This is a genomic window from Mesorhizobium sp. L-8-3 (genome assembly GCF_016756615.1).
GTDB lineage: Bacteria > Pseudomonadota > Alphaproteobacteria > Rhizobiales > Rhizobiaceae.
Map to the genome: position 1 here is coordinate 2,604,777 of NZ_AP023262.1, position 55,879 is coordinate 2,660,655.

At 65.2% G+C, this 55,879-nt stretch carries 53 protein-coding genes and 2 pseudogenes (2 of these 55 only partly in view); 36 read left to right on the forward strand and 19 right to left on the reverse strand.

What is annotated here, in order from left to right; genetic code table 11:
* Window positions 1-1,077 carry the 5' portion of a WD40 repeat domain-containing protein gene (locus tag JN302_RS12315; RefSeq protein WP_202333039.1) on the reverse strand. 48 nt of this gene lie to the left of the window's left edge, so 1,077 of the gene's 1,125 nt are visible here — the first part of the coding sequence; it begins with the start codon at window positions 1,075-1,077; its stop codon lies off the left edge, out of view.
* Complete coding sequence (locus JN302_RS12320; RefSeq protein ID WP_202333040.1) at window positions 1,074-1,397, reverse strand: hypothetical protein; 324 nt, start codon at window positions 1,395-1,397, stop codon at window positions 1,074-1,076. Before JN302_RS12320 ends, JN302_RS12315 begins: the two co-directional genes overlap by 4 nt.
* Window positions 1,398-1,471: 74 nt before the next feature.
* On the opposite strand from JN302_RS12320, the gene JN302_RS12325 reads away from it, so the two are divergent.
* Entirely contained in the window at window positions 1,472-1,729 is a 258-nt protein-coding gene (locus tag JN302_RS12325; protein WP_202333041.1) for a hypothetical protein, read from the forward strand.
* An 8-nt stretch (window positions 1,730-1,737) separates the two neighbouring features.
* Here JN302_RS12325 and JN302_RS12330 read toward each other — a convergent pair whose 3' ends face one another.
* Window positions 1,738-2,214, reverse strand: a complete 477-nt coding sequence (locus JN302_RS12330; protein ID WP_202312478.1) for a hypothetical protein — start codon at window positions 2,212-2,214, stop codon at window positions 1,738-1,740.
* 552 nt (window positions 2,215-2,766) lie between these two features.
* Here JN302_RS12330 and JN302_RS12335 point away from each other — a divergent pair.
* From JN302_RS12335 to JN302_RS12370, 8 genes are all read left to right on the forward strand, one after another.
* Window positions 2,767-4,440 carry an aromatic/alkene/methane monooxygenase hydroxylase/oxygenase subunit alpha gene (locus JN302_RS12335; protein WP_446720722.1) on the forward strand — a complete coding sequence of 558 codons (1,674 nt, stop codon included), beginning with the start codon at window positions 2,767-2,769 and terminating at the stop codon, window positions 4,438-4,440.
* Between the two features lie 241 nt (window positions 4,441-4,681).
* Window positions 4,682-5,743, forward strand: a complete 1,062-nt coding sequence (locus JN302_RS12340) for an NADH:ubiquinone reductase (Na(+)-transporting) subunit F (protein WP_202312485.1) — start codon at window positions 4,682-4,684, stop codon at window positions 5,741-5,743.
* Between the two features lie 51 nt (window positions 5,744-5,794).
* Window positions 5,795-6,853, forward strand: coding sequence for an aromatic/alkene monooxygenase hydroxylase subunit beta (locus JN302_RS12345; RefSeq protein ID WP_202333042.1), 1,059 nt, complete (start codon window positions 5,795-5,797; stop codon window positions 6,851-6,853).
* Between the two features lie 17 nt (window positions 6,854-6,870).
* Window positions 6,871-7,239 carry an MmoB/DmpM family protein gene (locus JN302_RS12350; protein ID WP_202312489.1) on the forward strand — a complete coding sequence of 123 codons (369 nt, stop codon included), beginning with the start codon at window positions 6,871-6,873 and terminating at the stop codon, window positions 7,237-7,239.
* A 73-nt stretch (window positions 7,240-7,312) separates the two neighbouring features.
* Window positions 7,313-8,335 carry an amidohydrolase family protein gene (locus JN302_RS12355; protein WP_202312490.1) on the forward strand — a complete coding sequence of 341 codons (1,023 nt, stop codon included), beginning with the start codon at window positions 7,313-7,315 and terminating at the stop codon, window positions 8,333-8,335.
* 5 nt (window positions 8,336-8,340) lie between these two features.
* Window positions 8,341-9,150 (forward strand): iron-sulfur cluster assembly protein, encoded by an 810-nt coding sequence (locus JN302_RS12360; RefSeq protein ID WP_202333046.1) that lies wholly within the window; start codon window positions 8,341-8,343, stop codon window positions 9,148-9,150.
* Window positions 9,151-9,206: 56 nt separating this feature from the next.
* A complete protein-coding gene (gene groEL / locus JN302_RS12365) occupies window positions 9,207-10,838 on the forward strand; it encodes a molecular chaperone GroEL (protein WP_202333047.1) in 1,632 nt (543 codons plus the stop codon).
* Window positions 10,839-10,965: 127 nt separating this feature from the next.
* Window positions 10,966-11,655, forward strand: coding sequence for an aquaporin (locus JN302_RS12370; protein ID WP_202312495.1), 690 nt, complete (start codon window positions 10,966-10,968; stop codon window positions 11,653-11,655).
* Between the two features lie 85 nt (window positions 11,656-11,740).
* Here JN302_RS12370 and JN302_RS12375 read toward each other — a convergent pair whose 3' ends face one another.
* From JN302_RS12375 to JN302_RS12385, 3 genes are all read right to left on the reverse strand, one after another.
* Complete coding sequence (locus JN302_RS12375; protein ID WP_202333048.1) at window positions 11,741-13,816, reverse strand: sigma-54-dependent Fis family transcriptional regulator; 2,076 nt, start codon at window positions 13,814-13,816, stop codon at window positions 11,741-11,743.
* Window positions 13,817-13,897: 81 nt separating this feature from the next.
* Window positions 13,898-14,371 carry a hypothetical protein gene (locus JN302_RS12380; protein WP_202312497.1) on the reverse strand — a complete coding sequence of 158 codons (474 nt, stop codon included), beginning with the start codon at window positions 14,369-14,371 and terminating at the stop codon, window positions 13,898-13,900.
* A gap of 105 nt (window positions 14,372-14,476) precedes the next feature.
* Entirely contained in the window at window positions 14,477-14,644 is a 168-nt protein-coding gene (locus tag JN302_RS12385; protein ID WP_202315356.1) for a hypothetical protein, read from the reverse strand.
* A gap of 66 nt (window positions 14,645-14,710) precedes the next feature.
* Here JN302_RS12385 and JN302_RS12390 point away from each other — a divergent pair.
* The 3 genes and pseudogenes from JN302_RS12390 to JN302_RS12400 form a co-directional block, all read left to right on the forward strand.
* Window positions 14,711-14,998: pseudogene (locus JN302_RS12390) on the forward strand (ABC transporter permease); the annotation flags it as partial.
* A 115-nt stretch (window positions 14,999-15,113) separates the two neighbouring features.
* Window positions 15,114-16,748, forward strand: coding sequence for an AMP-binding protein (locus tag JN302_RS12395; RefSeq protein WP_202312498.1), 1,635 nt, complete (start codon window positions 15,114-15,116; stop codon window positions 16,746-16,748).
* 84 nt (window positions 16,749-16,832) lie between these two features.
* Entirely contained in the window at window positions 16,833-17,333 is a 501-nt protein-coding gene (locus tag JN302_RS12400; RefSeq protein WP_202333049.1) for a hypothetical protein, read from the forward strand.
* An 871-nt stretch (window positions 17,334-18,204) separates the two neighbouring features.
* Here the strand turns inward: JN302_RS12400 and JN302_RS12405 are convergent.
* The 3 genes from JN302_RS12405 to JN302_RS12415 form a co-directional block, all read right to left on the reverse strand.
* Window positions 18,205-19,365: a M20 aminoacylase family protein gene (locus JN302_RS12405; protein ID WP_202333050.1), complete on the reverse strand. Its 1,161-nt coding sequence runs from the start codon at window positions 19,363-19,365 to the stop codon at window positions 18,205-18,207.
* Between the two features lie 147 nt (window positions 19,366-19,512).
* The gene (locus tag JN302_RS12410) at window positions 19,513-20,796 is read right to left on the reverse strand and encodes a GNAT family N-acetyltransferase (protein ID WP_202333051.1); all 1,284 of its coding nucleotides are present in this window, start codon (window positions 20,794-20,796) and stop codon (window positions 19,513-19,515) included.
* Window positions 20,796-22,205: an oligosaccharide flippase family protein gene (locus tag JN302_RS12415; protein WP_202333053.1), complete on the reverse strand. Its 1,410-nt coding sequence runs from the start codon at window positions 22,203-22,205 to the stop codon at window positions 20,796-20,798. Before JN302_RS12415 ends, JN302_RS12410 begins: the two co-directional genes overlap by 1 nt.
* A gap of 166 nt (window positions 22,206-22,371) precedes the next feature.
* On the opposite strand from JN302_RS12415, the gene JN302_RS12420 reads away from it, so the two are divergent.
* The 4 genes from JN302_RS12420 (at window position 22,372) to JN302_RS12435 (ending at window position 25,823) form a co-directional block, all read left to right on the forward strand.
* Window positions 22,372-23,493, forward strand: a complete 1,122-nt coding sequence (locus tag JN302_RS12420; RefSeq protein ID WP_202312507.1) for a TRAP transporter substrate-binding protein — start codon at window positions 22,372-22,374, stop codon at window positions 23,491-23,493.
* Window positions 23,494-23,584: 91 nt separating this feature from the next.
* Window positions 23,585-24,232 (forward strand): TRAP transporter small permease subunit, encoded by a 648-nt coding sequence (locus JN302_RS12425; RefSeq protein WP_202312509.1) that lies wholly within the window; start codon window positions 23,585-23,587, stop codon window positions 24,230-24,232.
* Window positions 24,229-25,650 (forward strand): TRAP transporter large permease, encoded by a 1,422-nt coding sequence (locus JN302_RS12430; protein WP_202333055.1) that lies wholly within the window; start codon window positions 24,229-24,231, stop codon window positions 25,648-25,650. The genes JN302_RS12425 and JN302_RS12430 overlap by 4 nt, the downstream gene beginning before the upstream one ends.
* Window positions 25,651-25,655: 5 nt before the next feature.
* Entirely contained in the window at window positions 25,656-25,823 is a 168-nt protein-coding gene (locus JN302_RS12435) for a hypothetical protein (protein ID WP_202312513.1), read from the forward strand.
* A gap of 39 nt (window positions 25,824-25,862) precedes the next feature.
* Here the strand turns inward: JN302_RS12435 and JN302_RS12440 are convergent, their stop codons facing one another.
* From JN302_RS12440 to secA, 3 genes are all read right to left on the reverse strand, one after another.
* On the reverse strand, window positions 25,863-26,366 hold the full coding sequence (locus JN302_RS12440; RefSeq protein ID WP_202333057.1) for an RES family NAD+ phosphorylase: 504 nt from the start codon (window positions 26,364-26,366) through the stop codon (window positions 25,863-25,865).
* Window positions 26,367-26,368: 2 nt separating this feature from the next.
* Window positions 26,369-26,719, reverse strand: coding sequence for an MbcA/ParS/Xre antitoxin family protein (locus JN302_RS12445; protein ID WP_202312517.1), 351 nt, complete (start codon window positions 26,717-26,719; stop codon window positions 26,369-26,371).
* Window positions 26,720-27,419: 700 nt separating this feature from the next.
* Window positions 27,420-30,149 (reverse strand): preprotein translocase subunit SecA, encoded by a 2,730-nt coding sequence (gene secA, locus JN302_RS12450; RefSeq protein WP_202333059.1) that lies wholly within the window; start codon window positions 30,147-30,149, stop codon window positions 27,420-27,422.
* Window positions 30,150-30,393: 244 nt separating this feature from the next.
* On the opposite strand from secA, the gene JN302_RS12455 reads away from it, so the two are divergent.
* Window positions 30,394-31,302: a peptidylprolyl isomerase gene (locus JN302_RS12455; RefSeq protein WP_202333061.1), complete on the forward strand. Its 909-nt coding sequence runs from the start codon at window positions 30,394-30,396 to the stop codon at window positions 31,300-31,302.
* A 168-nt stretch (window positions 31,303-31,470) separates the two neighbouring features.
* Here JN302_RS12455 and JN302_RS12460 read toward each other — a convergent pair whose 3' ends face one another.
* A complete protein-coding gene (locus tag JN302_RS12460) occupies window positions 31,471-31,911 on the reverse strand; it encodes a hypothetical protein (RefSeq protein ID WP_244743254.1) in 441 nt (146 codons plus the stop codon).
* 203 nt (window positions 31,912-32,114) lie between these two features.
* Here JN302_RS12460 and argJ point away from each other — a divergent pair, with 203 nt between their 5' ends.
* From argJ to JN302_RS12485, 5 genes are all read left to right on the forward strand, one after another.
* Window positions 32,115-33,356 carry a bifunctional glutamate N-acetyltransferase/amino-acid acetyltransferase ArgJ gene (gene argJ / locus JN302_RS12465; RefSeq protein ID WP_202333063.1) on the forward strand — a complete coding sequence of 414 codons (1,242 nt, stop codon included), beginning with the start codon at window positions 32,115-32,117 and terminating at the stop codon, window positions 33,354-33,356.
* Between the two features lie 11 nt (window positions 33,357-33,367).
* Window positions 33,368-34,141 carry a GNAT family N-acetyltransferase gene (locus JN302_RS12470; RefSeq protein WP_202312523.1) on the forward strand — a complete coding sequence of 258 codons (774 nt, stop codon included), beginning with the start codon at window positions 33,368-33,370 and terminating at the stop codon, window positions 34,139-34,141.
* Window positions 34,138-34,551: an 8-oxo-dGTP diphosphatase MutT gene (mutT, locus tag JN302_RS12475; protein WP_202333065.1), complete on the forward strand. Its 414-nt coding sequence runs from the start codon at window positions 34,138-34,140 to the stop codon at window positions 34,549-34,551. The genes JN302_RS12470 and mutT overlap by 4 nt, the downstream gene beginning before the upstream one ends.
* A gap of 203 nt (window positions 34,552-34,754) precedes the next feature.
* Entirely contained in the window at window positions 34,755-35,051 is a 297-nt protein-coding gene (locus tag JN302_RS12480) for a hypothetical protein (protein ID WP_202312525.1), read from the forward strand.
* A gap of 197 nt (window positions 35,052-35,248) precedes the next feature.
* Window positions 35,249-35,416, forward strand: coding sequence for a Flp family type IVb pilin (locus JN302_RS12485; protein WP_202312526.1), 168 nt, complete (start codon window positions 35,249-35,251; stop codon window positions 35,414-35,416).
* Between the two features lie 92 nt (window positions 35,417-35,508).
* On the opposite strand, the gene JN302_RS12490 is transcribed toward JN302_RS12485, so the two are convergent.
* The gene (locus tag JN302_RS12490) at window positions 35,509-36,375 is read right to left on the reverse strand and encodes a methyltransferase domain-containing protein (RefSeq protein WP_202334268.1); all 867 of its coding nucleotides are present in this window, start codon (window positions 36,373-36,375) and stop codon (window positions 35,509-35,511) included.
* 238 nt (window positions 36,376-36,613) lie between these two features.
* On the opposite strand from JN302_RS12490, the gene JN302_RS12495 reads away from it, so the two are divergent.
* The 5 genes from JN302_RS12495 (at window position 36,614) to JN302_RS12515 (ending at window position 40,059) form a co-directional block, all read left to right on the forward strand.
* Window positions 36,614-37,399, forward strand: a complete 786-nt coding sequence (locus JN302_RS12495) for a ComF family protein (RefSeq protein ID WP_446720752.1) — start codon at window positions 36,614-36,616, stop codon at window positions 37,397-37,399.
* 25 nt (window positions 37,400-37,424) lie between these two features.
* Entirely contained in the window at window positions 37,425-37,694 is a 270-nt protein-coding gene (gene grxC, locus JN302_RS12500; RefSeq protein WP_202312527.1) for a glutaredoxin 3, read from the forward strand.
* Between the two features lie 9 nt (window positions 37,695-37,703).
* Entirely contained in the window at window positions 37,704-38,570 is an 867-nt protein-coding gene (locus JN302_RS12505) for a carbon-nitrogen hydrolase family protein (RefSeq protein ID WP_202333066.1), read from the forward strand.
* A complete protein-coding gene (locus JN302_RS12510) occupies window positions 38,567-38,992 on the forward strand; it encodes a DUF1178 family protein (RefSeq protein ID WP_202312529.1) in 426 nt (141 codons plus the stop codon). Before JN302_RS12505 ends, JN302_RS12510 begins: the two co-directional genes overlap by 4 nt.
* 158 nt (window positions 38,993-39,150) lie before the next feature.
* Window positions 39,151-40,059 (forward strand): DMT family transporter, encoded by a 909-nt coding sequence (locus tag JN302_RS12515; protein WP_202333068.1) that lies wholly within the window; start codon window positions 39,151-39,153, stop codon window positions 40,057-40,059.
* 6 nt (window positions 40,060-40,065) lie between these two features.
* Here JN302_RS12515 and JN302_RS12520 read toward each other — a convergent pair whose 3' ends face one another.
* The 5 genes and pseudogenes from JN302_RS12520 to JN302_RS12535 form a co-directional block, all read right to left on the reverse strand.
* Window positions 40,066-40,992, reverse strand: coding sequence for a class I SAM-dependent methyltransferase (locus JN302_RS12520; RefSeq protein ID WP_446720753.1), 927 nt, complete (start codon window positions 40,990-40,992; stop codon window positions 40,066-40,068).
* Window positions 40,993-41,058: 66 nt separating this feature from the next.
* Window positions 41,059-41,364 (reverse strand): annotated as a pseudogene (locus tag JN302_RS39120) (MmcQ/YjbR family DNA-binding protein); the annotation flags it as partial.
* 168 nt (window positions 41,365-41,532) lie between these two features.
* Window positions 41,533-42,282 carry a bifunctional 2-polyprenyl-6-hydroxyphenol methylase/3-demethylubiquinol 3-O-methyltransferase UbiG gene (ubiG, locus tag JN302_RS12525; RefSeq protein ID WP_202312532.1) on the reverse strand — a complete coding sequence of 250 codons (750 nt, stop codon included), beginning with the start codon at window positions 42,280-42,282 and terminating at the stop codon, window positions 41,533-41,535.
* A 220-nt stretch (window positions 42,283-42,502) separates the two neighbouring features.
* Window positions 42,503-42,913: a type II toxin-antitoxin system VapC family toxin gene (locus JN302_RS12530; protein ID WP_244846303.1), complete on the reverse strand. Its 411-nt coding sequence runs from the start codon at window positions 42,911-42,913 to the stop codon at window positions 42,503-42,505.
* Window positions 42,913-43,158, reverse strand: coding sequence for a type II toxin-antitoxin system Phd/YefM family antitoxin (locus tag JN302_RS12535; RefSeq protein WP_202312534.1), 246 nt, complete (start codon window positions 43,156-43,158; stop codon window positions 42,913-42,915). Before JN302_RS12535 ends, JN302_RS12530 begins: the two co-directional genes overlap by 1 nt.
* A 292-nt stretch (window positions 43,159-43,450) precedes the next feature.
* Here JN302_RS12535 and JN302_RS12540 point away from each other — a divergent pair, with 292 nt between their 5' ends.
* The 9 genes from JN302_RS12540 to JN302_RS12580 form a co-directional block, all read left to right on the forward strand.
* The gene (locus tag JN302_RS12540; RefSeq protein ID WP_202314710.1) at window positions 43,451-44,704 is read left to right on the forward strand and encodes an aspartate kinase; all 1,254 of its coding nucleotides are present in this window, start codon (window positions 43,451-43,453) and stop codon (window positions 44,702-44,704) included.
* Window positions 44,705-44,788: 84 nt separating this feature from the next.
* Window positions 44,789-47,059, forward strand: a complete 2,271-nt coding sequence (gene ptsP, locus JN302_RS12545) for a phosphoenolpyruvate--protein phosphotransferase (protein ID WP_202312535.1) — start codon at window positions 44,789-44,791, stop codon at window positions 47,057-47,059.
* 6 nt (window positions 47,060-47,065) lie between these two features.
* The gene (gene prfA, locus JN302_RS12550) at window positions 47,066-48,136 is read left to right on the forward strand and encodes a peptide chain release factor 1 (RefSeq protein WP_202312536.1); all 1,071 of its coding nucleotides are present in this window, start codon (window positions 47,066-47,068) and stop codon (window positions 48,134-48,136) included.
* Between the two features lie 20 nt (window positions 48,137-48,156).
* A complete protein-coding gene (gene prmC / locus JN302_RS12555) occupies window positions 48,157-49,044 on the forward strand; it encodes a peptide chain release factor N(5)-glutamine methyltransferase (RefSeq protein WP_202333072.1) in 888 nt (295 codons plus the stop codon).
* A gap of 279 nt (window positions 49,045-49,323) precedes the next feature.
* Window positions 49,324-50,118 carry a DUF4167 domain-containing protein gene (locus JN302_RS12560; RefSeq protein ID WP_202333074.1) on the forward strand — a complete coding sequence of 265 codons (795 nt, stop codon included), beginning with the start codon at window positions 49,324-49,326 and terminating at the stop codon, window positions 50,116-50,118.
* Between the two features lie 199 nt (window positions 50,119-50,317).
* On the forward strand, window positions 50,318-52,927 hold the full coding sequence (clpB, locus tag JN302_RS12565) for an ATP-dependent chaperone ClpB (protein WP_202333076.1): 2,610 nt from the start codon (window positions 50,318-50,320) through the stop codon (window positions 52,925-52,927).
* A 110-nt stretch (window positions 52,928-53,037) separates the two neighbouring features.
* Window positions 53,038-53,403, forward strand: coding sequence for an MmcQ/YjbR family DNA-binding protein (locus tag JN302_RS12570; RefSeq protein ID WP_202333077.1), 366 nt, complete (start codon window positions 53,038-53,040; stop codon window positions 53,401-53,403).
* 227 nt (window positions 53,404-53,630) lie between these two features.
* Entirely contained in the window at window positions 53,631-55,106 is a 1,476-nt protein-coding gene (locus JN302_RS12575) for a L,D-transpeptidase family protein (RefSeq protein WP_202333078.1), read from the forward strand.
* 153 nt (window positions 55,107-55,259) lie between these two features.
* Window positions 55,260-55,879, forward strand: the 5' end (the start) of a protein-coding gene (locus tag JN302_RS12580) for an MFS transporter (protein WP_202333079.1). The gene runs 919 nt beyond the window's last position; the window shows 620 of its 1,539 coding nt (coding positions 1-620); its start codon is at window positions 55,260-55,262; the stop codon falls past the right edge of the window.

Below are 55,879 nucleotides of genomic sequence, written 5' to 3' on the forward strand. Positions count from 1 at the left end.
CGCGTCTCCGACTGCGAGGTGTCTGCCGTCCGGTGACCAGGCAAGCGCGGTGATCGCTCTGCCCGATGCCCTGACCGGCATCTCGTCGCGCCGGCCGATCTGGGCGATCACGACCTGGCCATTGGCGTAGCCGGCCGCCACCATCTCCCGTTTCGGATGCGCCGCTACCGCCTCCACCAGCACCAAGCCGGGGCGCCCGGTGACAAGCGCGCCATGGTCGTCGACACCTGGCGACGGCTTCATGGACCAGGCCGCGATGCGGAACGCGCCGGATGCGACGACCGCATTCGCGGGACCACTCCAGGCCAGCATGCGCACCGGGGCGGGGAAGTCACCGAACGTTTCGACCCGTCCGCTCTCCAGATCGACCAGACCGAACCCGCCGCCCTCCAGGCTGCAGGCAAGCGTCTTGCCCTGCGCATCCCAGCGCAAGGTGCGGGGGCGCGAGGGCAGGCCGATTTCCCGCGGCGCCGCAGCCGACCCTTCCAATCGCCAGACCGACAGACCATCGGCATAGGAGGCGGCAATCCGGCTCCCGTCCGGAGATATGGCGAGCGCCTCGATCCGAGAGCCCGGGCCGCGCCCGTAGCGGGCGATCGCTCCTCGTCCGCGTGACAGATAGAGCTGGTCGCCATCCGTCGCGGCGATGATGCCGGTTCGCGGCGAATGCTCGACCGCGACAACCGGACCTTCCGTCCTGAACAGCGTGCATTCCACCTCCCCGGAGCGGCTGAGGCTGAGCACGTCGCCGGTTCCGCCGCCGCAGACGAATCCCGACTCGCGATGGGTCGCCAGCGGGGCGCCGCGATCGCGGCGAATTGCGGCGGAGATGATCGGAGCCGGCGACTCTTTTCGCGGCCTGATCGTCGTCTGGCCGAGGTCGGCGCTGACCCTGATACGTGCTTCCGGCGGCTCGGCATCGACGGTCGGCGCGATGGCGACGCTGCCGTCGGCCTCCGCGAACCCCACGGCCGAGCCGTCGATGCTGAAACATATTCCGGCGATGGCTGAAGGACGCTGCCAACTGCGCGCCAGAAGATCGAAAAGCGTAAGGTTGCGGATCGATTGCTGATTCATGTGTTCTTCCTCCCGTCCGGCGCCATTGCAAGCAGGCGGTCGATCTCGGTGACTTCCTGTTCGACTTCGGCGATCCGGTCGTTGCATTCGCCCAGCCGGACCTGGATTGCCGCGGCGTGCTCTTCAGCCTCATGCAAGTCTTGCACCAGTTCCGTGCGGGCGCCCGTTTTGGCGGCTTCGAGTTCGAGCCGGAGCATCTCCATCTCGGCTCCGGCGAGCATCTGGACGAGTCTCAACGCTTGTGCGTTGAATGCCGAGACTTCGCCGACCAGGGTCAGGCGGCGTTCGAGAAGATCGACCGAGGAGGCTTGATCGCTCATCGCGAACCCCTATCGTCAGGGCACGTCTGCAGAGGCAGGCTGTGCTTTGCAGCCAAAGGTGAGGCGACGCCGGGATGTTCGATATGATCGGCAAGCAGTTCTTCAGCGCGCTCGGCGAAGCGATCGAACGCCGGTTGGGGCGCGACCATCCATGCTTCGCTGCGGTCGATCGCGTGGCGAACGATGCGGGCGCGACGGCTGAAGCGCAGGCCGCACTTGCCGCGCTCGATCCGGATATGGCGGAAAGGCTGATGGCGGATGCGCACAGGGCGCTGCGCGAAAGCCCGGCGTCGATCCTTGGCGCATGGCGGGGCGCTGGCTTGCGACACTGAGCGGGCTCTCACTGGCCGTCCTCCGCGGAGGCCGGCGTCGAGGTCTCCCAGGCGGAAAGCAGGTGGGGCAGGCCGGGAACCTGTGATCTGAATTGCCTTTCCGCTGCCTCGATATGGCTCTTGAGGTCGTCCCAGATGTCGACGCGCAGCAGCGAGGTGGCGTCGCCCAGCAGTTTCTCGATCTCGTCGACATGGAATTGGCGCGACAGCGAGACGCCTGAAAAGACGAAGTCGCGCAACACGATGGCGTGGCGCTCGATGAAGGCATGAATCATCGGATGGGTTTGCCGGGTCATGCCGCCAGAGGCCATCTCGGCTTCGATGAAGTCCTGGAAGTGGCGCTGCAGACGGTGCTGGCTCTCGCCCAGGAACCGCATCGTGAAGATCAGGTCGCGCGGCATCAGGCGCACCAGGTCGGTGGTCACATCCTGGCTCCAGTCATGCGGCTGGGCGGGCTGAGGCGGCAGTCCATCCTTGTCGGTCATGGTCATTTCCAGATGAGGCGGCGAGCCACGCTCGCGGTACCGGGTAGATACTCCAAATATCAATTGGTGTCGATCATTGCTTTTTGTGCAAATGCTAAGAAGAAATGTTGCAGGAGCGAAATATAAATACAGTTACATTTGTAAATTACGAATGTAAAGGAACGTTACAATTTTGCCGCAACGGTCCTTTGCCGATTGTCACGGAGCCGCGATTTGGCGGTACGACAAGCGTTTGGTCGAGTTGGCACGACCCTTGCTTCATCCCTTCGTATAAGAAGCCCGCCGCGCATCGACGCGGTGCCACAAGAACGAAGGAATGGAGGAGACAGGTTTTCGGTCGGTCCGTTCGACGGCGCGCCAGCGATGCGGGCCGAGTCGGCGGGCAGCCGAAGGGCTCTTCCGACACCTTTGCCGTGATCCACTTGAACGGCTGGCCACGGGTCGCGCCTGACGGCGCCACCCTTCGGCGCGCCGCTCGAACTTCAACTGGCGGTGATGTGTGCCGCTTCCTGCCGGGGTCATGGGGCCCGCGGCGCAATCCAGTGGAGGCTTATGGATATGACGTCTTTGACGCTCAACAAGATTACTTCGCAGCGGGGAATTTCCGTCGGCGAGGCGACCAAGAAGATTTCCGACCTCGGTTGGAATCCGACCTACGTGCAGGAAGCGATGACGTTTCCGACGGACTACAAGATCACCAAGGCGCCGCGCGACCCGATGAAGCAGGTCCTGCGGTCCTATTTCCCGATGCAGGAGGAGAAGGACAACCGCGTCTACGGCGCGCTCGATGCCGCGCTGCGCGGCGACATGTTCCGCAATGTCGAGCCGCGCTGGGTGGAATGGATGAAGCTCTTCCTCGCCATCATCCCGTTCCCTGAGATCTCCGCAGCCCGTTCGATGGCGATGGTCGCGCGCCTGGCCCCCGGCGAGGATCTGCGTACCGGCTTCACTATGCAGATGGTCGACGAGTTCCGCCACTCGACCATCCAGATGAACCTGAAGAAATGGTACATGGAGAACTACATCGATCCGGCCGGCTTCGACATCACCGAGGAAGCCTTCGGCAAGTGCTACGCCACGACCATCGGGCGCCAGTTCGGCGAAGGCTTCATCACCGGCGACACGATGACCGCGGCCTGCATGTACCTCACGGTCGTTGCCGAAACCGCCTTCACCAACACGCTGTTCGTCGCCATGCCTTCAGAAGCCGCCCGCAACGGCGACTATGCGCTGCCGACCGTTTTCCTCTCGGTGCAGTCGGATGAAAGCCGCCACATCGGCAATGGCCACTCGCTGCTGATGGCGGCGCTCAAGGAGCCGGAAAACCACCTGCTGCTCGAACGCGACCTGCGCTACGCCTTCTGGCAGAACCACGCCATCGTGGACGCCGCGATCGGCACCTTCATCGAATACGGCACCACCAACCGCGACAAGAACAAGGAGTCCTACGCGGAGATGTGGCACCGCTGGATCTTCGAGGACTACTACCGCACCTACATGCTGCCGCTCGAAAAATACGGCATCAAGATCCACCACGACGACGTCCAGACCGCCTGGAAGCGCCTCACCGAGAAGCTCTATGTCCACAAGGTCGCTCAGTTCTTCGCGGTCGGCTGGCCGGTGAATTTCTGGCGCATCGAGGCCCAGCGCGAGCAGGACTTCGAGTGGTTCGAGCAGAAATACCCGGGCTGGTACGCCCAGTTCGGCGATTTCTGGAAGTGGTATGACAAGCTCAGCCATCGCGGCGAGAAGATCATCACCTTCAACGAAGACGTCGGCTACGTCTATCCGCACCGCTGCTGGAGCTGCCTGGTGCCGTGCCTCATCCGAGAGGACATGGTGACCGACGAAATCGACGGCAAGCTCTACACCTTTGCCCACGAGCTCGATCGCTGGACCGCCGTCGAGGCGTTCTCCGACGAATACCAGGGCCGTCCGACGCCGGCGATGGGACGCTTCAGCGGCAAGCGTGAGTGGGAGACGCTCTACCACGGCTGGGATCTCGCCGACGCGATCAAGGACCTCAACTTCGTCCGCTCCGATGGCAAGACCCTGGTCCCGCAGCCGCACCTGCGCTTCGACAACAAGGAAATGTGGACCCTCGATGACGTTCGCGGGCACACCCTTCAGTCGCCGCTGACGCTGCTGCGCGAAATGAGCCCGGCAGACCGGGAGAAGCACCTCGCCGAATACCGCGCGGGCTTCACCATCTCGCCGTTCAACTGACGGCCAGGCGGGCCGGTTCCGGCCGGCCCGCCCAACGCCTGGTGGTCGACATGACACATGCCCGCTTAGCCCTGCCCATCGCCATCGCGGCCTGGGCCGCGATCGCAGCAACCGTATTCGCCGTCACCGGGGCGCATCCGCCCGCAGACGACTGGAGAAAGGTGACGGCCGGCTACAGGAGTTCGCTCGGCCAGAAGCCAAGAGCACCACTGAAGATACTCGCTATCGGGAGACTAGTTTAATGAGTGACGCTCACACAGTGCGCCTGGAGCCCGTCGGCGTCGAATTCGAGGTCGAAAGCGGCGAGACGGTGCTCAATGCGGCGTTCCGCCAGGGAATCGCGCTGCCGCACGGCTGCAAGGAGGGGCAATGCTCGGCCTGCAAATGCGTGCTGCTCGACGGCGAGGTCGACATGCTCCGCTATTCGACCTTCGCGCTCAACGACATGGAGAAGGACAGCGGCCACATCCTGCTTTGCCGAGCGCTCGCCTACTCCGACATGGAAGTCGAACTTCTCAACTATGACGAGGAGGTCCTGTCGAAGTCGATCGCCGTGAAGTCGTATCAGGGCCGCATCTCCCATATCGAGCGGCTGACGCACGACATCCGCGGCATCGAGATCGAACCCAACTCCCCGATGAAATTCTGGGCCGGCCAATATGTCGACATCACGGTCACCACGGAAAAAGGGGAGACGATTACGCGCTCGTTCTCCATGGCAAATACGCCGGACCAAACCGAAAAACTTGCCTTCATCATCAAGAAATATCCCGAAGGAAAATTCTCCGGAGAACTGGACTCAGGAGGCATCCGGGTCGGAGCCGAGGTCAACGTCGTCGGACCCTACGGAACCTGCTTCCGTCGCGAAGGTCGTGACGGACCCCTAGTCCTGGTCGGCGCCGGTTCCGGCATGTCGCCGATCTGGTCGATCCTCAACGATCACCTGAAGAGCGGCGAGAAGCGGCCGGTCTATTTCTTCTACGGCGCGCGTACCCGCGAAGACCTGTTCCATCTCGACAGGATAGCCGACCTCGTCGAGCGGCATCCGGAAGTGAACTTCATTCCGGTGCTGTCGCATGCCAACGGCGATTCTGCCTGGCAAGGCGAACGCGGCTTCGTCCACGAACGCGTCGACGCCAAGCTCAAGCAACTCGCCGTGGACGGGCAGGGCGACGTCTATGCCTGTGGCCCGCCACCGATGATCGACGCCTTGCAGCCGGTCCTGTTCATGAACGGCTTCGAGAGCGAGCGCATCTTCTTCGACAAGTTCACCACCTCGTCCGGCGGCACGCCGGGACATTGAGAACCGCCGCCGCGGGACTTCGAAAGCAACTGCAACAAGGGAGTGAGGACTATGCCTGCAACTTCGAGTTCGGTCGGGTCGGGCGCCGCAGGCGCCGCCATATTCTCCGATTCCGACAGCCGGAAATACCGCTATTTCGATCCCAGGGGCCAACGCGCGACACATTACGAGGACGTCACCGTAGACGTGCAGCCCGATCCGGAGCGCTACCTGATCCAGGACTGGATCATCTCATTCGCCACCGGCAAGGGGGCCTATGTGAAGGACAACACCGCCGCGCTCAGTTCCAACTGGCATGCCTTCCGCGCGCCCGACCAGGAATGGGAGCGTACGCATTATCAGCGCCAGTCGAAGATCGAGACGATGGTGCAGAGCGTCATCGCCAACGCCCGCAGGGCCGGCGCACCGAAGACCTTCGACAAGGTCTGGGCAAAGATCCTGCAAGCCCATCTCGGCGCCTGGAAGCACGCCGAATTTGGCCTGGGTACGTCGCTGATGCAGGCGCAGCGCTACGGCTACACCCAGATGATCAACAACGCGACGCTGACCAACTCGTCCTACAAGCTGAGGCTCGCACAGGACATCACGCTCTACCTCGCCGAAATCGGCATGGACATCCCAGGCTGGGACGACGAGGTCGGCAAGAAGTCCTGGCTCGAGGACCGCATCTGGCAGGGCACGCGTGAGGCGGTCGAGACGATCATGGGCACGTCCGACTATCTCGAGCAGTATTTCGCCATCAACATCGTCTTCGAGCCGCTGGTGGGCGAACTGTTCCGCTCCGGTTTCCTGATGCAGGTGGCGGCAGCCAACCACGACTTCATCACTCCGCCGGTAATTTCGGCGGCCGAGGCCGACTACGAGCGCAACCTCGCCAACACCATCGACCTCATCTACCTGCTCGCCCACGACGACAAGCATGGCGCGGGGAACCAGAAGCTCTTCCAGGGCTGGCTGAAGAAGCACCGCTCGCTTGCCGACAAGGCGGCCCTCGGCCTGCAGCCGATCTGGTCGATGCCGCACTCCAAGCCGATTTCGTTCGATGACGTCCGCGCCCAGTCCGAGGAGCGGATCGGCCAGATCCTCGGCGAACTGGGCCTCAAGGACTGAACAAGGGAGACACAGACATGTCAACAGCAGCACGCGACGCAAGCCAGTCCAACATCTTCAAGTCGATGAAGGACATCACCTTCGAGCAGACCATCTCGCACCAGTGCGGGGTAACGATGAACGATTCGGTCGAGGCCCGGGCGATCGCCGAGTTCATGGCCAAGAAACCGGGCGTTACCGTCACCTATCAGCCTGCGATGATCCGCATCGACGGCAACGGCAAGCTGATCTTCAAGATGGACGAGATCAGCGAATATCTCGGCCGCGATATGACCGCCGAGATCTTCGAGGTCAATACCTCCACCCACTACGGGCGAATGGTCCGCATCGACGACAACACGGTGATCCTGTTCGGCGATATGGACGAGGTCTTCGAATACATCTGAGCAAGCCCAAGCCCCGGTGCGTCGCGACACGCGGCGCGCCGGCCGACCAATACGGTTTTTTGCGGAGGCACAAATGTTCACTACCCCGGAAGGCAAGGAAATCTTCGTCGTCGACGGCCACACCCATTTCTGGGACGGCAGCCCGGCCAATCAGAGCAATGTCCACGGCAAGCAGTTCATCGACTGCTTTTACGGCTATCACACCTCGCTGAGCCCGTCGGACCAGCTTTGGCCCAAGGAGAAGTTCGAGAAATACAGCGCCGACGATCTCTATCGGGACCTCTTCGTCGACGGGCCCGACGACGTGGCGATCGTGCAGTCGACCTACCTCAAGGACTTCTACAAGAACGGCTTCAACACGCTCGAGCGAAACTCCGAGATGGCCAGGCGTCATCCCGAACGCTTCATCGTGAACGGCTCCTTCGACCCGCGCGACGGCGAGAAGGCGCTCGAATACATTCATTTCATGAAGGAGACCTACGACATCAAGGGCGTGAAGATGTACACGGCCGAGTGGAATGGGGCCTCCAAGGGGTGGAAGCTCCACGACCCGCAGGCCTACAAGTGTTTCGAGCTCTGCGAAAAGCTCGGCATCAAGAACATACACGTCCACAAGGGGCCGACGATCATACCGCTCAGCAAGGACGCCTTCGATGTCCATGACGTCGACCATGCGGCGACCGACTTCCAGAACCTCAACTGGATCATCGAGCATTGCGGCCTGCCGCGCCTCGACGACTTCTGCTGGATCGCAGTCCAGGAGACCAACGTCTATGGCGGCCTCGCCGTGGCCCTGCCCTTCATCCATTCGCGGCCGCGCTACTTCGCCGAGGTCATCGCGGAGCTCCTGTTCTGGGTCGGCCCCGACAAGCTGTTGTTCGGTTCGGACTATGCGATCTGGACGCCGCGTTGGCTGGTCGAGAAGTTCTGGGCCTTCGAACTGCCCGAGGACATCAAGAAGGAGCGGGGCGTCGACCTGACGCCGGAGATCAAGGAGAAGATCCTCGGCCTCAATGCGGTCCGGCTCTACGACATCGACATCGCAGCCAGGAAGGCGGCGTTCGCGGGCTCGCCCGTCGGCATCGCGGCGGAGTAGGCGCCATGAACCCGGCCGGCACGTCCAGCAGGCGCGAGACAGAGCTCTGGCTGCGCCTCGAAGAGGTGAACGACCCGGAACTCGACGAGCCCATCACCTCGATGGGTTTCGTCGAGCGGGCCGAGGTGATCGGCGATGGCAGCGTGGCGGTCGACTTCCGGCTGCCGACTTACTGGTGCTCGCCCAACTTCGCCTTCCTGATGCTTGACGGCATCCGCCAGGCACTGGACGCGCTGTCCTGGTCGCCGGCCTACCAGGTCAGGCTGCACGACCATATGTTCGCCGAGGAGGTCAATCGCGGCATCGAGGAAGGCAAGTCGTTCGGCCAGATTTTCGGCGAACTGGCCGGCGACCAGGATATCGAGGCATTGCGGCAGATCTTCCGCATGAAAGCGTTCAAGCGTCGCCAGGAGGCGATGCTCGCGGCACTGAGGCAAAAGCGCCTTACCGACGACGAAATCGTGGGGATGGACCTTTCCGCCTACGACGCGGCCAGCCTGCAATCGGCCGAAGTAATCAGCCAGAAGGCCCGCTACAGGCAGGCGCTGATAGCCCGCTGGCCGGGCAGACGGCTTTTCGAGCCCGCCTTCGTGACCTGGGAGGGGGAGCGGATTCCGCCTGCGGCTCTCGGCGCCTATCTCGCCGAGCTGCGCAGCGTGCGCATCAACATGGAGTTCAACGGCGCGCTGTGCCGTGGCTTGAAGGGGACCAGGTACAAGGAGCTCGACCTCGTCGACGGAGAGCCGACGCTCGTCGACTTCATCCTGGATCGCGTTCCACACGTCAGCTGCGCCGCCCGCCGGGTTCAGAACTGAAGCAGGGCCTCGTGTGAGGCCGGAAGCAAACCGCCCTCTCGGCGGAAGGAGGAGTCATGCCCAAACTTATGATCCACAACTCCCATGCCCGCCGCGCGCTTGCGCGTGGCGTTTTCCAGCTCGCGGCGGCGGTCGAGCCGACGCTCGGGCCGAAAGGCATGAATGCGATGATAGACAGGCCCATCGGCACGCCGATGGTGACCCGCGACGGCGTCAGCATCGCCTCGGAGATCGAACTGCACGACCGCTTCGAGAACATGGGCGCGCAGGTGGTCCGGGAAGTGTCCATGCAGACCAATGAGATCGCCGGCGACGGGACGACGACAGCGATCGTGCTCGCCAATGCCCTGGTCCAGGGTGGCGTCGAGGCCAATGAACGGGGCGCCAAGTCGGTGGACCTGTGCAAGGGCATCGACCTGGCCGTGACAAAGGTCGTCGAAGCGCTGAAGTCCTCGGCGAAACCGGCCAGCTCCAACGGCAGCCTGGCAGCTGTCGCAAATATCGCCGCAACGGATCCCAAGCTCGGCGCGCTTGTCGCCGAGGCCTACGAGCGGGTCGGGGCCGAAGGCGTCATCACCACCGACTTCAGCGTGACGACCGAAACGACGCTCGACGTTGTCGAGGGCATGTCCTTCGAGCGCGGCTATCTTTCCCACCACATGGTCACCGACCAGGAGCGGATGGAGGTCGTACTCGACGGGCCCTTCATCCTAATGACGGACCTCAAGATCAAGGAGCCGCAGGCGCTCGACGCTGCCCGCAGCATCGCCGACAAGGCGGGCAGGCCACTGCTTGTCGTTGCCGAGGAAATGTCGCCTGAGGTGGTGGTAACGCTGCTCGGCAAGAACGGGCCGGGCAGGTATCTCGTCGTTCATCCGCCGGAATACGGCCATTGGCGCAAGGCGATGATGGAGGATCTGGCGATTCTGACCGGCGGCCGGGTGATCGCGCGCGATCTCGGCGGTCGCCTCGAGGACGTCACGCCCGACGATCTGGGCACGGCCGAGCGGGTGAGGACGAGCGCATCCTACACTTCGGTCATCCGCGGCGGCGGCGATACGGCGGCGATCGCTGCACGGCGCGCCCAGGTGCAGCGCCAGTATGAAGCGGCACCCCCGAACATCGAACAGGACAAGCTGCGCGAACGGCTTGCGAAACTCTCCGGCGGCACGGCCGTGCTCTATGCCGGCGGCGTGACCCCGGTCGAGCAGAAGCGCACGATCCAACTGATCGAGGATTCGCTGCATGCCGTGCGCGCAGCATCCGAGGAGGGTGTGGTCGCCGGCGGCGGCGCCGCGCTCGCCCAGGTCTCACCGGTCCTCGACGCGGTGCTGGCCTCGGTCGACGGCGATGTCGCCGACGGGGTTCGGCTGGTCAGGTCGATACTGTCGCGGCCGTTGTGGCGCATCGTCGCCAATGCCGGCGGCGATCCCGAGGCCGTGGTGGCGGAAGTGACACGCGTCAATGGCGGGTACGGCTACAACGCCGCTCTCGGCAAGTTCCAGAATATGTACGAGGCCGGGATCATCGACCCCGTCCGCGTCACCCGTACGGCGCTGAAGAATGCTGCATCGGTCGCCACCCTGATCCTGACGACGGAGACGCTCGTCGGCGACATCGCCGAGGACGAAGACCCGACGGCCGGACCGGCACTGGGCGGCGGTGCCGAGAAACTCGGCCGCGCCTGAGCGCACGGAAAGGAACAACTACAGGGCTGCCGACGGACGCGCCTGGCACGACGACATGAACACTCGGGATCGGCCATCACAATGAGAGACGGCGGCCGATCCGGCACATCAACCCAGAGAGTGGAAAATGAACAGATACGCCTGCGAATTCATCGGAACCTTCGCGCTGGTCTTCTTCGGCTGCGCAACGGTTCTATTCATGCGCTCGGAAGTCGGCCTGCTCGGCGTGGCACTGGCCTTCGGCCTGTCGGTGGTGGCGATGGCCTATTCGATCGGACCCATTTCGGGCGCGCACCTCAATCCGGCCGTCAGTCTCGGCTTCCTGGTTTCCGGCCGCCTCGGCCAGGGGGACTTCGTCTGCTACGTCATCGCCCAATGCCTTGGTGCGATCGTCGCCGCGGGGGTGCTCTTTGTCATCGCCCAAGGCAAGGTCGCCGGCTACGACATCGCAGCAAACGGCTTTGCCCAGAATGGCTGGTCGGCTTTTTCCGTTGTGTCGGCGTTTCTGTTCGAGCTTGTTGCGACCTTTCTGTTCGTCACCGTGATCCTGAACGCCACCGCACAAGGTGGCGCCGGAGCGATCGCCGGGCTGGCGATCGGCCTGACGCTGGTGGTGATCCATCTCGCCGGAATCGCCGTCTCCGGCGCTTCGGTCAACCCGGCCCGTTCGCTCGCACCGGCGCTGTTCGCAGGCGGAACCGCAATCTCGCAACTATGGCTCTATATCGTCGCGCCATGCCTCGGTGCAGCGGCGGCGGGGGTTCTGCTGCGCAACCAGGCGGCCACCCTTCGCGACGGCGCGGTGCAAGCTGCCTGACCCAAGGCCCCAAGGCTCCTCCCGCCCCATGGCACCGCAGCCATGGGGTTCTTTTTGAGCCGACGTGCCGGTGAGCCGGCGCAGATCAGACAAAGCCGCGGCGGATACCGAAATGGTCGAGCTTGCGGTAGAGCGTCGGACGCGAAATGCCAAGTCTCCGTGCGACGCGGCTGAGATTGCCGCCTTCGGCGGCCAGCGCGTTAATGACTGCCTGACGTTCCGCTTCCTCGAAACTGAGGATCGGCCGCTCCACGGCCGCAGCCGCCGTATCGACGGGTTTTTCGGGCTCCTGGAAGTGCTGCGACACTGCCATCTCTTCGGGCAGGTCTTCGACCTCCACCCGGTCGCCGCGTGAAAGCACGTGCAACCGTTCGACCAGATTTCGCAGTTCGCGCACATTGCCCGGCCAGCGATAGGCCTCCAGCGCCTCGAGCGCGGGGTCGGAGAAATCAAGCAACGTTCCCCCGATCCGGTCGGCGAGCTTGCGGTTGAAATGGTCGAGGAGCAGCAACACGTCGGCGCCCCGCTCGCGCAAGGGCGGCACATGTATCGAGACCGTGCCGATGCGGTAGTAGAGGTCACGCCGAAAGCGTCCCGCTGCAACCTCTTGTTTGAGGTCGCGGTTGGTTGAAGCGACAAGCCGCACGTCCACCGGGCGATCGCGGCTGTCGCCAACCCGGTGGACAACTCGCTCTTCGAGCACGCGCAGCAGGAACGGCTGGATCTCGAGCGGCAACTCGCCGATCTCGTCGAGACTGAGGACCCCGCCGTTGGCAAGTTCGAAGACGCCTGGCTTGCCTTCACGACTGGCGCCGGTGAAGGCGCCGGCGACATGGCCGAACAGCTCGCTTCCGAAAAGTTCCCGGGTGATCGCTCCACAGTTCATGGCGATGAACGGGTCGTTCGGGGTGCGTCGGCTGCCGGCGTGGACGAGCCGCGCGAAGAGCTCCTTGCCGACGCCGGTTTCGCCCTCGATCAAAAGCGAGGTTACTTCACGCGATTGGGCGACGCGGCAAGCCACGTCGATTGCGGCCAGCAGCGCGTCACTGTCCCCGACGATTGCCGCGGCTGCCTCGCGCAAGTGAGGCGAAAGCGGACGGGAGGGACGTGCGGCGCGAGCTGTTCTGGTCGATGGGAACATAAGGGCGGCACCGCGAAGATCTCCATCGACCTTGAGCGGGCTGACACTGCATGCCGGCATGCCGTCCGGCAGCGCTTTGGCCAGGGTCGCGACCGGGTCCGCCTCGGGCAGTTGCAGACGCCGGCCATGACCTTGCGGCGACGGCTCGTCGGCCAGGACGGCGGCGGCGTAGTCCGGCAGGTTGTTGCGATAGATCGCCCGGCCGCGCCGGTCCACGATCATCAGGCCGTCGGTGTGGCGGTAGCGCGGTGCCGACGCAATGAACGCCTCCAGCAGGCGCGTGCGCTCGGCATTCTGGTGGTCGGCCAGGGCCTTTTCGATTTCCCGCGCGGCCGCCGCGACAAGGGCGGTGTTGTGCGGCCGGAAGATGTCGGGATGGCCGGAAAGATCGACCACGCCGATGACCTTTCCGTCGAACGGATCCCGGATCGGCGAGCCTGCGCATGTCCAAGACTTGATACCGGCGCAGAAATGCTCGGCGGCATGGACGAACACGGGCTCACCCGTCCAAAGGGCCGTCCCTATGCCGTTGGTGCCGACGACGTCTTCCGTCCATTTGCCGCCGATGGCGAGATGGATGTCCATGCCGTCGTGAATGGTCTTCTTGTCGCCGATAGCGTCGATCAACATGCCGTCGCCGTCGGCCAGGACCAGCATCGCACCTGTCCCGTCGAGGAGACGGCCGATGGTGGCGAAGGATCGACGTGCGGCGGCGAGAAGATCGCCGTTGGCGCGCCTGAGATATTCGATCTCGTCCTTGCCGCTGTTGATGGGTGCTTCGCCCTGCTGGGCGTCGATACCGCCGGTGGCGCAGCGGCTCCACGAATCGTGGATGAGCGAGCGAACCGGGAAACGACGGCACGCTGCGTCGGCTTCGCCCGAAAGCAGCGTCTCCCACGCGCGCATGGTTATGCGTTCGTCGTAGTCCGCATTGATGGAAACCAGTCTTCCCGCTTCCGGACCGGAGCGTGAGCGACGGGTGGCGACCTGGATTTCGTCTTGGCCGATGTCTTTTTTCATCCAGTTATCACATTCGGGGGCCCCGGAATAATTCGTGACTGTCCTGGTTGCGTTCGAACTAGAAGGGAGGGGGCGCGGTCATCAGACAAATCCCAGCCGCGCACCGATGACGGCGGCGAACTGCTCTTCGCCTCCAGCCGCTTCGATCCCGGCGCCGTCCAGTTCGGCAAGCGCGGTCGCAATGCCGGCGTCGACCGGAGAAAAGAAGCCGTTGACCCTGGTGGCGAGCACGAACGTTTCGACGCCGTCCTTGCGGCGGATCTCGCCGATGTGGTGAAGCTGCTTGCCTGAATTGTGATCCACCACCACGACGCGCCCGTTGAGGCTTATCCGAACCTGCGGGTGAACCTCCGCGGGAGCCGGGCCACCGCTGATATGATGGAAGATCAGACCCTGCGCCTTCGGAGCTTCCCGCGGCGCCTTGCGCGCCGAATAGGCGCCGGAACTGATGTGGTCGGCTATGCGGGTGATGGTGGCCCGGTTCTGCTCGATCAATTGCTTGACCCGCATGTCCTCGCGCCGCGACCCGTCCCGCTTCGAAATGATCTCGACCATGAACCCTCCCAGATTCGTTGGTCCTGTATTCGTCATGACCGGCAAGGCCGGCGTGTTCCTCCGCGGCGGAGCCTACAGCAATTGCCTCGGGTCTGCCAGCAATCACTAATAGCCCGGAATGAGCGGCTTGCGGTGGTAGAGGGTTGCCGCAGCGTAGATGCCCGGCTCTTCGAACGCATTGTGAACGCTGCAATCCGCGGGCTTCCAGCCTTGTTCGACGCGCAAGCCGACCAATTGGACGCGCAGGCCGTAGGAGGCGACGATCCTCTCCATGCGCTACTTGAACGAGACCGAACTCTGCGGCCGCCGGCAAGGTGCTCACCAGCGACAGCCGGACGCCTGGCGACGATCGCCGGCTCCATGCCGCAGTTCGGCCTGCTCCTGATGCTCGTGCTGCTGCCGCTGCAGGTGCTTTCGGGCGCCACGACGCCGCGCGAAAGCATGCCCGAGATCATCCAGACCATCATGCTCGCAGCGCCCAACACGCATTTCGTCATCCTGGCGCAGGCCGTGCTGTTCCGCGGGGCCGGGCTGACGGTCGTATGGCCGCAACTCGCCACGCTGCTGGTCATAGGGTCGGTGCTCTTCTTCTTTTCGCTGCGGCGGTTCCGGCAGTTCCTGAGATAGCGCGCGTCAACGGCCCTTCCGTCGACGTTGGTATTCCATTCCAAACAGGCTATGACGCAGTGCGGAATCGCGGCCGCCTGCCGCCGGCCCGCCATCAAGGGATCAGACGCGCACGATGCTCGAACGGCGTGACCGCTACGAAGACCTCTATCGCGACTTCCGCTGGACGATACCGGAGCGTTTCAACATCGGCACGGCCGTCGCCGACGGCTGGGCGGCGCGCGCGCCGGACCGTCCCGCGCTGTTCGACTACGATCCCTCGGGGCCGGCACGGACACTCAGCTTCGGCGCGCTCGCCGCGCAGTCCAACGCGCTTGCCAATGCGCTGCGCAAGCTCGGGGTGCGCCGCGGCGACCGCGTCGCGCTGCTCCTGCCGCAATGCTTCGAGACTGTCATCAGCCATGTCGCGATCTACAAGCTCGGCGCGATCGCGGTGCCGCTGGCATTGCTGTTCGGCGTCGAGGCGCTCGAATACAGGCTGCAGACGGCGGGCGTGAAGGCGATCATCACCAACGCGGCCGGCCACGCCAAACTCAAGCGCATCGGCGACCGGCTCCCCGATCTCCGGCATGTCGTCGTCGTCGAAGGAACGGATGGCGACGGCCTCGGTTTCCGCCGGCTGGTCGCCGACCATTCCAAGCATTTCCAGGCGGAGGATACGGGGCCCGACGATCCCGCGATGATGATCTTCACCTCGGGCACGACCGGCCCGCCGAAGGGAGCGCTGCACGGCCATCGGGTGCTGCTCGGCCACCTTCCCGGCGTGCAGATGGCCTATGAATTCCTGCCCGGGCAAGGCGACCTGATGTGGACGCCGGCCGACTGGGCGTGGGCAGGCGGGCTGCTCAACGCGCTGCTGCCGTCGCTCTATTTCGGGGTACCGGTCGTCGCGTCGCGTTTCGAGAAATTCGATCCGGAAAGCGCGCTGCTCCTGGCCGAACGGATGAAGGTGCGGACCGCCTTCATTCCGCCGACGGCGCTGAGGATGATGAAGGGCGTCAGCGGGATCGGGGCGCGCTTCAGCCTTGATCTTCGGGCAGTGTGCTCGGCGGGCGAGGCGCTCGGCCGCGAGACCTTCGATTGGGCAAGAACCGAACTCGGCCTCACGGTCAACGAGTTCTATGGCCAGACCGAATGCAATCTCGTGCTCGGCTCCTGCGGCGCGATCGGCATCAGCCGGGCCGGCGCGATCGGCCTGCCGGTGCCGGGGCATCGCGTCGCCGTCATCGACGGGGAGGGGCGCCGGGTGAAGACCGGCACTCCCGGCCAGATCGCCATCGCCCGTCCCGACCCGGTGATGTTCCTGGAATATTGGCGCAACGAGGAAGCGACGGCGAAGAAGTTCGTCGGCGACTGGATGACAACGGGCGACCAGGGGATCGAGGACGAGGACGGTTATGTTCATTTCTTCGGCCGCGACGACGACGTCATCACCTCGGCCGGCTTCCGCATTGGCCCGGGCGAGATCGAGGACTGCCTGACCGGACATCCGGCCGTCGCGCTCGCCGCCGCGGTGGGCAAGCCCGATACGCTGCGCACCGAGATCGTCAAGGCCTATGTCGTGTTGAAGGACGGTTTCGCCGCGTCGCCCGAACTCGCGGAGGAGATCAGGCTCTGGGTGCGCGAGCGGCTGTCGGCGCATGAATATCCGCGCGAGGTGGAGTTCGTCGATTCCATGCCGCTGACGACCACGGGCAAGGTGATCCGCCGCATCTTCAGGGACCGGGCGAAGAGAGAAGCCGCGGTGTGAACTGAAGGCTTCGTCCGCCGCGGTGAACTGAAGGGTTCGTCCGCCGCGGTGATGGCCTATTGGAACTTTACTGGGGGACTTCGAATGATGTTCAGAGCAATCGCGGTCGCTATCGCCCTTTTCGTGTTGACCGTGGCTGCTTCGACGGGATTGGGGCGGACGGCCGAATGGGACCGCTACAAAAACGGTCGCTATGCCTATTCGATCGACATGCCTCCGGGCTTTTCGGAGATTGTTGAGGCGGACAACGGCGATGGCGGCAAAGCCCATTCGGCCAAGGGAGATGCCGAGCTTGTCGTATGGGGCACGATCCTGACGGATCTGACGCTGAGGGAGGATGTTACCCAGCGCATTCTCTCGGATGAGGAGGAAGGCTGGAAGCTCGCCTATAGTGGCGGCAATGATGCTGGCTGGAACTGGTCCGCCACGCGTGAGGGACGCATCCTCTATGCGCGGGCGGTGCCGCTTTGCGCCGATGAGGCCGCCTATTTCCGCCTGGAATATCCGGCAGCCGACAGGAAGGCCTTCGATGCGGTGGTGGAACGGCTGGTCAGGAGCTTCGGCAGCTTCGAAGGCTGCGAGTAGGCTCCGCCTTTTTTGGTCCCGCCATTCTCTGGATCGGGATCCAGAAATGAAGTGCCGGTCTTCAGCCCGGCTGTCGCGCAACGGCAGTGCTTTTCGTCAAGAGCATCTATTCGCGGGCTGCTTGTCGACCAGCGCCAATTCTGTTTTCCTCCCCTCATTGACTATGAGGGGAGGTGTTTGACGTGGCTCGAAAGAATGCACCGTGTCCGGTCTGCAAGAAACCTGCACAGCACTCGGTAGAGCGCGATGGTGCCTGCGACGAGGTAGTGTGCTCCGATTGCGGCCGGTTTCGCTTGTCTGGAACATCGCGGCAGATGTTTGCCAGGCATCCAATCGCTGTACGGCGGCAGTCGCTGGCTCGTGCCCGGCTCCGCGCTCCGTATGGTTCAGTGCCGCTCGTCACCACCTACGATCTGCCATAATCTCCCGGCCGGCCGCTCGCTTCGTCACACGCGACGAGCACTTGTCCTTCCTTCAGGGCATCCGCGACTGCTTTCGATGCCGGTCATCATGGTGAGGCCAAGAGGATGGCAGTCTCGATGCGAGTACTCTTCCATCATGCCGTGCAGTCTCACTCCATCCTGGGGCAACTTGGCGAGCGCAGGCGAGCGATGGTCGACGCATCGTTTCCCTACGACCCCGCTGATCTTCTGACCCATCATGGGCTGGTGGGCCTTAGCGTTGGCGCGAGAGCGCAATACTTCGCTATGCTTGACAGCTCGGTCGTCCCTTTCCGCGCGAGGCGGAGTTCGTCGATTCCATGCCGCTGACGACCACGGGCAAGGTGATCCGCCGCATCTCCAGGGACCGGGCCAAAAGAGAAGCCGTGGTGAACTGACAGGCTCGCCGCGGCATGGCATTCAATTCGAGCTCACGACTGTGAAGCCGTCTCCACCAGGCGCAGCCAGTAGGAGACGCCGTGACGGATGGCGCTGTCGTCGAAGTCATAGGCCGGGTGATGGAGCCCGGCGCTGTCGCCATTGCCGAGGAAGATGATGGCGCCAGGCCGTTTCTCCAGCATGAAGGAAAAATCCTCTCCGCCCATGCGCGGCGGGGTGTCGTCGTTCACATTGCCCGGCCCCGCCACGTCGGCGGCCACCCTCGCGGCGAAAGCCGCGCGGCCGGGGTCGTTCGCGGTGATCGGATAGAGCCGCTCATAGACGGCACGGGCCGTGGCGCCGTGAAGTGCAGCCGTGCCCTCGGCGACCTGGACGAAGCGCGCTTCCACAAGATCCTGAACCTCGTGCCGCAAGGTCCTTGCCGTGCCGCGCAGCACCACCTTCTGCGGGATGATGTTGTGGGAGCCGTCGGCCTCGAAGCTGGTGATGGAAACGACGGCGGATTCCAGCGGATCGACATTGCGCGCCACCAGCGACTGCAACTGCGTGACGATGTGGCTGCCGACCAGGATCGGATCGACGCACAGATGCGGTCGCGCGGCATGGCCGCCGCGCCCCTCGATCTCGACCGTAAGCTTGTCGGCGGCGGCCATCAGCGGACCGGGCCGCAGCGCGAAGCGGCCGACGGCGAGACCGGGCATGTTGTGCATGCCGTAGACTTCCTCGATGCCGAAACGTTCCAGCAAGCCGTCCTCGATCATGGCCCGGGCGCCCGCGCCGCCCTCCTCGGCCGGCTGGAATATGACGACGACCGTGCCGGCGAAATCGCGGTCCCCGGCAAAGATGCGGGCCGCGCCGAGCAGCATCGCGGTGTGGCCGTCATGGCCGCAGGCATGCATCAGCCCGAACGTCTTCGATCGGTAGGGGAGGTTGGTCGTTTCCTCGATGGGCAAGGCATCCATGTCGGCCCTGAGGCCGATCACCTTGCCCGGCCGCGTTCCGCGGATGACGCCGACCACGCCGGTGCGGCCGATACCGCCGACGACTTCGTCGCAGCCGAACGCGCCGAGCAGGCGCTCCACGACGCCGGCGGTGCGATGCACGTCATAGAGAAGCTCGGGGTGCTCGTGGAAATCGTGACGCCAGGCGACGATGTCGGGGATGATCGCGTCGAGGTTGCGGGCAAGCGTCATGTGGCGTCGGGCTCCGGTTCGGTTTGCTCTACCGATCTTCTACCGCACCGGCCCGAAAATCCGACACGATTTTCGAAAGTGCGTTGTGCGGCTTCCGACGCGGCAGGGCTTGCGGCGTTGCGCCGCTGGGCAGGATCGGCCGCGCGTTCACTTCCGTCTCAGCAGGCCTTTCACGCGGTTGCGCAAGGTGCGGGCCAGCTTGCGGGTCTCGCTGTAGAGATGGAGCTGCGAGGCGGCCTGGCGTGTCGCCCGGTCGGCGTCAGGCGTCAGGCCGACAACGAAAGTGGCGAGGGGCTTGCGCTCGCTCCATAGCCGGCTCATGACCGGATGGTCGGGCACTGCGCAGGAATCGGTCGCCTCGATGTTGGGGTCCTCGAGATGCTGCCGGGTGACCTCGATCATCAGGAGCGTGCCGGGCGAATAGGTGGCGAGGGCCTCGTCATAGGCCGTCTTCCACGTATAGGCGATGCCGGCCTCGACGAAGACGATGAGGCAGGCGATGACCTTGCCGTCGAGGACGAGCGAATGGACCCGGCAGATGTCGAGCTCTGCGAGCCTGTCGACGGCTTCGCGCGCGAAGGCGGCGCGGAAGCGGTCGATCGCCATGGCGGTGCGCTCGCGGCCCTTCCAGCCGGCGGCTTCGAGGGTGAGGAAGGCTTCGACGCCGAGCCTGATCTCGTCGGTGGTGCGCGCGACGCAGTGCTCCAGCGTGCCCGTATCGGCGAGCCTGCGCTTCAGCCGGCGGAATTCGCGCAGATGGTGCGGGCTGAGCGACTGCCTGAGATAGGCGTCGCCGTCGAGCTCGCTGGCGAGATAGGGGCGCTCGACCTTGTTGACGACTGCGAGCGGCAGGCCGCGTGTTTCGGCCACCGCGCTCAGCAGGCTGGCGACCGGGCCGTCGAGCGGCATGTCGGGCAGGACGAAGACCTTGGGCAGCTTGAGATGCGGCCGCGCCAGCATGGAGAAGAAATCCTCCAGCACGCCCGCCGGGTCGTCACGATCGAGCAGCGGGGTTCCGAGCGGCCCGAACGGGCTCGACCAGGTGCGCATGATCGGCACGGCGATCGGGATCGGCGGCTTCTCGATGGAGAAGGGCACCAGCAGCCGCAGCCGGTTGCGATATTCGTTGCCGTCGCGAATGACGGCGAGCCGCACCTCCCGGTCCTCCAGCCGCGGCATGGCCGGCGCCAGGAAGCGCGGATTGAAGAAGACGTTGGGCTCGACCGTGCGGCGGCAGAGATGATCGAGCTCCTCGACCATCTCGAACCCGGCGGAGGCGGCGTAGACGGCGAGCCGGCGCAGTGGCCGATCGTCGACGAGCAGCTCGATGAGGGCGTCATCGACAGGTTCGCCGGCAAGACCGGCAAGACTGGCGACCATCGGGCCGGAAGAGCTGCTATTCAATTCCTCGAGCAGGGGCACGGCGGCCATCAGCGGGCCTCCTTTGCGGGATGTGCGGGAAGGAACACGGCCATGACGATGCCCAGCCGGCGCCAGACAGTGAAGGAAAGCGCGGCCGCCTCGAAGACCATGGCGCCGGCGGTGGCGACCGCCGCGCCCCACAGGCCGATGCGGGGAATGAGCAGCACGCTCAGCGCCACGTTGACGGCGAGCGTCAGGGCATAGACGAAGGCGCAGACATTCTGGTTGCCGCTCATGGTGAGCAGGCTTTCGCACGGGCCGACGGCGGCGCGCGCGACGACGCCGGCGACAAGCAGGAAGAGCAGCGGATAGCCGGCATCGAAGCCTGGGCCGAACAGCATGAGCATCGGCTTGCCCAGCGCCAGCACCACGAGGGCCATCAGCAGCGACGGCCAGAAGGTCCAGGAGACGGTCTCGCGGGCGAAGGCCGCGAGCTTCCCGCTGTCGCCATGTGTGAACTGCGCATAACGCTGCGCCACGCCCGCCTTCACCGCGAAATAGACGAAATGCACGAGGGCGAGCGTCTTGACCGTCGCGAAATAGACGGCGACGGCGTTGGGCTCCATGAAGGCGCCGACCATCAGCACATCGGCATTGGTGAGCAGGAAGAAGAAGCTTTCGACCAGGAAGATCGGCAGCGAGATGGCGATCCAGCGGCCGTAGCGCATGCGGACGGGGCCGGCCGGGAGGAGGCGGCCGATGCGGGCGGTCACCCGCAGAAGCTGGATCAGCGTGGTGGCGTAGGTGGCGAGGATCGCCGCGATCAGCGCCGTCCTGGCATCGGGAGCGTAGCCGGCGACGATCGCGCCGGCCATGAACAGGAGGATGAGCAGCGGCCGCTCGATATAGGTCGGCGCCAGCGCGGCGATCGCCCAGCTATGCGCGCGCGAGATGCCCTGCAGCAGGTCGGACATCGCGATCATCGGCAGGCAGATCATGCCGAGGATGAAGGGAACGACATAATAGGGCTCGATCGCGGCCGACAGCACATGGACGCCGGCTATGCCGAGCGCCGCGAAGACGGTGGAAGCGAGGAGCACGACCAGGCGGCTGGCGACGAGCACGCCGCGCAGCTCGGGAAGCATCCCCTTTTCCCGGTACTCCGGCACGAAGCGGATCACCGAGGTATGGAAGCCGAGGCAGGACAGGTTGCCGGCGAGGATCATCGCCGTCCACACCAGCACGAAGATGCCGTATTCGAAGCCGCCCATCCAGCGGGCGAGCAGCACCTGGCTGAGGAATGCGATGGCCGCGCTGACGACGCGGATCGCGAAGGCGATGACCGACATGCGGCTCGCCTCGCCGCGCTCGTCGGCCCGGAAAAGGATGTCGTCGACACGGCGGAGCAGCGGGCGCATGCGGAGCGCAAGGCGCTCCGGCAGCAACCTGTCGGCCGTCGTTGCTGCGGAAAATCGCAACGCGAGACTTCCCCGTTTTCCGTCGATGGCGAACTCCTAGCGCGAAGTCTTTAAGAAACGGTGGCAGGTCGCCAGCGGCAGGCAATGCGGCTCCGGTCTTGCAACCGGTCGAGCTTCGCCTATTCTGTTCTACAAAACCGATAAAACAAAGCCAGGGAGGAACATGATGAACAGCAACAAACTGTCGCGCAGGCGCTTTCTCAAGGGTTCGACCGTGGCCGGCGGCGCGGCCGTCGCCTCAGGTCTGGCCGCCCCCGCCGTGCTGGCGCAGGCACCGGTCACTTTGAAGATGCAGTCATCCTGGCCGGCCTCGGACGTGTTCCAGGAAATGGCGCAGCAATATGTCGAGCGTGTGCAGGAAATGTCCGGCGGCCGCATCAAGATCGACCTCTTGCCGGCCGGCGCCGTCGTCGGGGCCTTCCAGGTGCAGGACGCCTGCCATGACGGAACCATCGATGCGGCCCATACGGTGCCGGTCTACTGGTACGGCAAGAACAAAGCCGCCTCGCTGTTCGGAACGGGCCCGGTCTTCGGCGCCGATGCCAACCAGATGATCGCCTGGCTCTATCACGGCGGCGGCTACGAGTTCTATCGCGAGCTCACGCAGGACATTCTCGGCCTGAACGTGGTCGGGTTCCTGTCCTTCGGCATGCCGGCCCAGCCGCTCGGCTGGTTCAAGAACGAGATCACCGACGCGAACCAGCTGCAGGGGCTGAAATACCGCACCGTGGGCCTCGCAGCCGATCTTTTTCAGGCGATGGGCGCGAGCGTGGCACAGCTGCCCGGCGGCGAGATCGTGCCGGCCATGGAACGCGGGGTGATCGACGGCTTCGAATTCAACAACCCGACCTCGGACATGCGTTTCGGAGCGCAGGACGTTGCCAAGAACTACATGCTTTCGTCCTACCATCAGGCCAGCGAGTCCTTCGAATACATCTTCAACAGGGACAAGTTCGAGAGCTTGCCGCCGGACTTGCAGGCCATCCTGAAGTATGGGGTCGAAGCCGCGCATCTCGCCAACTACGCCCTGGCCATGAACCAGTATTCCGCGGACCTTCAGAAGCTCGCGACCGAAGCCGGGGTCAATGTGAAGCGGACGCCGGACGAGGTGCTCGAGGCGCAGCTGGCCGCCTGGGACAAGATCCTGCCGCCGCTGATGGAGGACCCCTTCTTCGCCAAGGTCGTCGAAAGCCAGAAGGCCTGGAGCGAGAGGGTGGTCTACTACAGCCTGCAGAACGCGCCCGACTACGAACTCGCCTACCGGCACTATTTCCCGGGCAAGATCTGAGCCGGGCAGATCTCCAATACCGGTGACCGGCAGGGTGATCCTTGCCGGTCTTGCGCCATCGAAATCCGCCGGGTGATCGAGCGAAATTGCCGTGGAGAACTACATAGTCTTCGCCGACAGACTGTCGGCCTGGTTCGGGAAGGTCTTCGCATGGAGCGTCATGATCATGACGCTCGGCGTCGGCTACGAGGTCGTGGTGCGCTACCTGTTCCGCGCGCCGACGCCCTGGGCATTCGACTTGTCCTACATGATGTACGGGACGATGTTCATGATGGCGGGAGCCTATGCGCTGTCGCGGGACAGCCATGTGCGGGGCGATTTCCTCTACCGGCTGTGGAGGCCGCGGACCCAGGCGGCGGTTGAGCTGGTCCTCTATATTCTCTTCTTCTTCCCGGCAGTGCTTGCCCTCATCTTCGCCGGCTGGAAATATGCCGGCCGCTCGTGGCGCTATCTGGAAGTCAGCACCATGAGCCCGGCCAACATCCCGATCTTCCAGTTCAAATCCGTCATCGTCGCCGCGGGGATCCTGCTGCTGATCCAGGGCGTGGCGCAGGTTTTCCGCTGCATCCTGTGCCTTCGCTCGGGCGCATGGCTGCACGCCGCCGCCGATGTCGAGGAGACCGAGAAAATTCTCATGGAAACCAAGACCCTCGAGGTGCTCGAGCACGGTTCCGAAGCGGTCGACATTCCTGCCGGCACGGTCGACAGGCCGGACGACGAGCGAGGATCATCCCGATGAGCGATCCCATCGTCGCCGTGGTGATGCTGCTCATCCTCATCCTCGCGATATTCCTCGGTTTTCCCGTCGCCTTCACGCTCGCCGCCCTCGGCGTCGCCTTCGGCTACTATGCCTATTTCGACGCCGCCCGCATGTGGGGCAGCTATCATCGCGCCGTCGAAGCCGCTGCCGACGACTGGACGCAGATGGAAGCCTGGATCGGCGGATTCTTCAACAACCGGATCTTCGACCTGTTCGTCAACCAGACCTATTCGGTCATGTCGAACGACGTGCTGACCGCCATCCCCCTGTTCCTGTTCATGGGCTACGTGGTCGAGCGGGCAAACATCGTCGACCGCCTGTTCAGCACGCTGTTCATTGCATCGCGCCGCATTCCCGGCTCGATGGCGGTGGCGGCGCTCGTCACCTGCACGCTGTTCGCCACAGCCACGGGCATCGTCGGCGCCGTGGTGACCCTGATGGGGCTTCTTGCCCTTCCCGCGATGCTGAAGGCGAAATACGACGTCCGCTATGCATCCGGGGTGATCTGCGCCGGCGGAACGCTGGGCATCCTGATCCCGCCGTCGATCATGCTGATCGTCTATGCCGCCACGTCCGGTGTCTCCGTGGTGCGCATGTATGCGGCTGCGCTCATTCCCGGCCTGATGCTCGCCGGCCTTTATCTCGCCTATGTGGTGGGCCGCGCCGTGCTGCAACCCGGCCTCGCGCCGAAGCCGACCAGGGAGCAGGTGGGCGATCATTCCGCCCTCGAGATCGCCTGGATGATGCTGATCTCCTTCGTGCCGCTCGCCGTGCTGATCCTGGCGGTGCTCGGCGCGATACTGTTCGGCATAGCAACGCCCTCGGAAGCGGCCGCCGTCGGCGCGATCGGCGGGCTGCTGCTGGCTGTCGCCTACAGGGCGCTCACCTGGCAGAGGCTGAAGGAATCCGTCTATCTCACCGCCAGAACCTCGGCGATGGTGTGCTGGCTCTTTGTCGGCTCCGCGACCTTCGCCTCGGTTTTCGCCTATCTGGGCGGCCAGCAACTGATCAGCGACTTCGTGACCGGCCTCGACATATCGCCCCTGATGTTCCTGCTGGTCGCGCAGCTGATCATCTTCATCCTCGGCTGGCCGCTGGAGTGGACGGAGATCATCGTGATCTTCATCCCGATCTTCCTGCCCCTGCTGCCGCATTTCGGCATCGATCCGCTGTTCTTCGGCGTTCTCGTCGCCGTCAACCTGCAGACGGCATTCCTGTCGCCGCCCATGGCCATGTCGGCCTATTATCTGAAAGGCATCGCGCCCGATCACGTCACGCTTCCCGACATCTTCCGCGGGATGATGCCCTACCTGCTGATCGTGATCCTGTGCATGGTGATCATCTATCTCGTTCCCGACACCGTCCATTGGCTCCCGAGCCTCATCTACGGGAGGTGACCGGCATGACCACCAACCGTCTCATGGCCGCCCTGGCATTCGCCGTCTTCACGGCATTCCTGGCGGTTGTCGGGTTTCGCGTCGGGCGCCTGGATCTGGCCATCGTCATCGTCATCAGCCTGGCGCTGGCGGCCTATGACCTGTGGGGCCAGCTCGGAAGGCGCAGACGCTGAGCACGCCGTAGCGGCACACAGGAGGCCGGCGTAAGGTCCCTATCGGGAAAGGCGCTTCTCGCCGTCGATCAGGACGAGCCGGGAGGGGGCGGCGTCGCTCCACCGCCACAGGACGAGATTGACGTCCTCGACGGTCGCGCCCGGTGCGAAGCTCCTGACGAGCAGGCCGTTATGGCCCGAGGCAACCAATCGCCGTGCGAAGGTCTGTGTCGGCGCTTCCCCCGTCGTTTTCATCCGGTCGCGCCAGGAACTGTCGGCGAGGCCGGCAAGATCCATGCCCTCTGCGTCCAGGGCAGCTTCATTCCGTGTGTCGAAAACGCCATCGATCTGCGCGTCATAGGAGACGAGGGTCGTCGGCTGGAGATTTCCGGCCTGATTGGCCTCCCGTAGCGCCGTCATCACGGAAAGGGACAGATAGAGCGCCGGCATGCCTCTCGGGTTGAACCTGCCGCCATAGAGTTCTGCCCCGCGCCCCGACAAGGGCTCGCGCGCATGAATCGGGTTCAGCGCACGATAGAGCTTGCCCTCGTAGCGGCCCGCCACGTTCAGGCGTGAACGCCCGCGTCGACGGCATCGATATAGTCGAGCACGTCGTCGGCCCGGCCGCCGCGCACGAGCTGCATCGCCGTCTGGCCGGAAAAGCCGGGCAGGGGTTCCGACCGGTACCAGGCATAGGCCATCAGCGAGGAGCCGAAACGGGGCTCGACCTTGTTGATGATCTCGATCATCTCGCGCAGCCGGCGCTGCGTCTTATCCGACCGTACCCTGTCCTTGCGCTGCACCGCGTCCTTGCCGAGCCCCGCGGTCCGGGCGACTTCCTCGCTCGTCGTGCGGAAGGCGTCCGCGATCTTGCGCGGCGCGAAAAACCCGTCGTCGGAATATTGGATCAAGCCCATTTCGGGCCTCCTATTGCGAAAGAAGACGCTGTTTCTGACGCAATATGGCGTCAAAATGCGAGGCATTCAAGTCGCCGGAACACGGCGGTGGGGGAGGGTGAAAACAAATAGCCCGGCGGCCGTGGGACCGCCGGGCCATTTGTTTGCCGTGCCTACAGCGTGTTGCGTGAAACGGATGACGGTACACGACAGTAGTCGGGACGGCATGACATGCTGGATACATCGAAGGTCGAGAGTGTTCGGACCCACCACATCATGGCGCCCTCGGCTACCCGAGGGCTGGATCAATTCCAGCAAAAGTGCGCATCGGTTTGGCATCCCGGAAACAGCGCCGCCCTATCTTCGTCATTCTCGGGCCCGAGCCTGCGCGAAGCGTGGGCGAGGTGACCCGAGAATCCGTGCCGTGAAATCGCGGACGACTGCTTCGGTGCAAAGCGGGCTTGGGCAGGTGGATAGGGGAGCCATCCTCTTCCTCGACCGTCTCCGGCCTTCGGGTCGGTCACGGCATGGATCCACGGGTCATCGCGCCCTGCGCTTCGCTGCGTGCGCTCGCCCGTGGATGACGAAGCGGATATGTTGCCGCCCGCGACCATTCTGTCGTGTACTGTGGCGGTCCTCACCGGACGCTTACGTAGGCCTTTGATTTAACGCATGTCTTTGTCCCGAAACCGGTACCCACTTTCGGGAGACATGCTCCAGCCTACGCGAAGGCGCCGTGGCAGTGCTTGTATTTCTTGCCCGAGCCGCAGGGGCAGGCCTCGTTGCGGCCGATCTTGCCCCAGGTCCTGGGATTGTTCGGATCGCGCTCTTCGGCCGGGACGACGCGCATCGTCTCCTGCCGGACGGCGATGGCCGTGTCGCCGCCGAAATCGTCCTCGCCGGTGGAGCCGTCGGCATGGTGGCCGTGCATTTCCGGCGTCTGCAGGGGCGGCGCCTCCGCCGCCTCGCGCACCAGTTCGACGCGCATCAGCTGTGCCGTCACCGCCTGGCGCAGATTGCCGAGCAGCGCCTGGAACAGCTCGAAGGCCTCGGATTTGTATTCGTTGAGCGGGTCGCGCTGGGCATAGCCGCGGAAGCCCACCACCGAACGCAGATGGTCGAGATTGACCAGGTGCTCGCGCCAGAGATGGTCGAGCGTCTGCAGGACGACGGAGCGCTCGACATAGGTCATGATCTCGGGCCCGAAACGCTCCGCGCGATCCCTGGCCGCATCGTCGGTGAGCCTTGTGAGGCGCTCGCGGATATCGTCCTCGGCGATGCCTTCTTCCTTGACCCAATCCTCGATCGGCGCGTCGAGATTGAGATATTGCTGTGCGCCGGCCTGCAGGCCGGCCGCGTCCCACTGCTCGGCATAGGCCGTTTCGGGGATGTGCTTGGCCACCAGATCCTCGATCACGTCGGAGCGCATCTCGGCGACCGTCTCGGACAGGTTCTCGCCGTCCATCAGTTCCAGGCGCTGCTCGAAGACCACCTTGCGCTGGTCATTCATGACGTCGTCATATTTGAGCAGGTTCTTGCGGATGTCGAAGTTGCGCGCCTCGACCTTCTTCTGCGCCTTCTCCAGGGCCTTGTTGATCCAGGGATGGATGATCGCCTCGTCCTCCTTGAGGCCGAGCTTCTGCAGCATGCCGTCCATGCGTTCCGAGCCGAAGATGCGCATCAGGTCGTCCTGCAGCGACAGGAAGAACTTCGAACGGCCGGGATCGCCCTGGCGGCCGGAGCGGCCGCGCAACTGGTTATCGATGCGGCGCGATTCATGGCGCTCGGTGGCGAGCACGTAGAGGCCGCCGGCGGCCAGCGCCTGTTCCTTCAGGCGCTGCACGTCGACGCGGATCGCCTTCTCCTTCTCGTCGCGCTCTGCTCCGGGCTGGATTTCGGCCAGCTCCTGGGCGATGCGCATGTCGGCATTGCCGCCGAGCTGGATGTCGGTGCCGCGGCCGGCCATGTTGGTGGCGATGGTGATCGCGCCCGGCTTGCCGGCCTGGGCGACGATGAAGGCTTCCTGCTCGTGGTAGCGGGCATTGAGCACCTGGAAGTCCTTGATGCCCTCCTTGCGCAGGCGATCGGCCAGATGCTCGGACTTTTCGATGGAGGTGGTGCCGACCAGAATCGGCTGGCCCTTGGCATTCGCCTCGCGGATCTCGTTGACGATCGCCTTGTACTTCTCCTCGACGGTCCGATAGACCTCGTCGTCCTCGTCCTTGCGGCGGACGGGCAGATTGGTCGGGATCTCGACCACGTCGAGATTGTAGATGTTGCCGAATTCCTCCGCTTCCGTCGCCGCGGTGCCGGTCATGCCGGCAAGCTTCCCGTACATGCGGAAATAGTTCTGGAAGGTGATCGAGGCCAGCGTCTGGTTCTCGGGCTGGATCGCCACGTGTTCCTTGGCTTCGAGCGCCTGGTGAAGGCCTTCCGAATAGCGGCGGCCCGGCATCATGCGGCCGGTGAATTCGTCGATGATGACGATCTCGCCGTTGCGGACGATGTAGTCCTTGTCCTTCTGGAACAGGCGGTGCGCCTTCAGCGCGTTGTTGACGTGGTGCACCATGGCGATGTTCTCGACGTCGTAGAGGTGCTCGCCCTTGAGCAGCCCGGCCGCGCCCAGCAACTGCTCGACCCTTTCCGTTCCCTCTTCGGTGAAGGTGGCGGTGCGCTGCTTCTCGTCGACCTCGAAGTCGGACGGCTGGAGCTGCAGGATGAAACGGTCGACCGTATTGTACATTTCCGACCGATCCTCCAGCGGGCCGGAGATGATCAGGGGTGTGCGCGCCTCGTCGACCAGGATCGAGTCCACCTCGTCGACGATCGCGAAATTGTGACCGCGCTGCACCATCTGCGCGCGCTCATATTTCATGTTGTCGCGCAGATAGTCGAAGCCAAGCTCGTTGTTGGTGGCGTAGGTGACGTCGCAGGCATAGGCCGCGCGGCGTTCCTCGTCGGAGAGCCCATGCACGATGATGCCGGTGGTGAGCCCGAGGAACGAATAGATGCGCCCCATCCATTCGGCGTCGCGCCTGGCCAGATAGTCGTTGACCGTGACGACGTGGACGCCCTTGCCGGACAGCGCGTTGAGATAGACCGGAAGCGTGGCGACGAGCGTCTTGCCCTCGCCGGTGCGCATCTCGGCGATGTCGCCGGAATGAAGCACCATGCCGCCGATGAGCTGGACGTCGAAAGGCCTGAGGCCCAGCACGCGCTTGGCCGCCTCGCGCACCGTGGCGAAAGCGGGGACGAGCAGATCGTCGAGCGAGGCTCCGTTGGCGACGTCCTGGCGGAACTGGTCGGTGCGGGCCCTGAGTTCGGCATCGGAGAGAGCCGCGATCTCGTTCTCCATGGCGTTGATCGCTTCCACCCGGGGCCGCATCGATTTGACGCGGCGGTCGTTGGAGGAACCGAAGATCTTGCGCGCTAGGCCGCCGAAACTGACCATCAAAGGTCCTTTCAATTCCACAAAGCCGACGTGGCCCGGTGGGCCGTACCCGCAGCATTTGTATGAGTATGCAGGTCATATAACAGAAAAGCGCCCGGAAATCGCTTCTGGACGCCAAGGTGAAGGACAGATAAGAGGGGCCCCCGGCGATGTCAACGTGGCAAAGCCAGCCTCGCCCGAGCGAAATTCCGCCCTATTTCCCGCCTTTCAGGTGTCGTCAGTACCCGAACCGGAGCACCCTCGCATGCCATTCTCGATCCGCCGCGTGTCGATCGCGCCCTTCGTTCTTGCCGCCGGCCTGATCGGAGCCGCGGCCATGCCCGGCCTCGCTCAGGAGACCGCCAAGCCCGACGCCGCGCAGGCGGCTGCCCAGCCCGACCCCAACAAGGTGGTCGCCACCGTCGGCGGCAAGTCGATCACCGAGGCGGATCTGGCGCTGGCCGAGAGCGATCTCGATCAGCAGTTCGCCCGCCTTCCGGCGGAACAGCGCCGCGCCGCCGCGCTGTCTGCGATCATCGAGATCCAGCTGGTCGCGGCCGATGCGGAGGCCAAGGGCCTCGACAAGGATCCCGAGTTCCAGCGGCGCATGGCGTTCCTGAAGCAGAGGGCGCTGCATGCGGCGCTGATCGATGCCGAGGTTGCCGGCAAGATCACCGACGAGGAGGTCCGCGCCCGCTACGACAAGGAGATCGCCGCCACGCCGCCGGCCAACGAGGTCAGGGCCCGGCATATCCTGGTCAAGACCCAGGAGGAGGCCCAGGACGTCGTCAAGCGGCTCGACGCCGGCGAGAAGTTCGAGGACATCGCCAAGGATAAGTCGACCGACCCCGGCTCAGGCGCCAATGGCGGCGACCTCGGCTATTTCGGCGCCGGCCAGATGGTGCCGGAATTCGAGAAGGCGGCCTTCGCCCTCGAGGTCGGCAGCTACACCAAGGAGCCGGTCCAGTCGCAGTTCGGCTGGCACGTCATCAAGGTCGAGGACAAGCGCGCCCAGCAGCCGCCGGCATTCGAGCAGGTCAAGGAGCAGTTCCGCTCGCTCATCCTACGCGAGAAATACATAGCGCTGGTCCAGTCGCTGCGCGAGAGCGGCAAGGTCGAGATCGCCGATCCCGAACTGAAGAAGGCCGTCGACGAAACCGAGAAGGCGCAATAGCCGCAATGCATTCGGCGGCCGGGTATCGGCCGGCCGCCGCCCATCGATCCTGGGCCGGCATCCGCAGCGGCCACAGCGGAGCGGCTCGCTTTCATGCCGGGCGTGCCTGACCGGCACGAAGACACCCGCGCGACAAATGCGCGGTGTGCCGCGAGAGACATGCAACGCTCATAAAGACTGTTCGGGGACCTGCTCGCGCGCCGCAAAGCGCATGGCGAATGGGCGTCCGGCGATTGCGCCGCCGAGGCTGTCGGTGAGCTTCAGGGGGAGTTGCCGATCGAGCGCGGCCAGAACCGACGCGACGAAGGCACGTCGTTGAGCTTCGCTGCCTGAAAGCCTGGACCAGGTCGCCCGCGGCTTGCCGATGAGGCTGCCGTCCCGCCGCAGCGAAAAGGTAAGCGTGATCTCCATGCCTGCGCTTCCGGGCGGCGGCTGCCAGCAGGCGTAGAGGGCTGCCCATAGTTCGTTCAGCGTGTTGACCGGCTCCGGGCTGCCACAACCCGGCTCGCCTGCACTTGCATCGCCCATGGCGAGGGCGAAGGCGAGGCAGGCGAGGCCGAGCCGCAGGCCCGCCACGACATGTTTTCCCTTCGGCGCGCCGGCCCGCATGCTGGCCTCCCTGAAAGGCTTGCCCCGAGGATGGTCCGCAACCATGGCATGGAACAGGGGGGAAGGCGAGGCAGCGGGCAACTTTCCTGCGAACCATGACATGGATCGGAATCCTGGCGCTGTCTGGGCCAAAACGCCTTGCGCGCGTCGCGCCTCTGGGGCAAACGAGGCCTTCTTCAGCCATTCACCCGCCGAGGGCCTCGATGTCGACTGCCGTTTCCCCGCTCGCTCCGAAATCCCAGCCGAAAATGCCCGCGATCGAGGGGGTGCGGATCGCCACCGCCGAGGCCGGCATCAAGTACAAGAACCGCACCGACCTTCTGGTGATGGCCTTCGACGAGGGCACGCAGGTGGCCGGCGTCTTCACCCGCTCCAAATGCCCGTCCGCGCCGGTCGATTTCTGCCGGCAGAATTTGCCTGACGGCAAGGCGCGCATGCTGGTGGTGAACTCCGGCAACGCCAACGCCTTCACCGGCAAGAAAGGGCGCGAAACGACCGACATGACGGCGCAGGCGGCCGCCAAAGCGTCGGGCTGCAGGCCGGGCGACGTCTTCCTCGCTTCGACCGGCGTCATCGGCGAGCCGCTCGACGCCGGCCGTTTCAGCCACCTGATCGCCGACATGACCAGGCGCGCCGAGCCCGGCCTGTGGAAGGAGGCCGGCCAGGCGATCATGACCACGGACACCTATCCGAAATATGCAACGGCCACGGTGAGGCTCGGCGATGCCGACGTCACCATCAACGGAATTGCCAAGGGCGCCGGCATGGTGGCGCCCGACATGGCCACGATGCTCTCCTTCATCGCCACCGATGCGCCGATCGCCGCGGGAGTGTTGCAGGACATGCTGTCGAAGGGCGTCGGCAAGAGCTTCAATTCGGTCACCGTGGACAGCGACACCTCGACCAGCGACACGCTGCTTCTCTTCGCGACCGGCGCGGCCGGGCGGCGCGGCGCGCCCGAGATCAGCGAGCCCAACGATGCGCGCCTCGCCCAGTTCCGCCGGGCGCTCAACCGCATCCTGAAGAACCTCGCGTTGCAGGTCGTGCGTGACGGCGAAGGGGCGCGCAAGCAGGTCGAGGTGACGGTGACAGGGGCGAAGTCGGCGCGCTCGGCCAAGCGCATCGCCCTTGCGATCGCCAACTCGCCTCTCGTCAAGACTGCCGTCGCCGGCGAGGACGCCAATTGGGGCCGCGTTGTCATGGCCGTCGGCAAGGCCGGCGAGCCGGCCGACCGCGACCTGCTGTCGATCTGGTTCGGCGACAACCGCCTCGCCCATAATGGCGAGCGCGATCCGGATTACTCGGAAGCGGCGACCTCGGCCTATATGAAACGCGACGAGATCGTCATCCGCGCCGATATCGGCATCGGCCGGGGCAAGGCGACGGTGTGGACCTGCGACCTCACCAAGGAATATGTCGCCATCAACGGCGATTATCGCAGCTGAGCCCGGGAGAGATGGCGGAGAACCCCGAACTGCCGCTGGTCCGCCGCTTCGAAGCGGCGGGTTTCCGTGCCTGGCCGGCGGCCTCCGTCCAGTATGACGGGACCTGGGCGATCCGCCTGACGGCGGGACATCCGGCAAAGCGGCTCAACTCCGTCAACCCGCTCGATCCGGGCGACCTCACCAGCCTCAACGAGCGCATCGGCCGCGCCGGGCGTCGTTTCGAGGCCTGCGGGCGGCCGCTGACCTTCCGCATGTCGCCACTATCGGGCGCGCGGCTCAATGCGCATTTCGATGCGCTGGGCTGGAGCGTCTTCGGTGAATCGATCGTCATGTGGCTTGGTCTCGGCAACGCTCCCGAGGTCGAGAAGGCCATCGACCAGATCCCGCTGAAGGATACCGGCCGCTTCCTGCGCGCCGCCGCCAGGACGCATCGTCTCGGCACGACGCTCAGGCCCGGCCTGTCCGAGATCATCGGCGCGATCCGGGCGGAGGCCGGCCTCTTCGTGCTGGAGGACGAGGGTGAGCCCGCGAGCTCGCTGATCTGCGTCCACGATGCCGAACTCGCCGGTCTGTTCGAGGTCGCCACCGCGGACGACCGGCGCGGCAAGGGCTTTGCCCGCCGATCCATCCTGTCGGCCCTGAAATGGGCGAAGCTGCGCGGCGCGCGCCAGGCCTGGCTGCAGGTCGAGGCCGACAATAGGGCTGCCATCGGCCTCTACCGCTCGCTCGGCTTCGCCGACGTCTACCGCTACCGCTATCGCCAGCCGCCGGGTGCCCCGTCATGACCGAAACGCCGAAGAAGATGGTGCTCGTGGCGGCCTGCGCCCTGGTCGATGCCGACGGGCGCGTGCTCATCGCGCAGCGCCCGGAAGGGAAGTCGCTGGCCGGGCTGTGGGAATTTCCCGGCGGCAAGATCGAGCCCGGCGAGACGCCGGAGGAGGCCGTGGTGCGGGAACTGGCCGAGGAGATCGGCGTCGAGACCAGGGTCGCCTGCCTGGCGCCGCTCACCTTCGCCAGCCACAGCTACGAAACGTTCCATCTGCTGATGCCGCTGTTCGTGTGCCGGCGCTTCTGGGGCACGCCGGTGGCCAAGGAGGTGCAGGCGTTGAAATGGGTGAGGCCGCGCCAGTTGCGCGACTATCCGATGCCGCCGGCGGACGCGCCGCTCATTCCCTTCCTGATCGACCTACTCTGATGGCGGCGGCCTGGCGACAGGCGTCCGTGCACCAACCGCGGATCCGGTCGAGCGTCGACATGGGCCTGGCAATCGATCGTTAACCGCGTTCTCCGTTGCTGCGGATCGTTAATCCATCCTTCAGCCAAAGTTGAGAGTCTGACGCGATGCGGGGCCTTCAGGTCCGGCGACGGTAAGATTCTGCGCGAGGAGGGTTCGCCCCGATGCATCCGCAAGACGAGTGGGAGCGTGGCGAGCGGCGCTTCAGGCTCGGCGCGGCCGGTTTCGGCGCTTTGCGCCTCGCCCTGCTGTTCGGCTCGCTGGCAGTGGCAATGGCGCTGATCATCGCGCCGATCGCCGAGCGTCAGGCGCGCGTCTATCCGCCTGGCGAGATCGACGGCATGACGACCGGTTCGATCCGCGCGGCAGACACCTATACGATCCGCCGGAGCGTTCTGCAGCCGTCGCCGAGCTCGATCTGCGTGATCCGCGCCGACGGCACGCGCAGCGGTGAGTGTTGAGCGTGCCCGTCCAGGGAAACCGGAACGATTGCCGCCATCGCGTTAACGCTTCTTAACGAAACTCGCCCTAGGGTGGTCGCAGCGTATCGCGTGAAGAAGGATTTGCGCGATGTGCTGCGGGTACTTGTTGTAGCGCATGTCTTTTCCCCGAAAGCGCTGCGCGCTTTCGGGTGTTGGGGCCAAATCGGACGAGATCGATGATCCGGCGTTTCCTGAATGACGAAACCGGCGCCACGGTCGTGGAGTACGCGCTGATCGCGGTGGTGCTGTCGCTGATGATCGTTGCCGGCGTCGGCCGGGCAGCGGAGGGGCTCACCTTCCTGTTTGCCGACAACAACAGCAGGCTGGCCAACGCTTTCAAGTGAACTTGGCAAATGACCTTGGCCACATGACCTTGGCCAAATGACCTTGGCCAATGACCTTGGCAAGTGACCTTCGGCCCTCCGGGGCCCTCGCGTCAGTCCTTGCTGCCCAGAACGGTCGCCAGCGACACTTCGGCTGAACCGGGTTGAAGCGGCTTCTGCTGCGAGGCATGCGGCACCCAGCCCGACAACCAGACCAGCGCGAAGGTTGCGCGCACCCGGCCGTCCGGATCGGAAAAACGTTCCGCATAGATCTCGGCGGCACGCGCGAAGAGGCGACGCGTCGCCGGCTTGCGCGACCGTGCGATCAGCGCGCTGGTCGCGCCCATCGCTCTCAGATCGCGCAGCAATCCGAACATCGACTCATAGCGGACCGTCAAGGCCTCGACATCGGCGACGGGCAGCGCGAAACCCGCGCGCTGCAGCAGCGCGCCCGCGTCGCGGACATCGGTGAAAGGCATCACCCGCGGCCCGGCGCCGTCCGAAATCTCGGTTTCGGCGGCCAGCAGGCTTTCGCGCAGTTCGCCCAGCGTGCCGCTGCCGGCCATGGCGGCCAGGAACAGGCCATCGGGCTTCAGCGCTCGGCGGATCTGGACCAGCATGCCGGGGATGTCGTTGGCCTCGTGCAGCGACAGGAGCGAAACGGCGAGATCGATGCTTTCGGCCGCGAAGGGCACCCGGTCGGGCGGGGAAACCAGCCCATCCTCGCCGCAAAGCAGGGCGGCATCCGCCTCGACGCGCGTCACCGCGTCCACCTTGCCGGTGGCGAGCAGGGCGGCGCGGGCGGCCGGCGTGACGCAGAACAGGGCGGCGGCATGGCCGAAGCGGCGCTCCACGGCGCCCAGCCTCTCGGCGAGGTCCTCCGCCGCGCGATCCATCAGGAAACCGGCGCCCGGAACCGCGGCACGCAGCGCCCTCAGCTTGCGCGCCGTCATGAGGTCCTGGTCGAAGATCGGCTGCACCATCGGTTTTCCTGGCTTGTCGGGTCGGGCGGGAGGTGCACGCCTTTCCCGCCACTGCTATCGTGCGGTCCACTAAGCAGGTTCTCGCCGCAAAACCGCGGACCACTTTTGCGGACCTGCTTAGCGCATCGGCCCGAAAATCGGAATCGATTTTCGGGCAGCGCGACGCGTAGAATGAAAGGAAAGAGCGACCTTTGCGCGTCCTGATGGACGCACGGCGCTCCGAGCCAAAATGGTGGTGGCCGATAGCGTGTTCGAGATCAAGGGGCTGGCAAGAGCGATCGCGGAGGCGCCGGCAAGGCTGCTGTTTCCGCCGGTCTGCGCCGGCTGCAGGCGCAAGGTGAGCGAGCCCGGCACGCTTTGCGGCCGTTGCTGGAGCAAGCTGCGCTTTCTGGAAAAGCCCTGGTGCGCGGTGATGGGCACGCCCTTCTCGCACGACATGGGCGAGGGCTTCCTGTCGGCCGAGGCGATCGCCGACCCGCCGCCCTTCGAACGGGCGCGGGCGGCCGTGGCCTATACCGGCGTGGCACGCGAGATGGTCCAGGGCCTGAAATACAACGACCGGACGGATCTCGCTCCCTGGATGGCGCGCTGGATGCTGCGGGCAGGGGCGGAACTCGTCGCCGAGGCTCAGGTGGTGGTGCCCTTGCCGCTCCACTGGCGGCGTTTCCTCAGCCGGCGTTTCAACCAGTCGGCCGAACTCGGGCGCGCCGTCGCCCGGATGGCGGAACTGCCCTTCGAGCCCGAGGCGTTGCGCCGGCTCAGGGGCACGCGACGGCAGGTGGGGTTGCGGCGCAACGAGCGCGAGGACAATGTGCGCGGCGCTTTCCGGGTGCCGCCGGAGGCCGAGATCCACATCCGAGGGCGGCGCGTGCTGCTGATCGACGACGTCTATACGACCGGGGCGACGGCAGTGGCGGCCACGCTCGCCTTGAAGCGCGGCGGAGCGGCCGCGGTCGACATCCTCACTTTCGCGCGCGTTCTGCCGGGGGACTTCCGGCCCGACGAGGCAGCCCCTATATGATGCTGAACCTGTTATGGAACCGGCCATGGTGGATGTGACGATCTATACGCGAATGATGTGCGGCTATTGCGCGGCCGCCAAGAACCTGCTCGACCGCAAGGGTGTCGCCTATACCGAGCACGACGCGAGCTTCTCGCCCGAGCTGCGCCAGGAGATGATCGCACGCGCCAACGGCCGCTATACGTTTCCGCAGATATTCGTCGGCGAGGTGCATGTCGGCGGGTCGGACGATCTGCATGCGCTCGAGAAGCAGGGGCGCCTCGACAGCCTGCTGCAGACCGGCCAACTGAACTGAGGGTTCGACATGACTATGTTCAAGGCCGCCGCCATCCAGATGCGCTCCGGCACCGATGTCGGGCGCAACGCAATGGAGTTCGAGCGGATGGTGCGCGAGGCCGCCGATCAGGGCGCGCGCTATGTGCAGACCCCGGAGATGACCGGCGCGATAGTTCGCGACAGGGAAGCCCGAGCCGCCGCCTTCACGACCGAGGATCGCGATCCGATCGCCGGCGCGGCCGCCCGGCTCTCGGCTGAACTCGGCATCTTCGTCCATGTCGGCTCGACGGCGATCCTGCGTTCCGACGGCAAGCTTGCCAACCGGGCCTTCCTTTTCGGGCCGGACGGCCGCCTGATCGCCACCTATGACAAGATCCACATGTTCGACGTCGATCTGGACAAGGGCGAGAGCTGGCGCGAATCGTCGGCCTATGAGCCCGGCGACCGCAGCGTCGTCGCCGACCTGCCAATCGCCCGGCTCGGCTTCGCCATCTGCTACGACCTGCGGTTCCCGCAACTTTTCCGCGCCCAGGCGCTGGCCGGCGCATCGGTGCTCACCGTGCCCGCCGCCTTCACGCGCCAGACCGGCGAGGCGCATTGGCATGTGCTGCTGCGCGCCCGCGCCATCGAGAACGGCGCCTGGGTGGTCGCCGCCGCGCAGGGCGGACGGCACGAGGACGGGCGCGAAACCTACGGTCATTCGCTGATCGTCGACCCCTGGGGCCGCATCGTCGCCGAGGCGGACCATGACGAGCCTGCCATCGTTCTGGCCGACATCGATACGGAAGCTTCCGCCGCGGCGCATCGCAAGATCCCGAACCTGAAGAACGCCCGTGACTTCACGAGCGAGGTCATCGCCGACGAGCCGGCCGGGCTCAGGGGGGCCGCATCGTGATCCGGTTCTCCCTTGTCTGCGAGCAGGCCCACGAATTCGAGGCGTGGTTCCGCAACAATGACGATTTCGACAAGCAGGCCAGGCGCGGGCTGGTCGAATGCCCGGATTGCGGCTCGTCCAAGGTGCACAAGGCGCTGATGGCGCCGGCGGTCTCGACCTCCCGCAAGCAGGAAAAGGTAGCGCTCGCCATGGGCGAGGCGCAGAAGCAGGCCATGGCCCAGTTGAAGGCGCTGTCGGAGAAGCTGCGCGAGAATGCAGACTATGTCGGCGACAAATTCGCCGAGGAAGCGCGCAAGATCCACTTCGGCGAGACCGATCCGCGCGGCATCTATGGCGAGGCGACGGCCGAGGAGGTGCGCGGGCTCGCCGAAGACGGTGTCGATTTCATGCCGATCCCGGTCTTCCCGGATGACAGGAACTGACAATTGGGCTGAACAGCCGGTCGGCGTCGCCTGGCCGGACGACATCGGCGCGCCCGGCTGCAGGTTTTTGATTTGACGCGTGTCTTTGTCCCGAAACCGGTACCCACTTTCGGGAGATATGCTTTAGTGCTGGCAAGCATCAGCTCGGGACCGGGTGCATGAAACAGTTCTGGCACTCGGCCTTCGGCCTGCTCGCCGTCACCGGCGCCCTGCTCGGCCTGGCGCTTCCCTTCGGCAAGATGGCGACGGCGGCCGGCGTGTCCGCCATGGTCTGGGCTTTCGTGATCTCCTGCGGCGCCGGCTGCGTGCTGCTCGCCGCGCTTCTCTTCGGCGGTCACGGCCCCAGGCTCACCGCCCATCGCCTGCGCTATTTCGCGATCGCTGCGGCCATCTCCTACGCCATTCCCAACCTGCTGATGTTCTCGGCCATACCGCATCTCGGCGCCGGCTATATGGGCATCATGTTCACGCTGTCGCCCATCATCACGCTGGTGCTGTCGATCCTGTTCGGGGTGCGCCGGCCGAATCTGCTCGGCGTGGCCGGCATCATCGTCGGCTTCATCGGTGCGGTGACCGTCGCGGTGACGCGCGGCGAGGCGGGGCAGCCGGCCGAGCCCTTCTGGGTGGTCGTCGGTCTCCTGGTCCCCGTCAGCCTCGCAGCGGGAAACATCTATCGCACTTTCGACTGGCCCGAAGGCACCGGCCCGATCGAACTCGCGGTCGGCAGCCATCTCGCGTCCGCGGCGCTGCTCCTCGCCGGGATCGGGGCCTCGGGCGGCATCGGCTCGTTCAGCCTGCTTGCCGGCATTCCCTTGCTGGTGCTGGCGCAGGTCGCGTCGGCCTCGGCCCAGTTCGCCTTTTTCTTCCGGCTGCAGGCGGTGGGTGGCCCGGTCTATCTCAGCCAGATCGGCTATGTCGCGGCCGCCGTGGGCCTCGTCAGCGGGACGCTGTTCCTCGGCGAGCGCTACCAGTTGCTTACCTGGCTCGGCGCGGCAATCGTCACCATCGGGGTGTTTCTGACGACGAAGGCACAGAAATCCCGACGCGTCGGAGCGCCCGCCGGCTGACCATCGTCAAGGCTTTCGCCCCACGGCCAGATAGGCGACCGATGGCAGGAGAGCCGGCAATTCGGGCAAGGCGCCGGCGATATGCGCCTTGGCGGCCGCTTCCGTGCGCGCCCATTGCCGCGGGCTCGCTTTGTGCTTGAGAAGCGCTATCGGCGCCACGCCGCGCACCATGCCGTGCCAGAAGCTCTCGACATCGGTCACGGTCATCGCGTGGCTGACGGGTTCGACGCGCACATCCATGAAGCCGGCTTCCGTCATCTCCCGTTCGAGAACGGCCGGATTCTCGAGCCCCGGCGCGGCCGGCGGCGACTCGGCCGGCGGTTCGCCGAGCGCCTCCACGACAAGCCGCAGGAGCGGCGATTGCCCGGCGGGCGCCCAGCTCGATACGGCGGCTTCGCCCCCGGGCCGCAGCACCCGATGGAGTTCGCCAAAGCCTTTCGCGCGGTCGGGAAAGAACATCAGTCCGAACATCGACAGGCCGACGTCGAAGCTGGCGTGGGCAAAGGGCAGCGCCTGGCCGTCTGCCCGGCAGGGCTCGATATTCGAGGCGCCGGCCCGGTCGATGTGGCGGCGCAACCGCCGCAGCATGCCCTCGGAGAAGTCGACGCAGGCGACATGCCGGACCCGTGGCGACAGAAGCAGTGCTGTCGTGCCGGGGCCGCAGGCTATGTCGATGACGTCGCTCCGTGGACCGAGATGCAACCGTTCGAGGACCGATCGTGAAAAGGTCTCCAGAAAGGGGCGGGTGCTTTCGTCATAGCCGTCTGCGACGAATGTCCACGACGCGGCCGACGCGAGGGGGCCGGCGTTGGAGGCCGGCGCCGGATCGTCGGCCCTCGGGCCGGCGGCCCCATGCCGACCAGGCAGACCTTCGTTGGCAAGCCAACGAATCGCCGGCCTGGATTCTTGTTTCGCGGCAGGTTCTCGCCGCAAAACCGCGAAACACTTTTGCGGAACCTGCTTGGTTGGCGCGGGGCCCGGATTGTCGAGGGTCTTGCGCAGCCCGGCGGGCGCGGCATTGCGCCAGGCCATGGCGAGGGTGCTTTTCAGCGTCGCCTCGTCTACCCTGGCCAGGAACATGATCGTCCAGCCTTGGCGACCCCAGCCGCCCGGCACGGGGGCGAACACGGCCGGCTCGGCGCCGGTCAGCATCTCCTGTTCGTCCGGCGTCAGCTTGAAGACGGCGCGATCCGGCCCGGGCAAGGTCATGAATATGTGATCGCGGACCCGGAAATCCGGCTTGCCGAAATGCGACTTCTCGACCGCCTCCGGCATGCCGAGGGCGAGGTGGCGGGCAGTCACCATATCCATGGGGCCAATCTCCCAAGGCCGATTTTTCGGCCCGACCATGCCCGGTTCCCGCCTGCCGGTATTGGAGAAATGTTACCTCAGGGGCAATGTTGCCATGGGTACAACTTGTGTTGCCCCGCCAATGCTGCCCCGGGGACAGCCAACGCTGCCGGCGCGTCGTCGTCAGACCGAAGCCTTTTCAGCGAGCACCATATAGTTGACGTCCATGTCGGCGGATTTCTGCCAGCGGTCCGCCAGCGGATGATAGACGACGCCGGTGCGGTCGATGACCGTGAGCCCGGCCTTGCCGAGTGCGGCCTCCAGCTCCTCGGGGCGGACCAGCTTGCCATATTGGTGCGTGCCGCGCGGCAGCCAGCGCAGCACATATTCGGCGCCGACGATGGCGAGGCCAAGAGCCTTCAGCGTGCGGTTGATCGTGGCGACGAACATGATGCCGCCAGGCTTCACCATGTCGGCGCATTTGCCGATGAACAGGTCGATGTCGGCGACGTGCTCGACCACTTCCATGTTGAGGACGACGTCGAATTTCTCGCCGGCGTCGGCCAGATCCTCGGCGGTCGTCGCCCGGTAGTCGACGGTGACGCCGCTTTCGGCCGCGTGAAGTTTCGCCACCTCGATATTGGTTGCCGCTGCGTCGGCGCCGACGACTTCGGCGCCCAGCCGCGCCATCGGCTCGCACAACAGCCCGCCGCCGCAGCCGATGTCGAGGAAACGCAGTCCCTCGAAAGGCCGCGCTGCGCGCGGATCGCGCCCGAAACGCGTGGCGACATGGTCGCGTATCCAGGCCAGGCGCACCGGGTTGAACTTGTGCAGCGGCTTGAACTTGCCGTTGGGATCCCACCATTCGGCGGCAAGCGCGGCGAAGCGCTCGACTTCGGAAGCGTCGATGGTCGTTCGTCGGGCTTCGGGCATGATCTGGTCTCCTTCGAGACGCAAGGAAGTCGGTAGAGCCGGCCCGAATGTCAAGGCCGGTTTTTCCTTTTCGGGCAATTGCTGGCCGATCGGGCGGCTATTTCAGGTTGTATGCAGGCGGCCGGCAAGCACCGACGAGGAAAGCGCTAGCGAGCACTGTCGCAGGCTATTTTGACCAGCGTTGGCAGGATGTCGCTTGCGACGGTCGATGCCACAACATTCATAGCGCGGCGTCGATCGTCCCGATTTGCTCGGCGTTCGCGGCGGCGGCAAGTTGCCTGTCCAGCGTCGCAAGGGGTATGCGCTCACGCAACGCCAATTCGAGATAGGCCGCATCATAAACACTCAGCCGATGCTTGCGCGCCAGGGCGAGCAGTATGGTCTCATCCGGCGATTGATCGAGCGGCACGCGTAACCCAGCCAGCAGCGCGAGCGCCTTGGCCGTATGGGCCGCGTCGATGCGGCCCCGTTTCTCATTCGTGACCAGGAGGTTGCGGACCTCGAACCACCACACGGCAGGCGCGACAAGCTCGTCGACAGCCGCGCGGGCGCGAGCCGCACCGGCGACGGGATCGTGCCTGTCGGGTAAAAGCCAGCAGGCTGTAATTGAGGCATCAATGACGAACGGCATCAGTATTTATGCCCTTCGTGTCGGGCCGACAGGATTTCGTCCCTCGTCAAGGATGGCATCGTCTTGCGAAACTCATCGATCTCCTCGAACACCCTGGCGATGCGCTCACGCCGTTCGTCGGTTTCGGGCACGATACGGGCGATCGGCCGGCCATGGCGGGTGATGACAATGGTTTCGCCGCGCTCCACTTCGGAGAGCAGTCGAGGCAGATGGATCTTGGCCTCCGAGGCTTGAACTTCACGCATAAGCGAACTCCTTATCGACCAGTTGATTGAACCATATCATCTTTGGAACAAAGTGGCAACAATTGCAGGGCCGCCGCTGGTGTGGCCGCCTTTCCTCTCCATACGGTTTCGAAGCGGCCAGCGTTTCTCCGGGCGGTCGGCGCGGCGACCGAGGCCTGGCTCGCAGCTTGCCTAGCGTCCCTGTTTTGGCTAAGGAGGCGACCGCATTGGGCGCCTCGGCTTTCCGGGGCGCTTTCGTATGATCGTTTGCCGGCGTCCCGCCGGCGACCTGCAGCAAGGGCATTCCGCTTCCATGGCGCGCATCGTGATGAAATTCGGCGGAACCTCCGTCGCCGACATCAGCCGCATCCGCAACGTGGCGCGCCATGTCAAACGCGAGGTCGACGCGGGTCATGATGTCGCCGTCGTCGTGTCGGCCATGGCCGGCAAGACCAACGAGCTGGTCGCCTGGACGCGCGAGGCCTCGGCCATGCACGACGCGCGCGAATACGACGCCGTCGTGGCCTCCGGCGAACAGGTCACAGCGGGGCTTCTCGCGATCGTGCTGCAGTCCATGGGCGTCCATGCGCGCTCCTGGCTGGGCTGGCAGATCCCGATCCGCACCGACAACGCACATGGCGCGGCCCGCATCCTCGACATCGACGGATCGTTCCTGATCAAGCGGTTCGGCGAGGGGCAGGTTGCCGTCATCGCCGGCTTCCAGGGCCTCGGGCCCGACAACCGCATCGCCACGCTCGGCCGCGGCGGTTCCGACACCAGCGCCGTGGCGATCGCCGCCGCGGTGAAGGCCGACCGTTGTGATATCTATACCGATGTCGACGGCGTCTACACCACCGATCCGCGCATCGAGCCCAAGGCGCGCCGGCTTGCCAAGATCTCCTTCGAGGAGATGCTGGAAATGGCTTCGCTCGGCGCCAAGGTGCTGCAGGTGCGCTCCGTCGAGCTCGCCATGGTGCATCGGGTGCGTACCTTCGTGCGGTCGTCCTTCGAGGATCCCGATGCGCCTGGCATGGGCGATCTCTTGAATCCGCCTGGAACGCTCATTTGCGACGAGGAAGAAATCGTGGAACAGCAGGTCGTCACCGGAATCGCCTATGCCAAGGACGAGGCCCAGGTCTCGCTGCGCCGTGTCGCCGACCGGCCCGGCGTGGCCGCCGGCATCTTCGGCCCGCTGGCCGAGGCCAACATCAATGTCGACATGATCGTCCAGAACATCTCCGAGGACGGCAAGTCGACCGACATGACCTTCACCGTGCCGTCGGGTGATATCGACAAGGCGCTGGCCGTGCTCGACAAGGTCAAGCAGACGGTCGGTTTCGACGTCGTCCAGTCCGAGGCCGGCATGTCGAAGATCTCGGTGATCGGCATCGGCATGAGGAGCCACGCCGGCGTTGCGGCGACCGCCTTCAAGGCGCTGGCCGACAAGGCGATCAACATCCGCGCCATCACCACATCGGAGATCAAGATCTCCATCCTGATCGACGGTCCGTACACTGAACTTGCAGTTCGCACTTTGCATTCCGTTTACGGTCTGGATAAGCAATAATCAGACGAGATTCTGAAGCGGCCCCGCCGGTCGTCCGTTCGAGGCGGACAGGCCGGCAAGGCCATTGGAAAAGGCCTCGAACCGATGCGTGATCAAGCCGCCGGCCCGCGCGTGCTTCTGAAACGCCTCCGCGAGCTCATGGCGGAGGCGCTGGAGCCGCAGGAGCGGCTCGACCGCATCGTGCGCGAAATCGCTTCCAACATGGTGGCCGAGGTGTGCTCGCTCTATGTGCTGCGCGCCGACGCGGTGCTGGAGCTCTACGCCACGGTCGGCCTCAATCCCGGTTCGGTGCACCTCGCCCAACTGCGCCTCGGCCAGGGCCTCGTCGGCACGATCGCGGCCAGCGCCCGGGCGCTCAACCTCTCCGACGCCCAGTTGCATCCGGCCTTCGCCTATCTGCCGGAGACGGGTGAGGAGATCTACCATTCCTTCCTCGGCGTGCCTGTGCTGCGCGCGGGCCGCACGCTCGGCGTGCTGGTCGTCCAGAACCGCACCAAGCGCCACTATCGCGACGACGAGCTGGAAGCCCTCGAAACGACGGCGATGGTGATCGCCGAGATGATCGCTACCGGCGATCTCGCGCGGCTGACCCGGCCCGGGCTCGAACTCGACCTCACCCGCCCGGCAAGCTTTTCGGGCCTGTCCTTCAACGAAGGCGTCGGTCTCGGCCATGTCGTGCTGCACGAGCCGCGCATCGTCGTGACGAACCTCTTCAACGAGGACACGGAAGAGGAACTGCGCCGCCTGGACGATGCGCTCGGCTCGCTACGGCTGTCGATCGACGACATGCTGTCGCGCCGCGACGTCGCCTTCGAGGGCGAGCACCGCGCCGTGTTGGAAGCCTACCGCATGTTCGCCAACGACCGCGGCTGGGTGCGCCGGCTGGACGAGGCGGTGCGCAACGGCCTGACCGCCGAAGCCGCGGTCGAGAAGGTGCAGAGCGACATGCGCGCGCGCATGCTGCACATGACCGATCCCTATATGCGCGAGCGCATGAGCGATTTCGACGATCTCGCCAACCGCCTGCTGCGCCAGCTCATGGGCCATGGGCCCGAAGTGCTGGCCGCCTCTCTTCCCAAGGACGCCATCATCGTGGCGCGGTCGATGGGCGCGGCCGAACTGCTCGACTACCCGCGCGACAAACTGCGCGGCCTCGTTCTGGAAGACGGCGCGGTGACCAGCCACGTCGTCATCGTCGCCCGCGCCATGGGCATTCCCGTCGCCGGCCAGATGAAAGGCGCAGTCTCCATGGCGGAGAACGGCGATGCCATCATCGTCGACGGCGACGAGGGCCGGATCCATCTTCGTCCGCAGTCCGATGTCGAGGCAGCCTATGCCGAGAAGGTGCGGTTCCGGGCGCGGCGGCAGGAACTCTATCGCGAGCTGCGCAACAAGCCGTCGAATACGCTCGACGGGGTGCACGTCGACCTGCTCATGAATGCCGGCCTCGCGGTAGACCTGCCGCAGCTCGCCGAATCGGGCGCCGCGGGCATCGGCCTCTTCCGCACCGAGCTGCAGTTCATGGTGGCCGCCACCTTCCCGCGCGCCGAAGCGCAGGAGAAGCTGTACCGCGACGTGCTCGACGCGGCCAAGGGCAAACCCGTCACCTTCCGCACCATCGATATCGGCGGCGACAAGGTGCTGCCCTATTTCAAGAACGTCGTGAACGAGGAGAATCCCGCCCTTGGCTGGCGCGCCATCCGGCTGACGCTTGATCGTCCGGCCCTGTTGAGGACGCAGGTGCGTGCGCTGCTCAAGGCGGCGGGCGGACGCGAGCTGCGCCTGATGCTGCCGATGGTCACCGAGCTCGGCGAGATCTTCCAGGCCCGCGAGATCATCGATCGCGAAGTGCGGCATCTGTCGCGCTTCGCCCACGACCTGCCGAACATCCTCAAGATCGGCGCCATGATCGAGGTGCCGTCGCTCTTGTGGCAACTCGACGAACTGATGCGCACGGTCGATTTCGTGTCGGTGGGATCGAACGATCTGTTCCAGTTCGTGATGGCGACCGATCGCGGCAATACGCAGCTCTCCGACCGTTTCGATGCGCTCTCGGTGCCGTTCCTGCGCGTGCTGAAGCAGATCGTCGACGCGGGCAAGGCCAACGACACGTCCGTCACGCTATGCGGCGAGCTCGCCGGGCGGCCGATCTCGGCGATGACGCTGGTCGGTCTGGGCTACCGCTCGATCTCGATGTCGCCGGCCTCGATCGGCCCGGTCAAGGCGATGCTCGCCGAACTGCCGCTCGCCAAGCTGGAAAGCTTCCTCGCCGACGCGATGGCAAAACCGGGCGCCGGGCGCAACACCCGCGAGGAGCTGGTCGCCTTCGCCCGGGAAAACAACATTCCGATTTGAAGCCACATGATCAGCCTACCTCGTGACCGCATGGACCAGCTCGTCAAGCGTTTCGACATGCTCGAAGCGCAGATGGCGGCCGGCCCCGAGCCCGAAGCCTATGTGAAGATGGCTTCCGAATATGCCGAGCTGCAGGACATGGCCGGCAAGATCCGCGATCTGCGCACGGCCGAGCGCGAGCTCACCGACCTGCAGGCCATGCTCGCGGACAAGACCACCGACGCGGACATGCGGGAACTGGCCGAGGCCGATCTTCCCGCGGTCGAGGAGCGCATCGAAGGCCTGCAGAAGGACATCCAGATCCTGCTCCTGCCCAAGGACGCGGCCGACGAGAGGAATGCGATCCTCGAAATCCGCGCCGGGACGGGCGGCGACGAGGCGGCGCTCTTCGCCGGCGATCTGTTCCGCATGTATGAGCGCTATGCCTCGTCCAAGGGCTGGCGCTTCGAGACGGTCTCGGCCAGCGAGGGCGAGGTCGGCGGGTTCAAGGAAATCATCGCTACGGTGTCGGGCAGGGGCGTGTTCGCCCATCTCAAATTCGAATCGGGCGTGCATCGCGTCCAGCGCGTGCCCGAAACCGAGGCCGGCGGGCGCATCCATACCTCCGCCGCGACGGTGGCCGTGCTGCCCGAAGCCGAGGAGGTCGATATCGAGATCAGGGCCGACGACATCCGCATCGACACGATGCGGGCTTCCGGTGCGGGCGGCCAGCACGTGAACACGACGGACTCGGCCGTGCGCATCACCCACCTGCCGACCGGCATCATCGTCGTCCAGGCGGAGAAGTCGCAGCATCAGAACCGGGCCCGCGCCATGCAGATCCTGCGCGCCCGGCTCTACGACATGGAGCGCTCGAAGGCGGCAGAGGAGCGCTCGGAATCGCGCCGGCTGCAAGTGGGGTCGGGCGACCGCTCGGAGCGCATCCGCACCTACAATTTCCCGCAGGGCCGCGTCACCGACCATCGCATAAACCTGACGCTCTACAAGCTCGACCGGGTCATGGAGGGCGAACTCGACGAGGTCGTCGATGCGTTGATCGCCGACCACCAGTCCAGGCTGCTGGCCGAGTTCGGCTAGGGACCCTAGGGCGGCGCGCGATGACCGACACCACCCTCGGCGGCATGTTGCGCCTGGCCAGGACCGAACTTGCCGCCGCCGGCGTAGCGGGCGCGGCCCTCGATGCCAGGCTCCTGGTCGAGCATTTTTCCGGCTCGACGCGGATGGACGCCATCACCGCACCCGACAGGCCGCTCGATGCGGCCATTGTCGGCGCCATCATGGCGGCGGTGGCGCGCCGGGTGCGCGGCGAACCCGTGCATCGCATCCTCGGCCATCGCGAGTTCCACGGGCTTACCCTGAGGCTGTCGCCCGAGACCCTGGAGCCCCGGCCGGATACCGAGACGCTGGTCGATGCGATGCTGCCTTTCGTGAGACAGACTGTCGCGGCGGAGGGCTGCTGCCGCATCCTCGACCTCGGTACGGGCACCGGTGCGATCGCGCTGGCGCTGCTGAAGGAGGTGCCTGATGCCACCGCGCTTGGTGTCGACATATCGGAGGAAGCGCTGGGGACTGCGGCCGGCAATGCAGAGGCGGCCGCGCTTTCGCCGCGCTTCGCCACGCTTCGTTCCGACTGGTTTTCCAATGTTACCGGAAAATTCCATGGAATTGTCTCGAACCCACCCTATATATGCACGCAGGAACTGGAAGGGCTCCAGCTGGAAGTAAGGCTGTTCGACCCGCTCCGGGCGCTGGACGGCGGTGCCGACGGGCTTGATGCCTATCGGATCATTGCCGCGGGTGCGGCGCCCCATCTCGAGGGCAATGGCCGGATCGCAGTAGAGATCGGTCATCGGCAGAGGGATGACGTGACGGGCCTCTTCCTGGAAGCCGGCTATCGGTTGACAGAAGCGTTGTCGGACCTCGGCGGCAATGATCGCGTGCTCGTTTTTTGCCCGATGAAGCACGTTGCCGCACCGCAGAAATAACGCTTGGCAACCAGCACGAATATCGATAGGGTCCCGGCAACCGGATGAGACGAAGCAGGCAGTGCTGTTACCAATTCGGTTTCCTTTTGAAGCAAGCTGCCTTCTTGCGTGAGCGACGCCTGAGCTTCGTGCGGGGATCGTCCGGCAAGACATGAACCGGAACAGGAAGGCACGTGGCGCCAACGCAAGTAGTGCGGGCGAACACCGGCAGGACGGTACAGAGCGGCAGGCACGTGAGGTGCCCCCGTTTGCTGACAATTTTCCAGATGTGAGAATCGGATGAGGCCACAACAGCAGAACAGGCGCATGCGTGGGCGCAACAACAACAATAACAACAACAACCGCAAGGGTCCGAACCCGCTGACGCGCAACTACGAGAGCAACGGCCCCGATGTGAAGATCCGCGGCTCCGCTCAGCAGATCGCCGAAAAATACGCCGCGCTGGCGCGGGACGCTCAGAGCTCAGGCGACAGGGTGATGGCCGAGAACTATCTCCAGCACGCCGAGCACTACAACCGCATCATCGCTGCCGCGCAGGCCCAGATGCCGGTTCAGCAGCAGGTCCGCGACAATCGCGACGAACTGGACGACGATCTCGACGAAGAGCGCGACGAGTTCGAAAGCACCCCGCAGGAGGCCCGCCAACAGGAGGCCCGGCAGCAAGAGCCTCGGCAGCAGGAGCCGCGGCAGCATGATGGCCGGCAGCACGAGAGCCGTCAGGGTGAAGGCCGCCACGCCCGGCAGTCCGAGACGAGGCACGAGATCCGCGCATCGGTGGCTCCGGTCGATGGTTCCGGCCCGCAGCCTGTCATCGAGGGGGTTCCGGCCGAAGTGGCGTTGAACCAGGAGCAACCGGCCGAGCCCAACGGCAATGTCGATCAACGCGCCAACGGCAACCATGTCGCCAATGCCGAGGAAGAGGCGCCGCCGCGCCGCGCGCGCCGTCCGCGCCGTCCTCGCGTCCGCGCCGACAATGGCGAAGCCGCCGCCGGCGAGCAGCCGCCGGTCGAGGGCAATGCCGAGACCCCGGCCCGGGCGGGCCAGGAAGCCTCCGACCCGGTTGCCGCGAACTGAGCTTTCGCCGCTTTTCGACCGACATCAGACGGCGGGATTTTCCCGCCGTTTTTTGTTCGCGCGCATAACGCTCCGTCCTTGAGCATCGCGCACCTGCGCCCCATATCTGGCGGGTTGGAGTCTGGCTCCTTGGAGCGGGCTCGTCACCCAAGGCTGATCCGGCGCCGCAAAGCGGGCCGGTGACGGAACGGAGACAGATATGAACGTTGAAAAATACTCCGAGCGCGTGCGCGGTTTCATCCAGTCCGCACAGACCTATGCGCTCTCCCGCAATCACCAGCAATTCACTCCCGAACACATTCTGAAGGTGCTCGTCGACGACGAGGAGGGCCTCGCCGCGTCGCTGATCGAGCGCGCCGGCGGCAATGCGCGCGACGTCCGGTTCGGCGTCGACGCCGCGCTGAACGCCATGCCCCGCGTCGAGGGCGGCAACGGCCAGCTCTACATGGCGCAGCCGCTGGCCAAGGTCTTCACCACCGCCGAGGAACTGGCGAAGAAGGCCGGCGACAGCTTCGTCACGGTCGAGCGCCTGCTGACCGCGCTCGCCGTCGAGAAGTCGGCCAAGACCGCCGACATCCTGGCCAAGGCCGGCGTCACGGCCCAGGCGCTCAACCAGGTCATCAACGATGTCCGCAAGGGCCGCACCGCCGATTCGGCGAGCGCGGAGCAAGGCTATGACGCGCTGAAGAAATATGCGCGCGACCTGACTGCCGATGCGCGGTCAGGCAAGCTCGATCCGGTCATCGGCCGCGACGACGAGATCCGCCGCACCATCCAGGTCCTGTCGCGCCGCACCAAGAACAATCCGGTCCTGATCGGTGAGCCCGGCGTCGGCAAGACGGCCATCGCCGAAGGCCTGGCGCTGCGGATCGTCAATGGCGACGTGCCCGAATCGCTCAAGGACAAGCAACTGATGGCGCTCGACATGGGCGCGCTGATCGCCGGTGCGAAATATCGCGGCGAGTTCGAGGAGCGGCTGAAGGCCGTGCTGTCGGAAGTCACAGCGGCCGACGGCAACATCATCCTGTTCATCGACGAGATGCATACGCTGGTCGGCGCAGGCAAGGCCGATGGCGCGATGGATGCCTCCAATCTGCTCAAGCCGGCGCTTGCGCGTGGCGAGCTTCATTGCGTCGGCGCCACCACGCTCGACGAATACAGGAAGCATGTCGAGAAGGATGCAGCACTTGCCCGCCGTTTCCAGCCGGTGTTCGTCAACGAGCCGACGGTCGAGGACACCGTGTCGATCCTGCGCGGCCTGAAGGAGAAGTACGAGCAGCATCACAAGGTGCGGATCTCGGACTCCGCGCTCGTCGCCGCGGCGACCTTGTCCAACCGCTACATCACCGATCGCTTCCTGCCCGACAAGGCGATCGACCTCGTCGACGAAGCCGCGTCGCGGCTGAGGATGCAGGTCGATTCCAAGCCCGAGGCGCTTGATGAAATCGACCGCCGCATCATGCAGCTCAAGATCGAGCGCGAGGCGCTGAAGGTGGAGAAGGACGAGGCCTCGAAGGACAGGCTGGTGCGGCTCGACAAGGAACTGACCGACCTCGAGGAGGAATCCGGCGACCTGACCGCCAAGTGGCAGGCCGAGAAGCAGAAGCTCGGCCTGGCTGCCGACCTGAAGAAAGAGCTCGACGAGGCGCGCAACGAACTGGCGATCGCCCAGCGCAAGGGTGAGTTCCAGCGCGCCGGCGAACTTGCCTACGGCAAGATTCCCGAGCTCGAGAAGAAGCTGCAGGAGGCCGAGGCGCAGGACGGCAAGGACGGGAGCATGGTCGAGGAGACCGTCACGCCCGACCATGTCGCGCATATCGTTTCGCGCTGGACCGGCATTCCGGTCGACAAGATGCTGGAAGGCGAGCGCGAGAAGCTCTTGCGCATGGAGGACGAACTCGCCCGCCGCGTCGTCGGCCAGGGCGAAGCCGTTCAGGCCGTATCCAAGGCGGTGCGGCGCGCCCGTGCCGGGCTGCAGGACCCGAACCGGCCGATCGGCTCGTTCATGTTCCTCGGCCCGACGGGCGTCGGCAAGACCGAGCTGACCAAGGCGCTGGCGTCCTTCCTGTTCGACGACGAGAGCGCGATGGTGCGCATCGACATGTCGGAGTTCATGGAAAAGCATTCGGTCGCCCGGCTGATCGGTGCGCCGCCCGGCTATGTCGGCTATGAGGAGGGCGGGGCGCTGACCGAGGCCGTGCGCCGCAGGCCGTATCAGGTCGTGCTGTTCGACGAGATCGAGAAGGCGCATCCCGATGTCTTCAACGTGCTGCTCCAGGTGCTCGACGACGGCCGCCTGACCGACGGCCAGGGCCGCACGGTCGACTTCCGCAACACCTTGATCATCATGACGTCCAATCTCGGCGCCGAATATCTCGTCAATCTCGGCGAGGGCGAGGATGTCGACAAGGTGCGCGACGAGGTGATGGCGGTCGTGAAGGCCTCCTTCCGTCCGGAGTTCCTCAACCGCGTCGACGAGGTGATCCTGTTCCACCGGCTGCGCAGGCAGGATATGGGCCAGATCGTCGAGATCCAGCTCAAGCGGCTGGAGAAGCTGCTGTCCGACCGCAAGATCAAGCTGGCGCTGAGCAAGGACGCGATCGACTGGCTGGCGGACAAGGGCTACGATCCGGCCTATGGCGCGCGTCCGCTGAAGCGCGTCATCCAGAAGGAACTGCAGGACCCGATGGCGGAGAAGATCCTGCTCGGCGATATCCTCGATGGCTCGACCGTGACGATCACGGCCGGTTCCGACCGGCTGAACTTCCGGTCGAAACCCTCGGTCGCCGAAACGGAAGAGGCCGCCTGACGAAGGCTGCAGCGCGTCTCGCAAGGAGATGCGCTGCCGGTTCCTGACTTGGCGCATGTCTTTTTCCCGAAACCGGTGGGCCCTTTCGGAGACGTGCTTTGAGGGCGCAGATGACGCTGGACGAGTACAACGGCTTCTGCGCCTCGCTGCCCGCGACCACGCATGTGGTGCAGTGGGGCGGCGCCCATGTCTGGAAGGTCGGCGGCAAGGTCTTCGCCATTGCCGGCTGGGACGAAGGGAAGCTTCCCTTCGTCACCTTCAAATGTTCCCACACGGCCTTTGAGATCCTGAAGGAGCAGCCGGGGTTGCGGCCTGCTCCCTACCTTGCCTCGCGCGGCATGAGCTGGATCCAGCGGCAGACGGCCGAATCGATGGATGACGAATCGCTCAAGGCCTACCTGCGCGAAAGCCACCGTCTGGTCGTGCTCAAGCTGACCCGGAAGGCGCGCCTGGCCCTCGGCCCTCTCCCGGTCTGAGGCTCTCCCATAAGACGCGGATCGACGCTGGTACTCTTTGATTTGGCACCGGTTTTGCCGAAACCGGCACCCGCTTCCGTGTCGACGACGGGATCCTTGAAGGAACCGGCCATCTTCATGCCCCGTTCATAGTCGACGGTTCATGGTCGTGCCGGGCGTGCCGGAGGATTCATTTCGAGCGCGACCGTGGGACGGCGGACGCCGACGACTGGAGAGATTTGGGAAAGATGTTCCGCAGGACAATCCTTTTGTCGGCCGTTCTGGCGGGGGCCTTCGGCGCCGAAGCGGGAGCGGCGCAGCCCGGGGCGCTATCGCCCAGGCGCGCAACACCGGAAGCGCCGCGCGCGGAAATGCTGCAGTTGGCGCAATCCGGCGACGTCGAGATCTATTATGACGGGCGCGGGCGGCGCGTTCTCGTCGACGCCTTCACGGGCGAGATCCTCGCCATCCAGGAACCCAGGCGCCAGTTCAGCCGCGAGAGGCAGCGGCGCATGGACCGCGAACGCGAGTTGCGGCGGCCGGGGCGCTACTATCTCGACGATCCCGATGACATGCAGCGTTTTCTGCGCGACCAGGGCGAATTCGCTCCGCCCGTGGACGACTACGGCGAGTTCGCTCCGCCGGCGGATGGCGACTATTCGTTCGAGGAGTTTCCGCCGGCGCCGAACGATCCTTACGAGGAACCGCCGATCGTTGCCTATCCGTCGGAACCCTATGACGGCACCGGCATCCTGGCCGACCGCCGGATCGAGCGGCAGCCGTTGCCCGATGTGCCGCAATGGGTCGAGCCGGGCCAGCCGGACGAAACCATCTTCGAACCGGCCCTGCCCGGGAGCGAGCCGCCGCCGACGAACTTCACCGCCCGGTCCGACGTGGCCGGCCTGCAGGTGCTGCTGGACCGGGCCGGTGCTTCGCCCGGCGTCATCGACGGCAGATTCGGTTCGAATGTCGACAAGGCGATCGTCGCCTATCGCGCGTTGACCGGCGAGAACCTGAAATCCACGGACGCGGAAGGCATCAAGCGCGCGCTTGCCGCGACCGGCGGCGATCCATTCACGACCTATGAGATCACCGCGACCGACGCCGCCGGCCCCTATGTCGCCTCGGTGCCCAACGACTATGGCGAGAAGGCCAAGCTCGAACAACTGAGCTACACCTCGGTCACCGAAATGCTCGCCGAGCGTTTCCATATGGACGAGAACTATCTGAAGTCGCTCAATCCGGACGCGAATTTCAACCGGCCGGGCACTATCATCAAGGTCGCCAATGTCGGCGCCAACATCGCGGCGCCCGTTGCCCGCATCGTCGCCGACAAGGGCCGCAAGCAGGTGCGTGCCTATGGCGCCGACGGCAAGCTCGTCGCGGCCTATCCGGCCACGATCGGATCATCCGATACGCCGTCGCCCACCGGCATCCATGCGGTGTCCCGCATCGCCTTCAATCCGGAATACACCTACAATCCGAAGCTCAATTTCAAACAGGGCAACAACAGCAGAGTGCTGCGGATCCCGCCCGGCCCGAACGGACCGGTCGGCTCGATCTGGATCGCGCTCGACAAGCCGACCTACGGGATCCATGGAACGCCCGATCCCTCCAAGATAGGCAAGACCGAGAGCCATGGCTGCGTGCGCCTCACCAACTGGGACGCGCAGGAACTCGCCAAAATCGTCAAAGCAGGCGTTCCGGTCGAGTTCGTCGAGTAGCGGTATTTTTTTGATCCAGGGCGGCGGGTCTGTCCCGGAGCCGCCCCGGTATCGGGTTCGGTATCGGGTTCCAGGCTGCGGCGCCTCGTGGCTCCGGTGATTCGGGTCGCTGGCGCTTGGCAGGGGGACGACCGCGGCGGCTAGTGTCACGCGATGGAGAGCGCACCCCCAACCACGGGCAATTCCCGCAGTAACGGCACGACCTTCTGCCCGCCGGAGAGCCGGCGTTACGTGCTGGTCACGGCGATCCTCGCATCCGGCATGGGTTTCATCGACGGCTCGGTCGTTTCGCTCGCCATGCCCGTCATCCGCTCCGACCTCGGCGCCACGCTGGTCGACGCACAGTGGATCAGCAACAGCTACATGCTTTTCCTCTCCGCGCTGGTGCTGCTCGGCGGCGCGGCCGGCGACGTCTACGGCGTGCGCAACATCTTTGCCTGGGGCATCGCGGTCTTCATCGCCACGTCGCTCGCCTGCGCGGTCGCGACCAATGCCGACATGCTGATCGCCATGCGTGCCCTGCAGGGCATCGGCGCGGCCTTCATGGTGCCGGGCAGCCTGGCCATCATCGCCAAATCCTATCCAGCCGAATCGCGTGGCCGCGCGATCGGACTGTGGGCCGCCTTTTCCTCGCTGACGACCGCCGGCGGCCCCTTCATCGGCGGCATGGTGCTTTCCTTCGGCGCGGAATGGATGTGGCGGCTGATCTTCGCCATCAATGTCCCGATCGGTCTCGTCGCGCTCGGCATGCTCCTGGCCAGGGTGCCGCGCGA

Excerpts from the sequence above, each read along its gene's own strand:
- JN302_RS12320 (WP_202333040.1), bottom strand. The coding sequence starts at position 1,397 with ATGAGCGATCAAGCCTCCTCGGTCGATCTTCTCGAACGCCGCCTGACC.
- JN302_RS12325 (WP_202333041.1), top strand. The coding sequence starts at position 1,472 with ATGTTCGATATGATCGGCAAGCAGTTCTTCAGCGCGCTCGGCGAAGCG.
- JN302_RS12330 (WP_202312478.1), bottom strand. The coding sequence starts at position 2,214 with ATGACCGACAAGGATGGACTGCCGCCTCAGCCCGCCCAGCCGCATGAC.
- JN302_RS12335 (WP_446720722.1), top strand. The coding sequence starts at position 2,767 with ATGGATATGACGTCTTTGACGCTCAACAAGATTACTTCGCAGCGGGGA.
- JN302_RS12340 (WP_202312485.1), top strand. The coding sequence starts at position 4,682 with ATGAGTGACGCTCACACAGTGCGCCTGGAGCCCGTCGGCGTCGAATTC.
- JN302_RS12345 (WP_202333042.1), top strand. The coding sequence starts at position 5,795 with ATGCCTGCAACTTCGAGTTCGGTCGGGTCGGGCGCCGCAGGCGCCGCC.
- JN302_RS12350 (WP_202312489.1), top strand. The coding sequence starts at position 6,871 with ATGTCAACAGCAGCACGCGACGCAAGCCAGTCCAACATCTTCAAGTCG.
- JN302_RS12355 (WP_202312490.1), top strand. The coding sequence starts at position 7,313 with ATGTTCACTACCCCGGAAGGCAAGGAAATCTTCGTCGTCGACGGCCAC.
- JN302_RS12360 (WP_202333046.1), top strand. The coding sequence starts at position 8,341 with ATGAACCCGGCCGGCACGTCCAGCAGGCGCGAGACAGAGCTCTGGCTG.
- groEL (WP_202333047.1), top strand. The coding sequence starts at position 9,207 with ATGCCCAAACTTATGATCCACAACTCCCATGCCCGCCGCGCGCTTGCG.
- JN302_RS12370 (WP_202312495.1), top strand. The coding sequence starts at position 10,966 with ATGAACAGATACGCCTGCGAATTCATCGGAACCTTCGCGCTGGTCTTC.
- JN302_RS12375 (WP_202333048.1), bottom strand. The coding sequence starts at position 13,816 with ATGAAAAAAGACATCGGCCAAGACGAAATCCAGGTCGCCACCCGTCGC.
- JN302_RS12380 (WP_202312497.1), bottom strand. The coding sequence starts at position 14,371 with ATGGTCGAGATCATTTCGAAGCGGGACGGGTCGCGGCGCGAGGACATG.
- JN302_RS12385 (WP_202315356.1), bottom strand. The coding sequence starts at position 14,644 with ATGGAGAGGATCGTCGCCTCCTACGGCCTGCGCGTCCAATTGGTCGGC.
- JN302_RS12395 (WP_202312498.1), top strand. The coding sequence starts at position 15,114 with ATGCTCGAACGGCGTGACCGCTACGAAGACCTCTATCGCGACTTCCGC.
- JN302_RS12400 (WP_202333049.1), top strand. The coding sequence starts at position 16,833 with ATGATGTTCAGAGCAATCGCGGTCGCTATCGCCCTTTTCGTGTTGACC.
- JN302_RS12405 (WP_202333050.1), bottom strand. The coding sequence starts at position 19,365 with ATGACGCTTGCCCGCAACCTCGACGCGATCATCCCCGACATCGTCGCC.
- JN302_RS12410 (WP_202333051.1), bottom strand. The coding sequence starts at position 20,796 with ATGGCCGCCGTGCCCCTGCTCGAGGAATTGAATAGCAGCTCTTCCGGC.
- JN302_RS12420 (WP_202312507.1), top strand. The coding sequence starts at position 22,372 with ATGAACAGCAACAAACTGTCGCGCAGGCGCTTTCTCAAGGGTTCGACC.
- JN302_RS12430 (WP_202333055.1), top strand. The coding sequence starts at position 24,229 with ATGAGCGATCCCATCGTCGCCGTGGTGATGCTGCTCATCCTCATCCTC.
- JN302_RS12435 (WP_202312513.1), top strand. The coding sequence starts at position 25,656 with ATGACCACCAACCGTCTCATGGCCGCCCTGGCATTCGCCGTCTTCACG.
- JN302_RS12445 (WP_202312517.1), bottom strand. The coding sequence starts at position 26,719 with ATGGGCTTGATCCAATATTCCGACGACGGGTTTTTCGCGCCGCGCAAG.
- secA (WP_202333059.1), bottom strand. The coding sequence starts at position 30,149 with ATGGTCAGTTTCGGCGGCCTAGCGCGCAAGATCTTCGGTTCCTCCAAC.
- JN302_RS12455 (WP_202333061.1), top strand. The coding sequence starts at position 30,394 with ATGCCATTCTCGATCCGCCGCGTGTCGATCGCGCCCTTCGTTCTTGCC.
- JN302_RS12460 (WP_244743254.1), bottom strand. The coding sequence starts at position 31,911 with ATGCGGGCCGGCGCGCCGAAGGGAAAACATGTCGTGGCGGGCCTGCGG.
- argJ (WP_202333063.1), top strand. The coding sequence starts at position 32,115 with ATGTCGACTGCCGTTTCCCCGCTCGCTCCGAAATCCCAGCCGAAAATG.
- JN302_RS12470 (WP_202312523.1), top strand. The coding sequence starts at position 33,368 with ATGGCGGAGAACCCCGAACTGCCGCTGGTCCGCCGCTTCGAAGCGGCG.
- mutT (WP_202333065.1), top strand. The coding sequence starts at position 34,138 with ATGACCGAAACGCCGAAGAAGATGGTGCTCGTGGCGGCCTGCGCCCTG.
- JN302_RS12480 (WP_202312525.1), top strand. The coding sequence starts at position 34,755 with ATGCATCCGCAAGACGAGTGGGAGCGTGGCGAGCGGCGCTTCAGGCTC.
- JN302_RS12485 (WP_202312526.1), top strand. The coding sequence starts at position 35,249 with ATGATCCGGCGTTTCCTGAATGACGAAACCGGCGCCACGGTCGTGGAG.
- grxC (WP_202312527.1), top strand. The coding sequence starts at position 37,425 with ATGGTGGATGTGACGATCTATACGCGAATGATGTGCGGCTATTGCGCG.
- JN302_RS12505 (WP_202333066.1), top strand. The coding sequence starts at position 37,704 with ATGACTATGTTCAAGGCCGCCGCCATCCAGATGCGCTCCGGCACCGAT.
- JN302_RS12515 (WP_202333068.1), top strand. The coding sequence starts at position 39,151 with ATGAAACAGTTCTGGCACTCGGCCTTCGGCCTGCTCGCCGTCACCGGC.
- ubiG (WP_202312532.1), bottom strand. The coding sequence starts at position 42,282 with ATGCCCGAAGCCCGACGAACGACCATCGACGCTTCCGAAGTCGAGCGC.
- JN302_RS12530 (WP_244846303.1), bottom strand. The coding sequence starts at position 42,913 with ATGCCGTTCGTCATTGATGCCTCAATTACAGCCTGCTGGCTTTTACCC.
- JN302_RS12535 (WP_202312534.1), bottom strand. The coding sequence starts at position 43,158 with ATGCGTGAAGTTCAAGCCTCGGAGGCCAAGATCCATCTGCCTCGACTG.
- JN302_RS12540 (WP_202314710.1), top strand. The coding sequence starts at position 43,451 with ATGGCGCGCATCGTGATGAAATTCGGCGGAACCTCCGTCGCCGACATC.
- ptsP (WP_202312535.1), top strand. The coding sequence starts at position 44,789 with ATGCGTGATCAAGCCGCCGGCCCGCGCGTGCTTCTGAAACGCCTCCGC.
- prfA (WP_202312536.1), top strand. The coding sequence starts at position 47,066 with ATGATCAGCCTACCTCGTGACCGCATGGACCAGCTCGTCAAGCGTTTC.
- prmC (WP_202333072.1), top strand. The coding sequence starts at position 48,157 with ATGACCGACACCACCCTCGGCGGCATGTTGCGCCTGGCCAGGACCGAA.
- JN302_RS12560 (WP_202333074.1), top strand. The coding sequence starts at position 49,324 with ATGAGGCCACAACAGCAGAACAGGCGCATGCGTGGGCGCAACAACAAC.
- clpB (WP_202333076.1), top strand. The coding sequence starts at position 50,318 with ATGAACGTTGAAAAATACTCCGAGCGCGTGCGCGGTTTCATCCAGTCC.
- JN302_RS12570 (WP_202333077.1), top strand. The coding sequence starts at position 53,038 with ATGACGCTGGACGAGTACAACGGCTTCTGCGCCTCGCTGCCCGCGACC.
- JN302_RS12575 (WP_202333078.1), top strand. The coding sequence starts at position 53,631 with ATGTTCCGCAGGACAATCCTTTTGTCGGCCGTTCTGGCGGGGGCCTTC.